The sequence below is a fragment of the Mycobacterium sp. SP-6446 genome (genome assembly GCF_001954045.1).
Classification (GTDB): domain Bacteria; phylum Actinomycetota; class Actinomycetes; order Mycobacteriales; family Mycobacteriaceae; genus Mycobacterium.
The window spans coordinates 1-56,436 of sequence record NZ_MBEM01000038.1; the positions used below are offsets into that span (position 1 = coordinate 1).

The 56,436-nt window shown below is 68.7% G+C and carries 58 protein-coding genes and 1 pseudogene; 47 read left to right on the forward strand and 12 right to left on the reverse strand.

Going from position 1 to position 56,436, the window contains the following annotated elements; genetic code table 11:
* Both A5736_RS02740 and A5736_RS02745 read left to right on the forward strand, forming a co-directional pair.
* Nucleotides 1–2,649, forward strand: a 2,649-nt coding sequence (locus A5736_RS02740) for a tryptophan 2,3-dioxygenase family protein (protein ID WP_139333094.1), incomplete at its 5' end; no start/stop codon positions are given.
* 13 nt (nt 2,650–2,662) lie between these two features.
* Complete coding sequence (locus tag A5736_RS02745; protein ID WP_076244404.1) at nt 2,663–3,463, forward strand: class I SAM-dependent methyltransferase; 801 nt, start codon at nt 2,663–2,665, stop codon at nt 3,461–3,463.
* Nucleotides 3,464–3,541: 78 nt separating this feature from the next.
* Here the strand turns inward: A5736_RS02745 and A5736_RS02750 are convergent, their stop codons facing one another.
* A complete protein-coding gene (locus A5736_RS02750; RefSeq protein ID WP_076244406.1) occupies nt 3,542–4,417 on the reverse strand; it encodes an alpha/beta fold hydrolase in 876 nt (291 codons plus the stop codon).
* Between the two features lie 79 nt (nt 4,418–4,496).
* Between A5736_RS02750 and A5736_RS02755 the strand changes: the two genes are divergently transcribed.
* The 8 genes from A5736_RS02755 to trmD all read left to right on the forward strand — a co-directional run bounded on the left by A5736_RS02755 (nt 4,497) and on the right by trmD (nt 10,149).
* Nucleotides 4,497–5,882 carry an NAD(P)/FAD-dependent oxidoreductase gene (locus tag A5736_RS02755; protein WP_076244408.1) on the forward strand — a complete coding sequence of 462 codons (1,386 nt, stop codon included), beginning with the start codon at nt 4,497–4,499 and terminating at the stop codon, nt 5,880–5,882.
* An 82-nt stretch (nt 5,883–5,964) separates the two neighbouring features.
* Nucleotides 5,965–6,693 carry a tryptophan 2,3-dioxygenase family protein gene (locus A5736_RS02760; RefSeq protein ID WP_083667115.1) on the forward strand — a complete coding sequence of 243 codons (729 nt, stop codon included), beginning with the start codon at nt 5,965–5,967 and terminating at the stop codon, nt 6,691–6,693.
* 12 nt (nt 6,694–6,705) lie between these two features.
* A complete protein-coding gene (locus A5736_RS02765) occupies nt 6,706–7,485 on the forward strand; it encodes a S9 family peptidase (protein WP_217695723.1) in 780 nt (259 codons plus the stop codon).
* Between the two features lie 32 nt (nt 7,486–7,517).
* Entirely contained in the window at nt 7,518–7,949 is a 432-nt protein-coding gene (locus tag A5736_RS02770; protein WP_076122815.1) for a nuclear transport factor 2 family protein, read from the forward strand.
* Between the two features lie 161 nt (nt 7,950–8,110).
* The gene (gene rpsP, locus A5736_RS02775; RefSeq protein WP_076122802.1) at nt 8,111–8,671 is read left to right on the forward strand and encodes a 30S ribosomal protein S16; all 561 of its coding nucleotides are present in this window, start codon (nt 8,111–8,113) and stop codon (nt 8,669–8,671) included.
* 5 nt (nt 8,672–8,676) lie between these two features.
* Nucleotides 8,677–8,919, forward strand: coding sequence for an RNA-binding protein (locus tag A5736_RS02780; RefSeq protein WP_003878715.1), 243 nt, complete (start codon nt 8,677–8,679; stop codon nt 8,917–8,919).
* Between the two features lie 13 nt (nt 8,920–8,932).
* Nucleotides 8,933–9,457 (forward strand): ribosome maturation factor RimM, encoded by a 525-nt coding sequence (gene rimM / locus A5736_RS02785; RefSeq protein ID WP_076244414.1) that lies wholly within the window; start codon nt 8,933–8,935, stop codon nt 9,455–9,457.
* Between the two features lie 2 nt (nt 9,458–9,459).
* Entirely contained in the window at nt 9,460–10,149 is a 690-nt protein-coding gene (gene trmD / locus A5736_RS02790) for a tRNA (guanosine(37)-N1)-methyltransferase TrmD (protein WP_076122804.1), read from the forward strand.
* Here trmD and A5736_RS02795 read toward each other — a convergent pair.
* Entirely contained in the window at nt 10,146–11,117 is a 972-nt protein-coding gene (locus A5736_RS02795; RefSeq protein WP_076244416.1) for a hypothetical protein, read from the reverse strand. The genes trmD and A5736_RS02795 overlap by 4 nt on opposite strands.
* A gap of 346 nt (nt 11,118–11,463) precedes the next feature.
* Between A5736_RS02795 and rplS the strand changes: the two genes are divergently transcribed.
* The 4 genes from rplS to A5736_RS02815 are packed head-to-tail and all read left to right on the forward strand — an operon-like array spanning nt 11,464 to nt 13,828.
* The gene (gene rplS, locus A5736_RS02800; protein WP_076063490.1) at nt 11,464–11,805 is read left to right on the forward strand and encodes a 50S ribosomal protein L19; all 342 of its coding nucleotides are present in this window, start codon (nt 11,464–11,466) and stop codon (nt 11,803–11,805) included.
* 54 nt (nt 11,806–11,859) lie between these two features.
* Nucleotides 11,860–12,744 (forward strand): signal peptidase I, encoded by an 885-nt coding sequence (gene lepB / locus A5736_RS02805; protein ID WP_076244417.1) that lies wholly within the window; start codon nt 11,860–11,862, stop codon nt 12,742–12,744.
* 2 nt (nt 12,745–12,746) lie between these two features.
* A complete protein-coding gene (locus A5736_RS02810; protein WP_076122807.1) occupies nt 12,747–13,466 on the forward strand; it encodes a ribonuclease HII in 720 nt (239 codons plus the stop codon).
* Between the two features lie 56 nt (nt 13,467–13,522).
* A complete protein-coding gene (locus tag A5736_RS02815; RefSeq protein ID WP_076122808.1) occupies nt 13,523–13,828 on the forward strand; it encodes a DUF2469 domain-containing protein in 306 nt (101 codons plus the stop codon).
* A 19-nt stretch (nt 13,829–13,847) separates the two neighbouring features.
* Here A5736_RS02815 and A5736_RS02820 read toward each other — a convergent pair whose 3' ends face one another.
* Entirely contained in the window at nt 13,848–14,582 is a 735-nt protein-coding gene (locus tag A5736_RS02820; RefSeq protein ID WP_076244469.1) for a GAF and ANTAR domain-containing protein, read from the reverse strand.
* 207 nt (nt 14,583–14,789) lie between these two features.
* On the opposite strand from A5736_RS02820, the gene A5736_RS02825 reads away from it, so the two are divergent.
* The 9 genes from A5736_RS02825 to A5736_RS02865 all read left to right on the forward strand — a co-directional run bounded on the left by A5736_RS02825 (nt 14,790) and on the right by A5736_RS02865 (nt 25,063).
* Nucleotides 14,790–15,770, forward strand: coding sequence for an NAD-dependent epimerase/dehydratase family protein (locus A5736_RS02825; RefSeq protein WP_076244419.1), 981 nt, complete (start codon nt 14,790–14,792; stop codon nt 15,768–15,770).
* A 46-nt stretch (nt 15,771–15,816) separates the two neighbouring features.
* Nucleotides 15,817–18,138: an FdhF/YdeP family oxidoreductase gene (locus A5736_RS02830; protein ID WP_139333095.1), complete on the forward strand. Its 2,322-nt coding sequence runs from the start codon at nt 15,817–15,819 to the stop codon at nt 18,136–18,138.
* Nucleotides 18,135–18,950 carry a formate dehydrogenase accessory sulfurtransferase FdhD gene (gene fdhD, locus A5736_RS02835; RefSeq protein ID WP_076122817.1) on the forward strand — a complete coding sequence of 272 codons (816 nt, stop codon included), beginning with the start codon at nt 18,135–18,137 and terminating at the stop codon, nt 18,948–18,950. Before A5736_RS02830 ends, fdhD begins: the two co-directional genes overlap by 4 nt.
* 91 nt (nt 18,951–19,041) lie before the next feature.
* Nucleotides 19,042–19,419: a YraN family protein gene (locus tag A5736_RS02840; RefSeq protein ID WP_076122811.1), complete on the forward strand. Its 378-nt coding sequence runs from the start codon at nt 19,042–19,044 to the stop codon at nt 19,417–19,419.
* Nucleotides 19,419–20,930, forward strand: coding sequence for a YifB family Mg chelatase-like AAA ATPase (locus tag A5736_RS02845; RefSeq protein WP_076244422.1), 1,512 nt, complete (start codon nt 19,419–19,421; stop codon nt 20,928–20,930). Before A5736_RS02840 ends, A5736_RS02845 begins: the two co-directional genes overlap by 1 nt.
* Nucleotides 20,927–22,078: a DNA-processing protein DprA gene (dprA, locus tag A5736_RS02850; protein ID WP_076244424.1), complete on the forward strand. Its 1,152-nt coding sequence runs from the start codon at nt 20,927–20,929 to the stop codon at nt 22,076–22,078. The genes A5736_RS02845 and dprA overlap by 4 nt, the downstream gene beginning before the upstream one ends.
* A 32-nt stretch (nt 22,079–22,110) precedes the next feature.
* The gene (locus A5736_RS02855) at nt 22,111–22,959 is read left to right on the forward strand and encodes a siderophore-interacting protein (protein ID WP_076244425.1); all 849 of its coding nucleotides are present in this window, start codon (nt 22,111–22,113) and stop codon (nt 22,957–22,959) included.
* Nucleotides 22,960–22,961: 2 nt separating this feature from the next.
* On the forward strand, nt 22,962–24,134 hold the full coding sequence (locus tag A5736_RS02860; RefSeq protein WP_076244427.1) for a lactate 2-monooxygenase: 1,173 nt from the start codon (nt 22,962–22,964) through the stop codon (nt 24,132–24,134).
* Between the two features lie 32 nt (nt 24,135–24,166).
* Complete coding sequence (locus A5736_RS02865) at nt 24,167–25,063, forward strand: tyrosine recombinase XerC (protein ID WP_076244428.1); 897 nt, start codon at nt 24,167–24,169, stop codon at nt 25,061–25,063.
* A 71-nt stretch (nt 25,064–25,134) separates the two neighbouring features.
* Here A5736_RS02865 and A5736_RS02870 read toward each other — a convergent pair.
* A pseudogene (locus A5736_RS02870) lies at nt 25,135–25,578 on the reverse strand (M23 family metallopeptidase); the annotation flags it as partial.
* Nucleotides 25,579–25,857: 279 nt separating this feature from the next.
* Between A5736_RS02870 and rpsB the strand changes: the two are divergent.
* From rpsB to A5736_RS02885, 3 genes are read left to right on the forward strand one after another with little or no spacing between them, the layout of a single operon-like run.
* On the forward strand, nt 25,858–26,715 hold the full coding sequence (rpsB, locus tag A5736_RS02875) for a 30S ribosomal protein S2 (protein ID WP_076122157.1): 858 nt from the start codon (nt 25,858–25,860) through the stop codon (nt 26,713–26,715).
* Between the two features lies 1 nt (nt 26,716).
* Nucleotides 26,717–27,532 carry a translation elongation factor Ts gene (gene tsf, locus A5736_RS02880; protein WP_076121924.1) on the forward strand — a complete coding sequence of 272 codons (816 nt, stop codon included), beginning with the start codon at nt 26,717–26,719 and terminating at the stop codon, nt 27,530–27,532.
* 31 nt (nt 27,533–27,563) lie between these two features.
* Nucleotides 27,564–28,982 carry an amidase gene (locus tag A5736_RS02885; RefSeq protein ID WP_076244431.1) on the forward strand — a complete coding sequence of 473 codons (1,419 nt, stop codon included), beginning with the start codon at nt 27,564–27,566 and terminating at the stop codon, nt 28,980–28,982.
* A gap of 1 nt (nt 28,983) precedes the next feature.
* Here the strand turns inward: A5736_RS02885 and A5736_RS02890 are convergent, their stop codons facing one another.
* Together A5736_RS02890 and A5736_RS02895 are read right to left on the reverse strand one after the other, a co-directional pair.
* On the reverse strand, nt 28,984–29,403 hold the full coding sequence (locus A5736_RS02890) for a MarR family winged helix-turn-helix transcriptional regulator (RefSeq protein WP_076244433.1): 420 nt from the start codon (nt 29,401–29,403) through the stop codon (nt 28,984–28,986).
* A 43-nt stretch (nt 29,404–29,446) separates the two neighbouring features.
* Nucleotides 29,447–30,286, reverse strand: a complete 840-nt coding sequence (locus tag A5736_RS02895) for a glucose 1-dehydrogenase (RefSeq protein ID WP_076244434.1) — start codon at nt 30,284–30,286, stop codon at nt 29,447–29,449.
* Nucleotides 30,287–30,550: 264 nt separating this feature from the next.
* Between A5736_RS02895 and A5736_RS02900 the strand changes: the two genes are divergently transcribed.
* Together A5736_RS02900 and A5736_RS02905 are read left to right on the forward strand one after the other, a co-directional pair.
* Nucleotides 30,551–31,120, forward strand: coding sequence for an MPT63 family protein (locus A5736_RS02900; protein ID WP_076121937.1), 570 nt, complete (start codon nt 30,551–30,553; stop codon nt 31,118–31,120).
* Between the two features lie 94 nt (nt 31,121–31,214).
* Nucleotides 31,215–32,150, forward strand: coding sequence for a lysophospholipid acyltransferase family protein (locus A5736_RS02905; protein WP_076244435.1), 936 nt, complete (start codon nt 31,215–31,217; stop codon nt 32,148–32,150).
* Between the two features lie 39 nt (nt 32,151–32,189).
* On the opposite strand, the gene A5736_RS02910 is transcribed toward A5736_RS02905, so the two are convergent.
* Nucleotides 32,190–32,915 carry a winged helix-turn-helix domain-containing protein gene (locus tag A5736_RS02910; protein WP_076244436.1) on the reverse strand — a complete coding sequence of 242 codons (726 nt, stop codon included), beginning with the start codon at nt 32,913–32,915 and terminating at the stop codon, nt 32,190–32,192.
* Between the two features lie 201 nt (nt 32,916–33,116).
* Nucleotides 33,117–33,359, reverse strand: a complete 243-nt coding sequence (locus A5736_RS02915) for a CsbD family protein (RefSeq protein WP_139333097.1) — start codon at nt 33,357–33,359, stop codon at nt 33,117–33,119.
* Between the two features lie 285 nt (nt 33,360–33,644).
* Between A5736_RS02915 and pyrH the strand changes: the two genes are divergently transcribed.
* From pyrH to A5736_RS02945, 6 genes are all read left to right on the forward strand, one after another.
* Nucleotides 33,645–34,397, forward strand: coding sequence for a UMP kinase (gene pyrH / locus A5736_RS02920; protein WP_076063525.1), 753 nt, complete (start codon nt 33,645–33,647; stop codon nt 34,395–34,397).
* 27 nt (nt 34,398–34,424) lie between these two features.
* On the forward strand, nt 34,425–34,982 hold the full coding sequence (frr, locus tag A5736_RS02925) for a ribosome recycling factor (RefSeq protein ID WP_076063527.1): 558 nt from the start codon (nt 34,425–34,427) through the stop codon (nt 34,980–34,982).
* A 22-nt stretch (nt 34,983–35,004) separates the two neighbouring features.
* The gene (locus A5736_RS02930) at nt 35,005–35,937 is read left to right on the forward strand and encodes a phosphatidate cytidylyltransferase (RefSeq protein ID WP_076244437.1); all 933 of its coding nucleotides are present in this window, start codon (nt 35,005–35,007) and stop codon (nt 35,935–35,937) included.
* Nucleotides 35,938–35,999: 62 nt separating this feature from the next.
* The gene (gene rlmN / locus A5736_RS02935; protein ID WP_076121946.1) at nt 36,000–37,103 is read left to right on the forward strand and encodes a 23S rRNA (adenine(2503)-C(2))-methyltransferase RlmN; all 1,104 of its coding nucleotides are present in this window, start codon (nt 36,000–36,002) and stop codon (nt 37,101–37,103) included.
* A 45-nt stretch (nt 37,104–37,148) separates the two neighbouring features.
* Nucleotides 37,149–37,655 carry a protein disulfide oxidoreductase gene (locus A5736_RS02940; RefSeq protein ID WP_139333098.1) on the forward strand — a complete coding sequence of 169 codons (507 nt, stop codon included), beginning with the start codon at nt 37,149–37,151 and terminating at the stop codon, nt 37,653–37,655.
* Between the two features lie 4 nt (nt 37,656–37,659).
* Complete coding sequence (locus tag A5736_RS02945; protein WP_076244438.1) at nt 37,660–38,526, forward strand: cytochrome c biogenesis CcdA family protein; 867 nt, start codon at nt 37,660–37,662, stop codon at nt 38,524–38,526.
* 15 nt (nt 38,527–38,541) lie between these two features.
* Here the strand turns inward: A5736_RS02945 and A5736_RS02950 are convergent, their stop codons facing one another.
* Nucleotides 38,542–38,796, reverse strand: a complete 255-nt coding sequence (locus A5736_RS02950; protein ID WP_076121953.1) for a DUF2631 domain-containing protein — start codon at nt 38,794–38,796, stop codon at nt 38,542–38,544.
* 92 nt (nt 38,797–38,888) lie between these two features.
* Here A5736_RS02950 and dxr point away from each other — a divergent pair, with 92 nt between their 5' ends.
* From dxr to A5736_RS03015, 13 genes are all read left to right on the forward strand, one after another.
* Entirely contained in the window at nt 38,889–40,109 is a 1,221-nt protein-coding gene (gene dxr, locus A5736_RS02955) for a 1-deoxy-D-xylulose-5-phosphate reductoisomerase (RefSeq protein WP_076244440.1), read from the forward strand.
* A complete protein-coding gene (locus A5736_RS02960; protein WP_076244441.1) occupies nt 40,106–41,320 on the forward strand; it encodes an RIP metalloprotease in 1,215 nt (404 codons plus the stop codon). The genes dxr and A5736_RS02960 overlap by 4 nt, the downstream gene beginning before the upstream one ends.
* 18 nt (nt 41,321–41,338) lie before the next feature.
* The gene (gene ispG, locus A5736_RS02965; protein WP_076063538.1) at nt 41,339–42,505 is read left to right on the forward strand and encodes a flavodoxin-dependent (E)-4-hydroxy-3-methylbut-2-enyl-diphosphate synthase; all 1,167 of its coding nucleotides are present in this window, start codon (nt 41,339–41,341) and stop codon (nt 42,503–42,505) included.
* A gap of 46 nt (nt 42,506–42,551) precedes the next feature.
* Complete coding sequence (locus A5736_RS02970) at nt 42,552–43,406, forward strand: GNAT family N-acetyltransferase (RefSeq protein WP_076244443.1); 855 nt, start codon at nt 42,552–42,554, stop codon at nt 43,404–43,406.
* A 153-nt stretch (nt 43,407–43,559) separates the two neighbouring features.
* Complete coding sequence (locus A5736_RS02975) at nt 43,560–45,374, forward strand: penicillin-binding transpeptidase domain-containing protein (protein ID WP_076244444.1); 1,815 nt, start codon at nt 43,560–43,562, stop codon at nt 45,372–45,374.
* Nucleotides 45,375–45,469: 95 nt separating this feature from the next.
* Nucleotides 45,470–46,048, forward strand: coding sequence for a DUF1707 domain-containing protein (locus tag A5736_RS02980; RefSeq protein ID WP_076121964.1), 579 nt, complete (start codon nt 45,470–45,472; stop codon nt 46,046–46,048).
* Between the two features lie 79 nt (nt 46,049–46,127).
* Nucleotides 46,128–46,985, forward strand: a complete 858-nt coding sequence (gene map / locus A5736_RS02985) for a type I methionyl aminopeptidase (RefSeq protein ID WP_076063546.1) — start codon at nt 46,128–46,130, stop codon at nt 46,983–46,985.
* Nucleotides 46,986–46,992: 7 nt separating this feature from the next.
* Nucleotides 46,993–48,495 carry a cobyric acid synthase gene (locus A5736_RS02990; protein ID WP_076244446.1) on the forward strand — a complete coding sequence of 501 codons (1,503 nt, stop codon included), beginning with the start codon at nt 46,993–46,995 and terminating at the stop codon, nt 48,493–48,495.
* Nucleotides 48,496–48,553: 58 nt separating this feature from the next.
* Complete coding sequence (locus A5736_RS02995) at nt 48,554–49,108, forward strand: alpha/beta hydrolase (RefSeq protein WP_076244447.1); 555 nt, start codon at nt 48,554–48,556, stop codon at nt 49,106–49,108.
* A gap of 17 nt (nt 49,109–49,125) precedes the next feature.
* Nucleotides 49,126–50,490 carry a glutamine synthetase family protein gene (locus A5736_RS03000; protein ID WP_076244449.1) on the forward strand — a complete coding sequence of 455 codons (1,365 nt, stop codon included), beginning with the start codon at nt 49,126–49,128 and terminating at the stop codon, nt 50,488–50,490.
* Between the two features lie 16 nt (nt 50,491–50,506).
* Entirely contained in the window at nt 50,507–51,217 is a 711-nt protein-coding gene (locus tag A5736_RS03005; RefSeq protein ID WP_175611168.1) for a gamma-glutamyl-gamma-aminobutyrate hydrolase family protein, read from the forward strand.
* Nucleotides 51,214–52,575, forward strand: coding sequence for an aldehyde dehydrogenase (locus A5736_RS03010; RefSeq protein WP_076244451.1), 1,362 nt, complete (start codon nt 51,214–51,216; stop codon nt 52,573–52,575). Before A5736_RS03005 ends, A5736_RS03010 begins: the two co-directional genes overlap by 4 nt.
* Nucleotides 52,572–53,348, forward strand: coding sequence for a 3-oxoacyl-ACP reductase (locus tag A5736_RS03015; protein WP_175611169.1), 777 nt, complete (start codon nt 52,572–52,574; stop codon nt 53,346–53,348). Before A5736_RS03010 ends, A5736_RS03015 begins: the two co-directional genes overlap by 4 nt.
* Here the strand turns inward: A5736_RS03015 and A5736_RS03020 are convergent.
* The 3 genes from A5736_RS03020 to A5736_RS03030 are packed head-to-tail and all read right to left on the reverse strand — an operon-like array spanning nt 53,345 to nt 56,422.
* The gene (locus A5736_RS03020; protein ID WP_076244455.1) at nt 53,345–54,172 is read right to left on the reverse strand and encodes an isocitrate lyase/phosphoenolpyruvate mutase family protein; all 828 of its coding nucleotides are present in this window, start codon (nt 54,170–54,172) and stop codon (nt 53,345–53,347) included. The genes A5736_RS03015 and A5736_RS03020 overlap by 4 nt on opposite strands.
* Nucleotides 54,173–54,201: 29 nt before the next feature.
* The gene (locus A5736_RS03025) at nt 54,202–55,323 is read right to left on the reverse strand and encodes an alkaline phosphatase family protein (protein ID WP_076244472.1); all 1,122 of its coding nucleotides are present in this window, start codon (nt 55,321–55,323) and stop codon (nt 54,202–54,204) included.
* Nucleotides 55,324–55,339: 16 nt separating this feature from the next.
* The gene (locus A5736_RS03030) at nt 55,340–56,422 is read right to left on the reverse strand and encodes a HoxN/HupN/NixA family nickel/cobalt transporter (RefSeq protein WP_076244470.1); all 1,083 of its coding nucleotides are present in this window, start codon (nt 56,420–56,422) and stop codon (nt 55,340–55,342) included.
* Nucleotides 56,423–56,436: the final 14 nt, after the last annotated feature.

The following is a 56,436-nucleotide window of genomic DNA, read 5'->3' on the forward strand; positions in this document are numbered from 1 at the left end:
GCGCCGGGAACGCGGATGTATCGCACCGGGGATCTGGTGCGCTGGCGTGCCGATGGCCAACTCGACTACGTGGGCCGCGCCGATGAGCAGGTCAAAATCCGCGGCTACCGCATCGAGCTCGGCGAAATCCGCGCCGCCCTAACCCAACTCGACGGGGTCCAACAAGCCGCGGTCATCGCCCGCGAAGACCGCCCCGGCGACAAACGCCTCATCGCCTACATCACCGGCACCGCCAACCCCGCCACCATCCGCGACCAACTAGCCCAACGGCTACCGGCCTACATGATCCCCGCCGCGCTAATCGCCGTAGACGCGCTACCGCTGACGGTCAACGGCAAACTCGACACCGCCGCCCTCCCCGCACCCGACTACACCACCAGCGCCTACCGCGCCCCCACCACCCCCACCGAAGAAATCCTGGCCGCCATCTACGCCCACACACTCGGACACGACCACGTCAGCATCGACGACTCCTTCTTCGACCTCGGCGGCGACAGCATTTCGTCGATGCAGGTGGTGGCGCAGGCCCGTGCCGCCGGCCTGATGTGCAGGCCGCGCGATATTTTCGTCGAGCCGACGGTGGCCCGGCTGGCCCGGGTGGTTGGAATTGCCGACGGTGCGGCCGGCCCGATCGACGAGGGTGTCGGGCCGGTGTTGGCTACCCCGATCATGCGTTGGCTGCAAAGTGTTCAGGGTCCGGTTGAGCAGTTCAATCTGATGGCGTTGTTGCAGGCTCCCTCGGGGGTCAGCGAGGCCGACGTGGTGGTCATGCTGCAGGCCTTGCTGGATCGGCATGCCATGCTGCGGCTCAGGGTCGACGACGACGCTGGCGGCTGGTCTCTACAGGTGCCCGGCGCGGGCTCGGTGGATGCGAGCGATTGCCTGCACTCGGTGGACGTGTGGTCCGACGAGGCGCTGGCGGAGGCGCAATCTCGGTTGAATCCGGCCGCCGGGGCGGTACTCAGCGCGCTGTGGGTCGCTTCCACCCGCCAATTGGCGCTGATCGCAAATCATCTGGCCGTCGACGTGGTGTCGTGGCGGATATTGCTGGATGACCTCAACACCGCCTGGAGTCAACACCGGGTGGGCCGGCAAGTGGTATTGCCCGCGGCGGGGACATCGTTTGCCCGCTGGGCGTCGCTGCTGGCCGAGCACGCGCGCTGCCCGGAAGTCGTGGGCCAAGCGGACGCCTGGAGGGAGGTCGTGGCGATCCCTCCCGCGCTGCCCGCAGTTCACCCCGACGTCGATACGTTTGTCACGGCTGAGCACATGGAGGCGTCGCTGGACGTCGGGACCACCCGCATGCTGCTCGGCGAGGTGCCCGCCGGGTGTGATGCCGGGGTGCACGAGATCCTGCTGATCGCGTTCGCCTTGGCCTGGGCGGAGTTTTTGGGCACCGGCGACACCCCGATCGGCATCGACGTCGAGGGCCACGGGCGCGACGAGGAACTGGCCCCGAATGTTGACCTGTCGCGCACCGTGGGGTGGTTCACCACCAAATCCCCGGTGTCGTTGAAGGTAGGCGGGCTGCCTTGGGCGCAGGTGACGGCCGGCGAATCAGCACTGGGCCTGGTGATCAAGGACGCTATCGCGCAACTTCGTGCCCTACCCCGGCCCGTGACCTATGGGCTGCTGCGCTATCTGAACACCGATGTTGATCTGGCCGGGTCCGACCCGCCGATCGGGTTCAACTACCTGGGGCGCCTGGGTGTACCGGTGCTCGATGCTTCGGCCGATGGTGATGTCTGGCGGATCGGCTATTGGGGGTCGTCGTTCACAGACAGCGGCGGCGCCGGCCGCGCCATGCCGCTGGCGCACACCGCGGCCGTCAACGCCGTCACCGTCGACACCGACGCCGGCCCGCAACTGCACGCCCAGTGGACGTGGGCGCCATCGGCCCTGGATCGCGAGCAGGTCACCCAGCTCAGCCGGTTGTGGTTTGACGCCCTCGGCGGCATCTGCGCGCATGTGCGAAGCGGTGGGGGAGGCTTGGCTCCCGCCGACATCGCGGCCGAACCCAAGCCGGGGGACAAGAGCAGACTGCGCTACGACGATTACCTGCACCTCGATCAGCTGCTCGACGCCGTCCAGCCCTTGTTCGCAGACGGCGACCGCTGCGCTTGGGGCGACGAAAGATACTTCCTGATCATCCACCAAACCTCCGAACTGTGGGCTTCGCAGATCCTCGCCGACCTCGAGGTCGCGCTGGAGGCCGCCCGCCTGGCGGACTTCGACAGGGCGATCGAACGCTTGAAGCGCGCCAACGCCGTGCTCGAACTGATGTTGACGACACAGGGTGCCCTACAACATCTTGCGGTGGATGACTTCCATCGGTTCCGGCCCCGATTACAGGGTGTGAGCGCGGCACAGTCGGCGCAATTCGAAATCTTGCTGCGGGGTGTTCGACACGCTCCGGTGAAGGGCCTCCTCGAGATTGCCGCCGATCGGCGCGACGACGACCGCGGCGACCGCCGACTGAAACTGCAACTGGGCGCGCAGCTCGATGTGTTCATCGCGGGCCTGACACGGTGGCGGCTGGCGCACGTGGACGCAGTCCGCCGCTTCATTGGGGGAGACCGAGGCACCGGCGGCAGCGCCGGCGTCGACTACCTGATCGATCAATTGATCGAGGCAAGCCGCCCATCATAAGGAGGCACCCACTATGGCGAACATCGACGAGCCGGCTCGCGACATCGCGACCATGCCCCGGGGCGGGCCTGACGCCTCCTGGCTGGACCGGCGGTTGCAGACCAACCGGCTGGAATACCTCGATCGCGACGATGTAGACAAACTCAAGCGCAGGGTGATTCGCTCGCTTGACAGGGTCGAACGGTTGTTTGCCCTGCACACGACGGGCGCCCGTATGGTTCTTGATGAGGTGGCCAATATCTCCTCTCCCAAGGTCTTAGAACTCGGGTCCGGTCACGGCGGGCTGTCCCGCAAGCTGCTGGAGCTTCATCCCACCGCTCAGGTGACGGTGACCGACATCGATCCCACGTTTGTGGCGGCCATTGCCACCAGTGACCTCGGCAGTCACCCCCGCGCCACGGTGCGCGAGATGGATGCCGCCGCAATCGACGCGGAAGACGGGGCTTACGACCTCGCGGTGTTTGCGCTGTCGTTGCATCACTTGCCGCCTGCTCAGGCCTCCCGGGTGTTCGCCGAAGGGACCCGCGCTGCAGACAAGTTGTTGATCATTGACGCCCACAGGCCGTCGGCACCGGTCCACTTGATGATGCTGGCACTCACGCTGCCGTTTGCTGCGCTAGTGCCGCTGATACACGACGAGGTAATCAGCGCACTACGCGCTTATAGCCTGTCGGCGCTGCGTGCGCTCGCCCATGATGCGGACCCGGCGATGAACGTCGAATTCCGCCGAGCGCGGGGCGCGATGGTGGTGGTTGCGAGTCGCGCACGGCAACCCGGCAATCGTCACCAGGATCACGAACCGCGGTCCCGGTGAACTGTTCGAGCACCGACGAATAACCCAGCTACGCAAGGAATCACCAGCCGCGACGGCAGTTGGAGCGCAGTCGTGGGTCTACGGCGCGCCGCCATCTTGTGGTCCGCCACTCGTGAGGGCGGCCACAAGGTCGCCGGCGCGATTGACGATCAGGGAGATGTGTCCTTCGTCGGGGTAGTAGGTGGCGGTGCAGTGCGGTAGTTCGTCGGCGACCGCGCGGGCCACGCCGATCGGTACCGAGCGGTCGAGCTCGCCGTGCCAGAGATACACCTCGGACATCTCGATGTCGCGCCAGGAGAAACCCCACGGGCGCCCGAATATTGCGCCCTCGCGGGCCGGACCGCGCGGGCCTTGCCGGAACGCGTCGGCGAGCACCGCGGCCATCAGCTCGGCGACCCCGGGTTGGTCGAGGACCCGCCGATCCGCTTCGACCCAGCCGCGCGCCAGGCGCCGCAACCGGCGCTCACCGCGCTCCGGGTCGGCGAACAAGCGAGACGTGAGCGGGGTGACGACCCACGGGATCGACCTGGACAGCAGGGCCCTGGCCGCGCCGAAGGGGCCGAGGGGCGAGACCAGGCCGCAGGCCTTGAGCCGGCCCGGGAACCGGTAGGCGCACGCCGCCGCGTGGGGCCCACCACTGGCGACCCCGATGACCGAGAACCGGTCGATACCCAGCCGGTCGGCAAGCTCGGCCACATCGTCGGGCCAATCGAGCAGCCGGCGCCGGGGTTGATAGGTCGAGAGCCCCATGCCCGGGCGATCCACGCCAAGCAGGCGGACCCCGGCATCCTCGGCGGCCTGCGCCAAAAACCTTGCCTCGAGCCGAGAACCGGGATCGCCGTGAAAGTAGAACAGCGCCGGCCCGTCGCGGTTGCCGTACTCGGCGAAGCCGATTCCGCGCCCGTCCGCCAGCCGTACTACCTCGCCCGTATCGGCGCGATCGTCTGACTTCATCCCTGCGAGACTCCCTTTACGCCATACAGAAGCGGTACAGAAGCCATACTTGCAGCAGCGCGGGAGGAGGGGAGTGCCGATGAGCAAGCTCGGACAGCGAGCCGTTGTCTGCGGCGCGAGCATGGCCGGGCTGCTGGCCGCCCGAGTGCTGTCGGACTTTTACGAAACGGTGACACTGGTCGAGCGCGACCGGCTGCCCGACGGCGCCGAACAGCGGCGCGGCGTGCCCCAGGGACGGCACTTTCATGCGCTATTGAGCACGGGGTCGACAGCCCTGGGCGAGCTGTTCCCCGGCCTGCTCGACGAACTCGTCGCCGGGGGCGCCATCGTCCTCGACAACGACCAATCCCGCGCCTATGTCCGGTTGGGCCAGCACGAGCTCGACCTCTCCGGCGAATTCGCCGACCCGGCAGCGCTTTTCATCTATCAACCGAGCCGGCCATTTTTGGAGTCCCACGTCCGGCGACGGGTCCGCGCCCTCGCGAACGTGACGTTCCTGGAGGGCCATGACGTCGTCGAGCCGATCGCCGACCCGGCCCATCGGGTGACCGGTGTTCGGGTGGTCAACCGCGACACCGGTGCGGAAACCGTGCTGGACGCCGACATGGTGGTCGATGCGACGGGCCGGGCCGCGCGCATGCCGGCGTTCCTCGACAACCTCGGCTACGAGCGACCCGTCGAACAGCGCTACCCGGTGCAGCTGAGCTACGCCAGTCAATTTCTGCGCATTCCCGAAGGCATGCTCGACGAGAACGCGATCTCGGTCGGCATCACGCCCGACCGACCGGTCGGCGTGGTGGTGGTGGCCTACGAGCACGGCACCTGGATTCTGACCCTGTTCGGCGTGGGCGGCTACGAACTGCCCGACGACCTGCCCGGCGTCATCGACTGCGCCGCGGAATTCGCGCCGGCTTTTCTGATCGATGCGCTGCGGGCGGCCGAGCCGCTCGGTGCGTTGTCCGCGCAGCGGTACCCGGCGAGCACCTGGCGGCGCTATGACAAGCTGCGCCGATTCCCGGCGGGGCTGCTGGTGATCGGCGACGCGATCTGCAGCTTCAACCCGGTGTACATGCAGGGCATGACCATGGCCGCGCTGCAGGCCGTGGCGCTTCGAGACTGTCTGGCCGATCGCGACGGCGACCTGAGCCGGCGATTCTTCAAGGCGGCCGCCAAGCAGATCGCCCCCGTGTGGCGGGGAAACCGGCTCAACGATTTCGCCGTGTCCCAGGCGGGTGGTTGGCGTCGGGCCCTACGGCGCTTGATGAACTGGCACTCCGAGAAGGTGCAGGCAGCCGCCGCCAACGACCCGGCGGTCACCGAAGCGCTCCTGCGGGTGCAGCACTTTGTCGACCCACCGGGCCGGCTCATGCAGCCCTCGTTCCTGATGCGGATCGTCGCAGCAAACCGGCGCCCCAAAACGGCCCGAGCCACCGGGGTGGAGGGTCTGCGCGCAGGGGGCCCCTGAGCGCTTTCGCCCTGGGTCGAGCCCGACAACGACATCGTGGAATACGGCCCCGGCGGGCAAATGCTCGGGTACGGTGCCACACATGGGGAGTAACGGGTGGGCAACGCATGCCGGTTCGGTGAATGTAATTCCCGCGGTATGCCCGGCCAGTGGTCTTTCGGACCATGACGACGGCGAGGCCGAGCGGACTGCCGGGGACAAGAGGCTCACCTACGCTGACTACCTGCACCTCGACGGCCTGCTCGACGCCGTCCGGCCTTTGTTCGCCAACGGCGACGCCGCCGCCTGGGGCGACGAGAGATTCTTCCTGATCATCCACCAAGTCTCTGAGCTGTGGGTTTCGCAGATTCTCGCGGACCTCGAGGTCGCGCTCGAGGCCGCTCGCCTTGCGGATTTCGACAAGGCGATCGATCGCTTGAAGCGCGCCAATGCCGTGCTGGAACTGACGCTTGCGACGCAGGGCGCCCTGGAACATCTCGCGGTGGACGACTTCCACCGGTTCCGACCTCACTTGCAGGGCGTGAGCGCCGCACAGTCCCCTCAGCTCGCGACCTTGCTGACGGGCGCGGACCACGCCCCCGTGGCGGGGCTGCTCGAGATCGCCGCCGATCGGCGCGGCGACAGCGCCGGCCGCCGGCAGAAACTGCACTTGAACGCGCAGCTCGACGTCTTCATCGCCGGCCTCACCCGCTGGCGGCTCGGCCACCTGGACGCGGTTCGCCGTTTCATCGGCGACGGCCCGGGCACCGGGGGCTCGGCCGGGGTCAGCTACCTGATCGATTGCCTGGACGGGACTCCCCGCCCGTCGTAGGACACGTTGCGCGTGACGCTCGTACGCTACGGCACCCATCCGAGCCAGTACGGCGTGCTCAGCCTTCCCGAAGGCCCGGGTCCCTGGCCGATTGCCGTCGTCATCCACGGCGGGTTCTGGCGGACGGCCTACGGCGCCGACCTGACCTCCGATCTGGCCGAGGATCTCGCGCGGCACGGCTTCGCCGCCTGGAACGTCGAATACCGCAGGGTGGGCGAGGACCCAGAGGGCGGGGGCGGTGGCTGGCCGGCCACCTGCCTCGACGTCGCCGCCGCCGTCGACCTGCTCGCCGCGACCGGCCAAACCCTGGCAGCGGGTCGCCTCGACCTGTCGCGGGTCGTCGCGATCGGGCACTCCGCGGGAGGTCAGCTCGCCGGCTGGCTGGCCGGCCGGAAGTCGCTGCCCGCCGGCGCGCCCGGGGCCTCGCCCCTCGTGGCGCTGACCGGCTTCGTCAGCCAGGCGGGAGTCCTGGACCTGGCACTCGCGCTCGAGGAGGACCTGGGCGCCGGGGCGGTCCGCTACTTCCTCGGCGGCCCGGTGAGCGACGCCGAGGACCGCTCGCTGGCCAGCCCCAGCGCCCTGCTTCCGATGGGCGTTCCCTCGGTTTGCGTGCACGGCACCGACGACGGCGACGTGCCACTGGTTCAGTCGGAGCGCTTCGTCGCGGCGGCTCGGCACGCCGGCGACGACTCCCGGCTGCTGACGCTCCCCGGCACCGATCACTACGCGCTCATCGACGTGACCTCGCCCGCGTGGGCGGCGTGCCGCGCGGCGGTCATCGATCTCGCGTAGCCGGCCGTCGGGCCGCGGTGTTGAATCAAGGCATGTTGAGCCTGGCCGAAATATCCGACCGCCTCGAGATCCAGCAGCTGCTGGTGGACTATTCCACCGCCATTGACAACCGCCGCTTCGACGATTTGGACAAGGTCTTCACCCCCGACGCCTACATTGACTACCGCGAGCTCGGCGGCATCGATGGCCGCTACCCCGAGGTGAAGAAGTGGCTGTCCGAGGTGTTGCCGACCTTCCCGGTGTATGCGCACATGCTCGGCAACTTCTCGGTGCGCATCGACGGGGACACCGCCTCGTCGAGGGTGATCTGCTTCAACCCGATGGTGCTGCCCGGCGACCCCCAAGCAAAACAAGAGCAGGTGCTGTTTTGCGGCCTGTGGTACGACGACGAGTTCGTGCGCACCCCCGAGGGCTGGCGGATGACGCGGCGGGTGGAGACCAAGACGTTCCAGAAGGTGATGTAGGCGAATTTCCGCCGGGGGTCCGCGTTCTGGCACAATGGGCGGCTGTCCGCCCCGCGACTACGGCCGTTGGGCGGTCACACACGCGAGGCAAAACCGGATCCGGGCAATCCGCCCGGATCGCTGAATTGCAGCGTGACACACACAGGAGAACTGGCTTAACCATGGCTGTGAAGATCAAGCTGACTCGGCTTGGCAAAATCCGCAATCCCCAGTACCGAATCGCCGTCGCCGACGCACGCACGCGGCGCGACGGCCGTTCGATCGAGGTCATCGGCCGCTACCACCCGAAGGAAGACCCGAGCCTCATCGAGATCAACTCCGAGCGTGCCCAGTACTGGCTTTCCGTGGGCGCCCAGCCCACCGAGCCCGTGCTCAAACTGCTGAAGATCACCGGCGACTGGCAGAAGTTCAAGGGGCTGCCCGGCGCGGAGGGCCGCCTGAAGGTCAAGCCGGCCAAGCCCAGCAAGCTCGAGCTGTTCAACGCCGCGCTGGCCGCCGCCGAGGGCGAACCCACCACCGAGGCCGCGAAGCCGAAGAAGAAGGCCCCGGCCAAGAAGGCCGCCAAGGCCGCCGAGCCCGCTCCCGAAACGAGCGCTGAGCCCGCCGCCGAGGCCGCTCCCGAGACGAGCGCTGAGCCCAGCGCCGAAGCCAGCCCCGAAGCCGAGAAGGCTGAGGCGCCGGCCGAGGGCGGCGAGCAGTCCGAACCGACCACCGAAAGCTGACTGTCGTGAGCACCGTCGTGGTGGATGCCGTCGAGCATCTGGTTCGGGGGATCGTCGACAACCCCGACGATGTCCGGGTGGACATGGTGACCAGCCGGCGCGGCCGAACCGTCGAAGTACATGTTCATCCCGACGACCTGGGCAAAGTGATCGGTCGGGGGGGACGGACCGCGACCGCATTGCGCACGCTGGTCGCCGGCATCGGTGGCCGCGGTATCCGCGTCGACGTGGTGGACACCGACCAGTAGGGCAGCGCTGCTCATGGAGCTGCTCGTCGGGCGCGTCGCCAAAGCGCACGGCATCAGCGGTGAGGTGGTGGTGGAGGTCCACACCGACGATCCCGCCGCCCGGTTTGCGCCCGGTGTTACGTTGCGCGCCAGGCAATCTCGAGGCGACGGCCCGGAGCGCAGCTATGTCGTCGCCGACGTCCGCGAGCACGGCGGACGGCTGCTGGTGCGGTTGACGGGAGTGGACGACCGCGACGCCGCCGAGGCGTTGCGCGGCAGCCTTTTCGTGGTGGATTCCGATGACCTGCCGCCGATCGACGAGCCGGACACCTACTACGACCATCAGCTCGAGGGCCTGCGCGTCCGGACGACGACGGGGCAGGACGTCGGCGTCGTTGCCGAGGTGCTGCATACGGCGGCGGGCGAATTGCTGGCGGTGCGACACGATGGCGACGGGGAAGTGCTGGTGCCGTTCGTCGGCGCGATCGTCACGTCGGTGTCGCTGAACGACGGCGTGGTCGAGATCGACCCGCCCGAGGGCCTGCTGGAGCTGGGGTAGTCATGCGCATCGATGTGGTGACGATCTTCCCGGCGTATCTGGACCCGCTGCGACAGTCGTTGCCGGGCAAGGCGATCGAGTCGGGTCTGGTCGACCTGCGGGTGCACGATCTGCGGCGGTGGACGCACGATGTGCATCGCTCGGTCGATGATGCGCCCTACGGCGGCGGTCCGGGCATGGTGATGAAGGCGCCCGTGTGGGGCGAAGCGCTCGACGAAATCTGTTCCGCCGAAACACTATTGGTCGTTCCCACTCCCGCTGGCACGTTGTTCAAGCAGGCCACCGCCCAGCGCTGGAGCGGCGAGGCGCACCTGGTGTTCGCCTGTGGCCGCTACGAAGGCATCGATCAGCGGGTCGTCGAGGATGCCGGCCGCCGGATGCGGGTGGAAGAGGTCTCGATCGGCGACTATGTGCTGCCGGGCGGGGAGTCGGCGGCCGTCGTGATGATCGAAGCGGTGTTGCGGCTGCTGACCGGCGTGCTGGGCAATCCCGCGTCACATCGCGAGGATTCGCATTCGCCGCAACTGGACCGGCTCCTAGAGGGGCCGAGCTATACCCGGCCCCCGAGCTGGCGTGGCCTCGACGTTCCCGACGTTCTGCTATCGGGCGATCATGCGCGAATCGCCGCCTGGCGTCGCGAGGTTTCGCAGGAGCGGACCCGGGAGCGCCGGCCCGACCTGTCCGGCGACTAATCGGCGGGGGTGGATCCGATTCGGCCGTGGGGAAATATCGTCTTGACCGCACGGGTGATCGTGTCGCGTGCGGTGGTGTCATCGGACGTCTGCAGCGACTGGACCACCATGATGTAGCGGTGGTCCGCGCCGATCAGTCCGGTCGACAGATGCACCCACGCGCTGCCGATACAGCACATCCAACCCTGCTTGACCGCCACCGATTCGGCGTACAGGCCATCCGGAATGCCGAATCGCTGTGGGTAGCCGTCGATTCCGTTCGGGGTGGACTGCGCCAGATCGTTGACGATGATCTTGGCGCGCTCCGCCGGCAACCCGCCGGAGCCGTCGAGCAGGACATCGTAGTAGCGGACCAGGTCCGTCAGCGAGCTCATGGTGTTCCACCAGCGCCCGTCGCTGGGCGGGGTGGTCGACGACAGCCCGTAGCGGCCCGCGACCTGGGTGATGATGGCGTCTCCGCCGCCCTGGCCCCAGAATTTCTCGGCGGCGCCGTCGTCGGAGGACTGCAACATGGCATCCAGCGCCTGGCGGTCGTCCGGGGTCAGGACGGTCTTGCCCTCGGATTCGGCCAGTAGCAGATCGTCGGCGATGAAGAGCTTGGCCACCGATGCGGTGCCGACGATCTGGGTGTTGCCGCTGGAGACCAGCTGATGGGTCTTGCGGTCGAGGATGGCTACCGACAGGGCGGCGCCGGCCGCGGCGGCCTCGTCGGTCGCCTGCTGAACCCGCGCCTGCAGTCCGTCGAACCCGGAGCTGGGCAGCGCCTGCGGTGGCGCGGGCATCGAGCCGACGTCCCGCATGAGTTCGACGTGTTGCGGGGGCTGCGCCGGGTGATCGGGCGTGGTGTGCGCCGGCCGGCTGGCCGCCTTCGGGGAGACCTTCGCCGAAACGATGGCCTCGTCGCAGCCGGCGATCACCAGCGTCACCGCCGCCATGGCGGTGAGCACAGTGAGCGGCCGTGCGCGCATCAGTCTCCTCCGGACGTCTGGGAAAACGTTCGTGTGGGCGGGCCGCATCGCCGTCTGCCCGGGCATCACGCTGAGGTGCGGTTCGACTAGCGCGTTTTGACCCGAGTCATGTGTACCATTCACCAGCGATTTCGGCGCGTTGTGAACCGCGGGTTTACCTGTGATTTTCAATGCACGCGGGCCGTCTGGCACAATTGACCAGTTGTCTCGCGGCCATCAGCGGCCCGGACCTTCCCCGTCCGCTGCGAGATACGCCCGGAAGCCCGAACACCCATCGGCTTGGCGGCCGGCTCACACGTGTGGGCAGCTGCCCCAGGCCGCGACCCCGAGGAAGTGTTTTCTCACCATGAACAGGCTGGACTTCGTCGACCAGGCGTCGCTGCGCGACGACCTCCCGGTCTTCGGCCCGGGCGACACCATCAACGTGCACGTCAAGGTGATCGAGGGCGCCAAAGAGCGCATCCAGGTATTCAAGGGCGTCGTCATCCGCCGGCAGGGCGGCGGCATCCGCGAGACGTTCACCGTGCGCAAGGAAAGCTATGGCGTCGGCGTCGAGCGGACTTTCCCGGTGCATTCGCCGAACATCGACCACATCGAGGTGGTGACCCGTGGCGACGTCCGCCGCGCCAAGCTGTACTACCTGCGTGAACTCCGCGGCAAGAAGGCCAAGATCAAAGAGAAGCGCTGACCCGGTGCGCCCAGGTCTGCCAAAGCCGCAATCCGCGCTGGCTACGCTGATCTCGTGACCGATACCCCGGACGCACCCGAGCCCCAGTCCGACGCTGGTCAGTCAGAGCCGAAGGTCTCCACCCGCGACCCGGAGGCGCCCGGCGACGGGCTCGAGCCGGCACCAAAGCCCCTCTTGCCGCCCGAGGCGGTCGAGCCGGAGGCGAAGAAGAAGTCCGCGTTGCGCGAACTCGCGATCCTGGCCGTGATCGCGATCGTCCTCTACTACGTGATGTTGACGTTCGTGGCGCGCCCCTACCTGATCCCGTCGGAATCCATGGAACCCACGCTGCACGGCTGCACGGGCTGCGTCGGTGACCGCATCATGGTGGACAAGCTCAGCTACCGATTTGGCGCACCGCACCCCGGTGACGTCATCGTCTTCAAGGGACCGCCGTCGTGGAACGTCGGGTACAAGTCGATCCGTTCACCCAACGCCGCGCTGCGCATGGTCCAGAACGCGCTGTCGTTCATCGGTTTCGTGCCGCCCGACGAGAACGATCTGGTCAAGCGCGTCATCGCGGTCGGGGGGCAGACCGTGCAGTGCCGGGCCGACACCGGGTTGACGGTCAACGGCAAACCGCTCAAGGAGCCATACCTGGATCCGTCCACCATGATGGCCGACCCGTCGGTGTACCCGTGCCTGGGCAGCGAGTTCGGGCCGGTCACCGTCCCGCAGGGCCGGCTGTGGGTAATGGGGGACAACCGCACGCACTCGGCGGACTCGCGCGCGCACTGCACCAGCGTTCCGGCCGACGCGCTTCGGGGTGTGCTGTGCACCGGTGACCCGATGTCGGGGACGGTGCCGGTACCCAATGTCATCGGCAAGGCCAGGTTCATCGTCTGGCCGCCGTCACGATGGGGCGGTGTGGGTTCGGTGAACCCCCAACAGAGCCAGTAGCGATGGCCACGACCTGGCCGCCGCGGACGGTGATCCGCAAGTCGTCGGGGTTGCGAACCCTGGAGTCAGCGCTGCACCGCAGCGGCCTGGGGCCGGTGGCCGGGGTCGACGAGGTCGGCCGCGGCGCCTGCGCGGGCCCGCTCGTGGTGGCCGCGTGTGTGTTGGGGACCGGGCGGCTGGAAAGCCTTGCCGCCCTTGATGATTCGAAGAAGCTCACCGAAAAGGTGCGGGAGAAGCTGTTCCCGCTGATCTGCCGCTACGCCGTGGCCTACCACGTGGTGTTCATCCCGTCGGTCGAAGTGGACCGGCGCGGCGTGCACGTGGCCAACATCGAAGGCATGCGCCGCGCCGTGGCCGGCCTGTCGGTGCGTCCGGGCTATGTGCTGAGCGACGGCTTTCGGGTGCCCGGGCTGCCGATGCCCTCGCTGCCGGTCGTCGGCGGGGACGCGGCCGCCGCCTGTATCGCCGCGGCCAGCGTGCTGGCGAAAGTCAGCCGCGACCGGCTGATGGTCGCGATGGACGCCGTGCACCCCGGCTATGGCTTCGCCGAGCACAAGGGCTACGGCACGCCCGCGCACAGCCTGGCGCTGAACCGGCTGGGCCCCTGCGCCGAGCACCGCTACTCGTTCATCAACGTGCGGCGGGTGGCGAACGGGTCAAACGGCCGGGTGGTGGCGGAGTGTAAACCGGACCTACCGGACTTGGGTGGCGAATATTCGTGAGGAAAGATGGGGACCAGGATTGCCGGGAAAAGGACGTCTGAGTAGATGAGTCGCAGATGAGTGCTGAGGATCTCGAAAAGTACGAAACCGAGATGGAGCTCTCGCTCTACCGCGAATACAAGGACATCGTCGGCCAGTTCAGCTACGTGGTGGAAACCGAGCGGCGCTTCTATCTCGCCAACAGCGTGGAGATGATGCCGCGCAACGCCGACGGTGAGGTCTACTTCGAGCTGCGACTGTCCGACGCGTGGGTATGGGACATGTACCGGCCGGCGCGTTTCGTCAAGCAGGTGCGGGTGGTCACCTTCAAGGACGTCAACATCGAAGAGGTCGAAAAGCCCGAACTGCGGCTGCCCGAATAGCCGGGCCCGGGGCGCCGGGTTACTCCGGCAGGTGACCGCGATTCTCGATGACGGCCCGCGCCACTTCCGCGAGCTTGATGTTCAGGGCCTGCGAATGGCGCCGCAGCAGCTCGAACGCATCGTCCTCGCTCATCTCGTGCAGCAGCATCAACATGCCGACCGCCTTGCCGATTTCGCGGTTGCTGAGTAGCCCACGCCGCAGGCTGGCGGCATCCTCGCCCTTGGCGATGGCGTTGATGGCCACACTGGCGAACGATGCCAACACCGCCGCTCGTCCGGCGGACTCGGCGTCGAACATGTTGGGTGTGTCGCTGAACAGGTTCAGCGCGGCCCCCTTGCGCTTGTTGACCAGCAGCCGGAATCCCATCGCGCCACGCACCGGGGTCTCCTCGACAAGGACCGCGGCGAGCTTGGGCCACAGCGACGGTGTGGTGAGGTCGGGGTCGATCTGTGGCGTTTCCTCCTCGATCGCATCGATACACGGGCCGTCGCCGGCGCGGCGTTCCAGCTCGTCGATCTGCTGCGCGAGCCGGTCACTCGCGCCGACGGTGATGTAGCGGTCGTTCTCGCGTAGCAACAGGCTGGCGTGGTCGCAGCCGCGGATCGCCAGGGTCGCGGCGACGCAGATGGCCGCGTACATCTGCGAGGCGTCCGAGCCTTGATAGATGATTTCGGCGAGGGCCGCGAAGACCGTCGCGGGGTCGGCCTTCTCTCCGCCGGGCGGCGCCCCGTCGTGCGGTGATTCGTCTGCCATGTTGTGGTGCCTCATTTCCGGCGGGTGTCGGCGATTCGACCCGCCCTGCTGGAGGTCGGCGTGCATATCAACCAGCGCGCTTCATTGACCCTACGCATACCCGTTGACCCGTGGGCCAGCACTGCATCCTTGCGGGGAAATCGCGAAGGCGACCAGCGATTTTCGTGGGCACGGTTTGGCTGACCGGCTGCCGGGAAGAGACCTGAGGTGGGAATTACGGTGGCGGTGACCGGGCCGACGGGTGAAATTGGCATCTCCGCGGTGACGGCGCTGGAGCGTGAGCCCGCGGTGGAGACCATCGTCGGAATGGCGCGCCGGCCGTTCGACCCGTCGTCGCGCGGCTGGGTGAAGACCACCTACCAGCAGGGCGACATCCTGGACCGTGAGGCCGTCGACGCGCTGGTCGCGCAGGCCGACGTGGTGGTCCACCTGGCGTTCCTCATCATGGGGTCGCGCGAGGAGAGCGAGCGCATCAACCTGCAAGGCGCGCGCAACGTATTCGAGGCGACGGTCAGCAGCGTGCGGCCGCGTCGCCTGGTGTACACCTCCTCGGTCGCGGCGTATGGCTACCACTCCGACAATCCGGTCCCGCTCACCGAGGACGTGCCGCCCCGCGGGTCACCCGAGCACTACTACTCGGCGCAGAAGGCGGCGTGTGAGGCGTTGCTCGCCGAGGTCACCCGGGATTCGCCGCTCGAGGTATTCATCCTGCGGCCGTGCATCGTCGCCGGACCCAACGCTCCCGCGCTGGCCGACGCGATGCCGTGGAACCGGCTGCCCGGTCCCATTCGCGCGGTGACCAAGATGGTGCCGGCGCTCAAACCGGTGGTGCCGGACCCCGGTTTCCCGTTGCAACTGGTCCACCATGACGACGTCGCCACCGCGATCGCGCTCGCGGCCACCGCTCCGACCCCGCCGGGCTCGTACAACATCGCCGGCGACGGCCTGGTGACGGTGGCCGACGTGGCCAAGGCGCTGGGCGGCCGACCGATACGGGTACCCGCCGCCGCCGCGTCGGCGGCATCCGCCGCGATTTCGAAGGTGCCGTTCGCCCCGTCGATGCTGGAATGGCTGCACGTCGCCCGGACGTCGGTGGTGATGGACACCGCCAAGGCGAAAAAGGAACTCGGCTGGCTGCCGGTGCACTCCGCGGCGGAGACCTTGGCGGAGTTGGCGTCGTCGGTGTGAAGGCGTGTGAAGGCGGTCTGAGCGCGGGTCAATGTAGTTTGAATTCGTGAGGTTTCACCGTCCGGTGACCGGCGACATCCCCGCCGACTACGACGAACACGCCGTGACCGTCGCGCCCCCCAAACAGGAGGCGGCGGGCATGCGGGCGGTGCTGGTCTCGCTGCAGCGGGGGCTCGAGCAGATGGGCGCGCTGCGCACCGCCGCCGCCCTCGCGCGGCTCAATCAGCGCAACGGTTTCGACTGCCCCGGCTGCGCATGGCCGGAGGAGCCGGGCGGGCGCAAGCTCGCCGAGTTCTGCGAGAACGGCGCCAAGGCCGTTGCCGAAGAGGCCACCAAGCGCACCGTCACGCCGGAGTTCTTCGCCCGGCACTCGGTGGCCGAGCTGTCCGCGAAGCCCGAGTATTGGCTTTCCCAGCAGGGCCGCCTCACCCAGCCCATGGTGCTGCGGCCCGGTGACGACCACTACCGGCCGATCGGCTGGGACGACGCTTATGAGTTGATCGTCGAGGCGCTGCGTGCACTGGAGAACCCGGATCAAGCCGTGTTCTACACGTCGGGTCGCACCAGCAACGAAGCGGCGTTCTGCTACCAGCTGCTGGTCCGCTGCTTCGGCACGAACAACCTGCCCGACTGCTCCAACATGTGCCACGAGTCCTCGGGTTCGGCGCTGACCGAGTCGATCGGCATCGGGAAGGGATCGGTGACCGTCGACGACGTCGAGCAGGCCGACCTGATCGTCATCGCCGGACAAAACCCCGGCACCAACCACCCGCGGATGCTCTCGGTGCTCGAGAAGGCAAAAGCCAACGGCGCCAAGATCATTGCGGTGAACCCGCTGCCCGAGGCCGGGTTGATCCGCTTCAAGGACCCGCAGAAGGTGAACGGGCTTGTGGGGCAAGGGGTCCCGATCGCCGACGAATTCGTGCAGATCCGCCTCGGGGGCGACATGGCGTTGTTCGCCGGTCTGGGCAGGTTGTTGCTCGAGGCCGACGACCGCGCCCCGGGCACCGTCATCGACCGTTCTTTTATCGACTCGCATTGCGCCGGCTTCGACGAGTACCGGCGCCGGACGCTGCGGATCGACTTCGACACCGTGCACGCGGCCAGCGGCGTCGAACGGCAACAACTCGAACGCGTGGCCGCGATGCTGATGGCATCGGAGCGCACGGTCGTGTGCTGGGCCATGGGCCTGACCCAGCACACCCACGCCGTGGCCACCATCGCCGAGATCACCAATCTGTTGCTGCTGCGCGGCATGATCGGCAAGCCGGGCGCGGGAGTGTGCCCGGTGCGTGGCCATTCCAACGTGCAGGGCGACCGCACGATGGGCATCTGGGAGAAGATGCCCGAGCAGTTCCTGGCCGCCCTGGACAGCGAATTCGGCATCAGCAGCCCGCGCAAGCACGGGTATGACACCGTGGCCGCGATCCGCGCGATGCGCGACGGGCGGGCCCGGGTGTTCGTGGGCATGGGCGGCAACTTCGCGTCGGCCACCCCCGACACCGCCGTCACCGAAGCGGCCTTGCGCAGTTGCGCGCTGACGGTACAGATTTCGACCAAGCTCAACCGCAGCCACCTCGTGCACGGCAGCACCGCGCTGATCCTGCCGACGCTCGGCCGCACCGACCGCGACGTCCGCGAAGGCCGGAAACAGGTTGTCTCGGTTGAGGATTCGATGTCGATGGTGCATCTGTCGCGGGGCAGCCTGCACCCACCCAGCGACCAGGTGCGCAGCGAGGTGGAAATCGTCTGCCAGTTGGCCCGCAGGCTGCTCGGCGCGGCGCATCCGGTGCCGTGGGAGCGGTTCGCGGCCGACTACGACACCGTCCGCGACGCGATCGCCGCGGTGGTGCCCGGCTGCGCAGACTACAACCGCAAGGTGCGCCAGCCAGACGGATTCCAACTGCCGCACCCGCCGCGTGATACACGCGAATTCCGCACCAGCACAGGCAAAGCCAACTTCGCAGCGGATCCGCTGCAGTGGGTGCCAGTGCCGCCGGGCCGGCTGGTGCTGCAGACGCTGCGCAGCCACGACCAGTACAACACCACGATCTACGGGCTCGACGACCGCTACCGCGGCGTGAAGGGTGGCCGCCGCGTGGTGTTCGTCAACCCCGCCGACATCTCGGCGCTGGGCCTGGTGGAGGGCCAGCGGGTCGACCTGGTCTCGGAGTGGACCGACGCCGATCAACGGCTGCAGGAGCGGCGCGCGAAGGACTTTCTGGTGGTGGGCTATTCGACCCCGGTCGGAAACGCCGCGTCGTACTACCCGGAGACCAACGCGCTGGTCCCGCTGGATCACACCGCGGCCAAATCGAACACCCCGGTGTCCAAGGCGATCATCGTGCGATTGGAGCCGGCGTCATAGGCCACGTCACCGCGCGGCGGCGGGTCAGGCATCTCAGCGCCGATCGGGCGGTCACCCGACCGGAAACCCTCGCCGTCGAGGAGCCGCTGGAGATCCGCGTCAACGGCGCCCCGGTGACCGTGACGATGCGGACGCCGGGCTCGGATATCGAACTCGCGCAAGGCTTTCTGCTCACCGAGGGAATCATCGGGTGCCGCGAGGACGTGCTGACCATTCGCTACTGCGGAGGGCGTGACGACGAAAACGCTTACAACGTTCTGGACGTCACGTTGGCTCCCGGCATCGCGCCGCCCGACCTCGATGTCACCCGCAATTTCTACACCACGTCGTCGTGCGGGGTCTGCGGCAAGGCATCGCTGGAGGCGGTGCGGCTGATGGGCCGGTTTTCGCCCGGTTCGGATCCGGCGACGGTGGCCGCGGCCACGCTCAAGGCGATGCCGGACCAACTCGGCTCCGCCCAAAAGGTTTTCGCGAGCACCGGCGGGCTGCACGCCGCGGCGTTGTTCGGTGTGGACGGCGCCATGCTGGCCGTGCGCGAGGACATCGGCAGGCACAATGCGGTCGACAAGGTCATCGGCTGGGCGCTCGAGCACGACCGGGTGCCGCTGAGCGCGACGGTGCTGCTGGTCAGCGGGCGGGCGTCGTTCGAGTTGACGCAAAAGGCCGTGATGGCAGGGATTCCCGTGCTCGCCGCCGTGTCGGCGCCGTCATCGCTGGCGGTCTCCCTGGCCGAGGAGTCCGGGGTGACGCTGGTGGCGTTCCTGCGGCAGGACTCGATGAACGTCTACACCTGGACCGACCGGATCACGTAGCGCCTGGGGATAGACCCGGGACTGGGGATAACCGTCCATTTCGGCCGGCCCTCGGCCGCGTCATGTCGGAGCCAGCGGGCACGTTGGCCGCATGACGATCGAAACGACTCTGACCCGCGCCCAGCTGGGAGCGATGGGCGAAGCGCTCGCCGTGGATCACCTGACGCGGATGGGATTGCGGATCCTGGGGCGCAACTGGCGCTGCCGCTACGGCGAACTCGACGTGATCGCCTGCGACGACGCCACCCGAACCCTGGTGTTCGTCGAAGTCAAAACCCGGACCGGCGACGGCTACGGGGGCCTGGCCTATGCGGTCACCGAGCGGAAAGCCCGGCGGCTGCGCCGCCTGGCGGGGCTGTGGCTGGCCGGCCAGGGTGAGCGCTGGGCGGCGCTGCGCATCGACGTGATCGGCGTGCGAGTTGGGCGCCAACGCACCCCGGAGATCACCCACCTGCAGGGGATCGGCTGATGGCGCTGGGGCGGGCATTCTCGGTGGCGGTGCGCGGATTGGACGGCGCGACAGTGGAAATCGAGGCCGACATCACCTCCGGCCTGCCGGGGGTGCACCTGGTGGGCCTGCCCGATGCCGCCCTGCAAGAGTCGCGCGACCGGGTCCGCGCGGCGGTCACCAATTGCGGCAATGAATGGCCCCAGTCCCGGCTCACGCTGGCGCTGTCACCCGCGACGCTGCCGAAGATGGGATCGGTCTACGACATCGCGCTGGCGGCCGCGGTGCTTTCCGCGCAGCGCAAGCACCCGTGGGAGCGCCTGGAGAAAACGGTGCTGCTGGGTGAGCTGTCGCTGGACGGCCGGGTGCGCCCGGTACGCGGGGTGCTGCCCGCCGTGCTGGCGGCCAAACGCGACGGCTGGCCGGCGGTCGTCGTCCCGGTGGACAACCTGGCGGAGGCCAGCCTGGTCGACGGGATCGACGTCTGGGGCGTGCGCACGCTGCGCCAACTGCAGGGCTGGCTCGGCGCCTCCGGCGGCCTGGACCCCAGGATCAGCGCCGGGACCACGGACCCGGAGCCCACGGCGGATCTGGCCGACGTGATCGGACAGGCGCAGGCGCGGTTCGCGGTGGAAGTCGCGGCCGCCGGTGCGCATCACCTCATGCTGACCGGGCCGCCGGGGGTCGGCAAAACGATGCTGGCGCAACGCCTTCCGGGACTGCTGCCGCCGCTGTCGGACGATGAGTCCCTCGAGGTCACGGCGATCCACTCGGTGGCCGGGCTGCTGACTGCGGATACGCCGTTGATCACCCGTCCGCCGTTCGTCGCGCCGCACCACAGCTCCAGCGTCGCCGCGCTTGTCGGCGGGGGTTCGGGGATGGCCCGCCCCGGCGCGGTCAGTAGGGCGCATCGCGGCGTGTTGTTCTTAGACGAATGTGCCGAGATCAGCGTCAGCGCGCTGGAAGCGCTGCGAACGCCGTTGGAGGACGGGGAGATTCGCCTCGCCCGTCGCGACGGGGTGGCGTGCTACCCGGCCCGCTTCCAGCTGGTGCTGGCCGCCAACCCGTGCCCATGCGCGCCGGCCGACCCGCAGGACTGCATCTGCGCTGCCGCGGCCAAACGCCGCTACCTGGGCAAGCTGTCCGGGCCGCTGATGGATCGCGTTGACCTGCGGGTGCAGATGCATCCGGTGCGCGCCGGGGCCATCTCGGTCACCGACGGCGAATCGACCGCGCAGGTTCGCCAGCGGGTGGCGGCGGCGCGCCACGCGGCCGCCGAGCGTTGGCGCCATCACGGGTTCCGCACCAACGCCGAAGTCAGCGGGACGCTGTTGCGTCGAAAGTTTCGACCCGGCAACGCCGCGATGGACCCGCTGAAGACGGCGCTAGACCGTGGGCTGCTGTCCATCCGCGGCCTGGATCGCACGTTGCGCGTCGCGTGGAGCCTGGCCGACTTGGCCGGCCGCACCTCGCCCGGGCTCGACGAAGTCGCTGCCGCGCTGAGCTTTCGGCAACCTGGGACACAGCGATGACCGATCCGGTGTTGTCCGCGTGGGCTTACCTGTCGCGGGTCGCGGAGCCGCCCTGTCCGGAACTGGCCGCCCTGGTGCGATGCGTCGGCCCGCAGGAGGCGGCCGACCGGGTCCGCCGCGGCCTGGTCAACGACGACCTGGCGCGCCACACCGAGGCCAGGCGCGAAATAGACCTGGCCGCAGCCGATCTCGAGCTGCTCGCGCGTCGCGGCGGACGATTGATCACGCCCGATGACGACGAGTGGCCGCTCGCGTTCGCGGCGTTCGGCGGCGCCGGCGCCCGTCCGCGCGGCGGGCCGCCAATGGTGTTGTGGGCGCTCGGTCCCGCACGCCTGGATGAGGTGTCGTGCCGAGCGGCCGCCGTGGTCGGGACCCGAGCGGCGACCACCTATGGCGAGCACGTGGCGGCGGATTTGGCGGCCGGTCTGGTCGAGCGCGACGTCGCCGTCGTATCCGGCGGGGCCTACGGGATCGACGGCGCGGCCCACCGCGCGGCGCTGGCCGCCGACGGGGTCACCGTGGCCGTGCTGGCCGGCGGGCTCGACGTCCCTTATCCCGCCGGGCATTCGGCGCTACTGCATCGCATCGGTCAGCACGGGCTGCTGTTCACCGAGTACCCGCCCGGTGTGCGCCCGGCCCGTTACCGGTTCCTGACCCGCAACCGTCTGGTGGCCGCCGTCGCCGGCGCGGTGGTGGTGGTCGAAGCGGGCCTGCGCAGCGGCGCCGCGAACACCGCCGCCTGGGCGCGGGCCCTGGGACGCGTGGTGGCCGCCGTGCCCGGCCCCGTCACGTCGTCGGCGTCGGCGGGATGCCATGCGCTGCTGCGCAACGGCGGGGAACTGGTCACCCGAGCCGACGACATCGTCGAACTGGTTGGTCGCATCGGTGAGCTGGCATCCGAGGAGCCGCGGCCCACCACGGCGCTGGACGGGCTGGGCGAGGCCGAGCGTCAGGTATACGAGGCGCTACCGGGCCGCGGCGCCGTCACGGTCGACGAGATCGCCGTGGCGGCCGGACTGGCGCCTCAGCAGGTACTCGGACCGCTCGCGATGCTCGAGGTGGCCGGCTTCGCCGAGCGTCGCGAGGGACGGTGGCGAATCGTCCGCGCCGGCGGCGGCCAAGCTGCAAGGACCACGCGGCTCGTATAGTCGACGAGGGTCGGGTCTGAACAGGAGGATAAGTGGCAGGTCGGCCTCTGCAGAGCTTCGAAGTCGTCGGTACCAAACAGCTCACCCGGCACATGGTGCGGGTGGTGCTGGGCAGCAGGTCTTTCGAGACCTTCGTGCCCAGCAAGTTCACCGACTCCTACGTCAAGATGGCGTTCGTCGCAGACGATGTCGACGTGGCCGCACTGCCGCAGCCGTTGACGCTGGACAGCTTCGCCGACCTGCCGCCGGAGAAAAGGCCCTCGGTACGGACCATGACCGTTCGCCAGGTCGACCCGGCGGCCCGCGAGATCACCATCGACATCGTCGTGCACGGCGAGCACGGGGTCGCGGGCCCATGGGCGGCCGCGGCCCAACCCGGCCAGCCGATCTACCTGATGGGTCCCGGCGGCGCCTATACCCCCGACCCGGCCGCCGATTGGCACCTGCTGGCCGGCGACGAGTCCGCGCTGCCCGCCATCGCCGCCGCTCTGGAAGCGTTGCCCGCCAATGCGGTTGGCAAGGCGTTCATTGAGGTCGCCGGCCAGGAGGACGAAATCCCTTTGACCGCACCGGATTCCGTCGAAGTCAGTTGGGTCTATCGCGGCGGGCGCGCCGACCTGGTTCCCGAGGACCGCGCCGGGGATCACGCGCCGCTGATCGAGGCGGTCACCACCACCCCGTGGCTGCCCGGGCAGGTGCACGTGTTCGTCCACGGCGAGGCGCAGACGGTGATGCACAACCTGCGGCCCTACATCCGCAAAGAGCGCGGGGTGGACGCGACGTGGGCGTCGTCGATCTCCGGCTATTGGCGACGCGGCCGCACCGAAGAGACGTTCCGGCAATGGAAGAAGGAACTGGCCGAGACTGAGGCCGGGACTTAGCGGTGGTACCCCCACCCCACTTCGGGGACTATCAGAACGAGATCTACCTGCAGGGCCTGGCCGGAGTGGCGCCGAAGCTTCCGATGGTCTTCGCGGAACTGGAAGCCAAGGCCGAAAAATCACTGCCACCCTCGATCTGGTCCTACGTGGCGGGCGGGGCCGGCGACGAACGAACCCAGCGCGCAAACTGCGAGGCCTTCGAACGGTGGGGCCTGTACCCGCGCATGTTCGTCGGCGCCGCCCAGCGCGACCTGTCCGTCGACTTGTTCGGCCTGACCCTGCCGGCCCCGCTGTTTATGGCGCCGATCGGCGTCATCGGGCTGTGCGCCCAGGACGGGCACGGCGACCTGGCCACCGCACGCGCGGCCGCGGCCACCGGCGTGCCCATGGTCGCCTCGACGCTGACCGTCGACCCGATGGAAGACGTCGCCGCCGCCCTCGGCGATACGCCCGGGTTTTTCCAGCTCTACACACCGACCGACCGTGACCTGGCCGCCAGCCTGGTGCAGCGCGCCGAGGCGGCAGGCTTCAAGGGCATCGTCGTCACCCTCGACACCTGGGTCACCGGCTGGCGCCCGCGTGACCTGAGTACCTCCAACTTCCCCCAGCTGCGCGGCCACTGCCTGGCCAACTACACCAGCGATCCGGTCTTCCGCGCCAGCCTGCAACGGCCGCCGGAGGAGAACCCGCAGGGCGCCGTGCTGCGCTGGATACAACTCTTCGGAAACGCTTTGACCTGGGACGACCTCGCGTGGCTGCGCTCGCTGACCGAGCTGCCGCTGCTCCTGAAGGGCATCTGTCACCCCGACGACGCCCGGCGCGCCCGGGACGGCGGTGTCGACGGCATCTACTGCTCCAACCACGGCGGCCGCCAAGCCAACGGCGGCCTGCCCGCCATCGATTGCCTGCCGGCGGTGGTCGAGGCGGCCGATGGCCTGCCGGTTTTGTTCGACTCGGGCATCCGCAGCGGCGCCGACGTCATCAAGGCGCTGGCGCTGGGCGCCACCGCGGTGGGCGTCGGCCGCCCGTACGCCTACGGCCTGGCGCTCGGCGGCGTCGACGGCGTCGTGCACGTGCTGCGCACGCTGCTGGCCGAAGCGGACCTGATCATGGCCGTCGACGGCTATCCCACGCTCAAAGATCTCACCCCGGACACGCTGCGGCGCGTCGACTAAGCGGCGGCCGGCGCGCCTGCGACCGTGGGGGAATGCAGGCGATCCTCGAGGAGTTCGACGAGTACCTGGCGCTGCAATGCGGTCGCTCGGCGCACACCCGTCGCGCCTACCTGGGCGACGTGCGCTCGCTGTTCGAATTCCTGGACGGACGCGGCATCGGCCTGGACGGCTTGAGCCTGCCCGTGCTGCGGACGTGGCTGGCCGGGGCGGCCAGCGCCGGCGCCGCCCGCACGACCCTGGCCCGTCGCACCTCGGCGATCAGGGCGTTCACCGCGTGGGCAACGCGGCGCGGACTGCTGACCACCGACCCCGGCGCCCGGCTGCAAATGCCCAAGGCGCACCGCACGCTGCCCGCGGTGCTGCGCCAGGACCAGGCGCTGGACGCCATGGCCGCCGCGAAATCCGGTGCGCAGCAAGGAGATCCATTGGCGCTGCGAGACCGGCTGATCGTCGAGATGCTGTACGCCACCGGTATTCGGGTGAGCGAGTTGTGCGGCCTGGACATCGACGACGTCGACACCCGGCAGCGGCTGGTGCGGGTCCTCGGCAAGGGCAACAAGCAACGGACGGTGCCCTTCGGGGTGCCCGCCGCCGACGCGCTGCGGGCCTGGCTGGACGACGGGCGTCCCGCCCTACTCACCGCGGAGTCTGGCCCGGCGCTGCTGCTCGGCGCGCGGGGCCGCCGGCTCGATGTGCGCCAGGCCCGCACGGTCGTGCACCAGACCGTCGCCGCGGTGAGCGGCGCCCCCGACATGGGGCCGCACGGCCTGCGGCACAGCGCGGCCACCCACCTGCTCGAAGGCGGGGCCGACCTGCGCGTCGTCCAGGAGTTGCTCGGCCATTCCAGCCTGGCGACCACCCAGCTGTACACCCACGTCGCGGTGTCTCGGCTGCGTGCCGTGCACGACCAGGCCCACCCGCGAGCCTGAGTGTGCACCGGCGGCGTCGGGTGTGCGCCCAGGCCGCCACAGCTGCACCCTCGAACACGCGACTAGCCGTCCAGCGGCTTGAGGCGGATGCGGGTCGACTTCAACAGGCCCAGCGGATCGACGTAGTGCGCGCCCGACGCGGGGCCCCACATCGCGCCCCAATGCAAACACGCCGCGGCCTGGCAGCCGGGGTGCCCGGCGACCAGCTCGCCCAGCACCGTCGACGCCGTCACCGGCTGGCCGGCCCGCACCGCCGCCCGGACCGGTTCGTAGCTGGTGTGCAATCCGCCGGGATGGGCGAGCGACACCACCGGCCGCCCGGCCAGCATCCCGGCGAACACCACGGTCGCCTGACCCGCCGCGTAGACCGGCTGGCCGGGGGCACCGGGCAGGTCCACCCCGCGATGCCCGGGATTCCAGTCGGGTGAGGGCGCGTCGAATCCGCGGGAGACCGCCGGCGGCGGCCGCAACGGCCAATCCAACCGAACGTCGTCGGCGGCCGCCGGCACCGCGGTGACCAGGGCCAGGGTTGCCAGCAGCGCCATCCACCGCACTCGTGCAGTTCAGCGCTACGCCGAAGATCGGGCCAGTCAGCGCTGTGGACAAGCACCGTCAAAGCACCTGGCTGAACGGTGTAAACTCCTTCCCGCGGTCCGTGTAAACGGGCTGACTTCGCGTGTCTGCGCAACAACCGGATGTCGAGCGGTCCCGATTAAGGGTTCGACATCTCAGCAGGCACCAGGGCCCGGCTTCACCCGATGCCGGGCGACAACCGAGAAAAAGGACTGGCCGTAATGGCTGTTGTAACCATGAAGCAGCTGCTTGACAGCGGCACCCACTTCGGGCATCAGACCCGTCGCTGGAATCCCAAGATGAAGCGGTTCATCTTCACCGACCGCAACGGCATCTACATCATCGACCTGCAGCAGACGCTGACCTTCATCGACAAGGCGTACGAATTCGTGAAGGAAACCGTCGCCCACGGAGGCACCGTGCTGTTCGTCGGCACCAAGAAGCAGGCGCAGGAATCGGTCGCCGCCGAAGCGACCCGCGTCGGCATGCCGTACGTGAACCAGCGCTGGCTGGGCGGCATGCTCACCAACTTCTCCACCGTGCACAAGCGGCTGCAGCGCCTCAAGGAGCTGGAGGCGATGGAGCAGACCGGCGGCTTCGAGGGCCGCACCAAGAAGGAGATCTTGGGCCTGACGCGGGAGAAGAACAAGCTGGAACGCAGCCTGGGCGGCATCCGCGACATGAACAAGGTCCCGTCGGCCGTCTGGGTCGTCGACACCAACAAGGAGCACATCGCCGTCGGCGAGGCCCGCAAACTGGGCATCCCGGTGATCGCGATCCTGGACACCAACTGCGACCCCGACGAGGTCGACTACCCGATCCCGGGCAACGACGACGCGATCCGCTCGGCCGCCCTGCTCACCAAGGTGATCGCGTCCGCGGTCGCCGAGGGCCTGCAGGCCCGCGCCGGCCTGGGCCGCGGTGACGGCAAGCCGGAGGCGGAAGCCGCCGAGCCGCTCGCCGAATGGGAGCAGGAACTGCTGGCCTCGGCGACCGCCAGCGCCACCCCCGCTGCCACCCCCTCCGCGGGCAACGACGCCGCTGCGGGCGCAACCGAATCAACACCCACGGAAGGCTGATATGGCGAACTTCACCGCCGCCGACGTCAAGCGGCTTCGGGAGCTCACCGGTGCCGGCATGCTCGACTGCAAGAACGCGCTGGCCGACAGCGACGGCGACTTCGACAAGGCCGTCGAGGCGCTGCGGATCAAGGGCGCCAAGGACGTCGGCAAGCGCGCCGAGCGCGCCACGGCCGAGGGCCTCGTCGCGGCCAAGGACGGCGCGCTGATCGAGCTCAACTCGGAGACCGACTTCGTCGCCAAGAACGCCGAATTCCAGGCCCTGGCAGACCAGGTCGTCGGCGCGGCGTTGGCCGCCAAGGCCACCGACGTCGACGCGCTGAAGGCCGCCAAGATCGGCGACACCACCGTCGAGCAGGCCATCGCGGACCTGTCGGCCAAGATCGGCGAAAAGCTGGAACTGCGCCGCGTGCAGTACTTCGACGGCAAGGTCGAGACGTACCTGCACAAGCGTGCGGCCGACCTGCCGCCCGCGGTCGGCGTGCTCGTCGAGTACACCGGTGATGGCGCCGAGGCGGCGCACACCGTCGCGCTGCAGATCGCCGCGCTCAAGGCCCGCTACCTGTCCCGCGACGACGTGCCTGAAGACGTCGTTGCCAGCGAACGCCGCATCGCCGAGGAGACCGCGAAGGCCGAGGGCAAGCCGGAGCAGGCGCTGCCCAAGATCGTCGAGGGCCGGCTGAACGGCTTCTTCAAGGACGCGGTGCTGCTCGAGCAGCCGTCGGTGTCGGACAGCAAGAAGACCGTCAAGGCGCTGCTCGACGAGGCCGGCGTCACGGTGACGCGGTTTGTCCGCTTCGAGGTGGGTCAGGCCTAGCCGGCCGGGGTGAACAGCTAGCGTCACTGTTATGCGACGCGTGCACGCTTTCGGTGATGATGCCCTCGGCGATCTCGACGCGGTCGGCCTCAGCGCCGCCATCCGCGCGGAATGGGTCAGCCGGGCCGATGTCATCGAGGCCGCCATCTCCCGCACCGAGGCCGTCAACCCGGTCCTGAATGGCTTGGCGCACAAGGCGTTTGACCAGGCTCGGGCCACCGCGGCAGGTTCTCCTGCGACGGGCTTTTTCAGCGGCGTCCCGACGTTCATCAAGGACAACGTCGACGTCGCCGGCCTGCCGACGATGCGGGGCGCCGACGCCTGGACGCCGTTCGACGCCGTCGCCGACGGCGAGTTCACCCGGCTGTATCTGGCCACCGGGCCGACAGCGCTTGGCAAGACGCAGATGTCGGAATTCGGGTTCAGCGCATCCGCCGAACATCCCCGACTGGGCCCGGTGCGCAACCCATGGGATACCGACTACACCGCAGGTGCCTCGTCGTCGGGGTCGGGCGCGTTCGTCGCGGCGGGCGTGGTGCCGATCGCGCACGCCAATGACGGCGGCGGCTCCATCCGAATTCCGGCCTCCTGCAACGGACTTGTCGGGTTGAAGCCGTCGCGCGGCCGGCTGCCGCTGGATCCGGAGCTGCGCCGGATGCCGGTAGGCATCGTCACCAACGGCGTGCTGACCCGCTCGGTGCGTGACACCGCCGCGTTCTATCGGGAGGCTGAGCGCGTCTGGCGCAATCCCAAGCTGCCGCCGGTCGGGGACGTCACCGGCCCCGGCAGGCAGCGGCTGCGCATCGCGGTGTTGACCCGTTCGGTGCACCGCGAGTGCAGCCCGCAACTCCGCGAGCTGACGCTGAAGACGGCCAGTCTGCTCGAGGAACTGGGCCACCGCGTCGAACATGTCGACGAGACCCCGGCGCCGGCCGGGTTCTCGGACGACTTCGTGTTGTATTGGGGATTCCTGGCGCTGGCGCAGGTGCGCGCCGGGCGGCGGCTGTTCGGCAAGACGTTCGACCGCACCCGGCTGGACGCCCTGACGCTGGGGCTGGACCGTCACACCAGCCGCAATCTGCACCGGTTGCCTGCCGTGATCATGCGCCTGCGCAGGATGCGGCGCCGCAGCGCGGAGTTCTTCCGTAACTACGACGCGGTGCTCACGCCCACGGTCGCCGACGAAACCCCGCGGGTCGGATACCTCGCGCCGACCGACTATCAGCAGCTGATGCAGCGGCTGATCGACTGGGTGGCGTTCACGCCGTGGCAGAACGTCACCGGCGATCCGGCGATATCGCTGCCGCTGGCCCAGACCGCGGATGGCATGCCCGCCGGCATGATGCTGTCCGCCGACATAGGGCGGGAAACGCTGCTGCTGGAGCTGGCCTACGAACTCGAAGAGGCCCGGCCGTGGGCGCGGATCCAGGACCCCGACGGGGCCGCGTGACTCAGTCCGATCCGAGCTTTTCGAGCATCCGTTTGAACTCGCGTTGCTGGGCCGCAGTCAGTTTGGCCAGGATGCGCGAATCGGCGACCCGGACCGCGCCCTCCGCGCGCTTCAATAGGGTGCGGCCCGCCGCGGTCAGCGTGGCCGGCAATGCGCGCCCGGAGGACACCGACTCCGGTCGGGCCACCGCGCCGATCTCTTCGAGCCTGCGCAGCACCGTGTTCATGGCCTGCGGCGTGACGTTGGTGTTGCGGGACAATTCCGCGCTGGACAGGCCCGGGTTCATCGAAAGGATGCGCATACAAACGAATTCGGGCAGTGTCAGCCCGAGCGGGCCCAAGACCGCGGAAACCTCCGGTCGCAGTACCGCCGCCACCCGGTAGAGCAGGAAACCGAGTGGGGCGTCTTCGATCTGACCCATGTCAATGATATTGACATACGTCGCGGGCCGGCAGCGACCGTATCTACAGAATCGGCCGGCCGCCCGTCACGGCCACCCGCGCACCGGAAATGTAGCTCGCATCATCGGAGGCCAACAGCACGTAGATTCCGGCGAGCTCGGCCGGCTGGCCGGCACGGCCGAGCGGCACGTTGTCGCCGAAGGATTCCACACTTTCCGCGGGCATGGTCGACGGAATCAGCGGCGTCCAGATGGGGCCGGGTGCCACGCTGTTGACGCGGATTCCTTTGTCGCCCAACAGTTGAGCCAGGCTGGCCGAAAAGTTGGCGATCGCGGCCTTGGTCGCCGCGTAGGGCGCCAGGGTGGGGTTGGGGCTGTCGGAGTTCACCGAGGAACTGCCGATGATCGACGACCCGGGGCGCATGTGCGGCAGCGCGGCCTTCGCGAGGTAAAAATAGGCACCGACATTGAGCCGGAAGGTGTAGTCCCATTCTTCGTCGCTGATCTCTTCCAGGTTTTTGTGCATCATTTGGTATGCGGCGTTGTTGACCAGGATGTCGATGCCGCCGAATTCTTTGACCGCCCGCTCGACCACCGCCCGGCAGTGGGCCGCGTCGGAGAGGTCGCCTGGAACCAGCACGCACCGGCGCCCCGCGTCCTCCACATAGCGGGCGACATCGCGCGCGTCATCGTGCTCGTTGAGGTAGGAGACGAGGACGTCGGCGCCCTCCCGAGCGAACGCGATCGCGACGGCCCGCCCGATTCCGCTGTCACCTCCGGTGACGATCGCCCGCTTGCCGGTGAGTTTGCCCGAGCCGCGGTAACTGGTTTCGCCGCAATCGGGCACGGGATCCATCCGGGCCTGCACCCCGGGCGGGCTCTGTTGCTGCGCAGTAAAAGTCATACGCTGCGGCTACCCGCGCGGGTGGCCGCTAATCAACTGATGATTCTGGTGCCGCTGTTAATTCTGTGGTTCCAAGCGAAACGTCATGCGGCGCAATGTGGCACAAAAAGAATGCCGGCCATTCCTACTGGTAATCGAGGCGCAGATCGGGAAATTTGCGTTTGGCCCCGTTTAGCCCCGCGACAAATGGGTTATGCGAATTGCCATGCCGTTGTCGCACCCTGCCCAAGGGGGTGACAGTTCGACACGAAAGGAAATTTGAGCATGAAGGTCAGCAAGACTGCTGTAAAGACGGCTATTGCCGCCGGGGGAATTGCGGCGACAAGCGTTTTCGCCGCAGCGACCGCCTACGCTGCGCCGCCCAACATCCAGGGTTTCGGCACCAGCGAACAACTCGTGGACGGGCCACTGATCACCAACTACACCGTGAGCAACCTGCAACCCAGCAACGCTGTGATCCCCGGCTACACGCCCAAGGGAACGCTCTACCAGGCTGACATCACCGCCAGGTCGGACAGCGGCCTCGTTACCCCGATGGTTAACGACTTCATCGCCCGCGGGCCCAACGGTCAGAACTACCGCGTGATCGACAAGGTGCAGGCCCCGGGCAGCCTTAACCCGGCACCCATCCCGCAGGGCAGTGAATCGACGGGCACGCTGTACTTCGACGTGACCGGCGCACCGCCGAACGGCGTCGCGTACAACGACGGGATGCAAGACGTCCTGATCTGGACGTCGAACGTGCCTGGCGGCGCGGGACCTGCCGCGCCGAACCAGAGCCCGGCACCCGGCGCGCTGCCTAGCCCGGCGCCCAACGGGCCGGCGCACACCTAATCGGCTGGCACGAATCTCCCTGCGCCACACCTGCTGGCGCGGGGAGGTTTGCGTATGCGGGAATTGTCACGACCGAAGGGGGTATCCGGCTGATATGACTGACATCGACCACAGGCCAGCCGACGTCCGTGAACAAGCTCAGCGACATGCCGAACAGGCGCGCGCGACGATGGGGGAGAAGCGCAGCGACGCCGACGGCGGGCTGAGCGGCTGGGTGGCCGGGCGTGCCGGCGAATGGGACCTCAGCGGCCAGGACGAAACCACTTTGCAGCGCCAGAAGTTCTTCTGGAACGTCTTGGTTGACTATTGGTTCCGCATGGAGATGGACGGCTGGGAGAACATCCCGCCGCCGCCGGCGCTGCTGGTGGGGATTCACTCGGGCGCGCCGTTCGTCTGGGACGCGTGGACCGTCGGTATCCAATGGTGGCGCCGCTTCGGGCAAGACCGCCCGCTGCACGGCACCGCCCACGACGCGTTGATGGCGATCCCGCTCATCGGGCGCTACTTCCGCTCGATGGGGGTGCTTCCGGCCGCCCCGGACGCGATCGCCACCGCGCTGGCCGAGGGGCGCGACGTGGCGTTGTGGCCGGGCGGCGAAGTGGATTCGCTGCGCCCGTGGACCGAGCGTGATCACGCCAACCTCGCGGGGCGCACAGGGTTCGTGAAGATGGCGATTCGCGCCGGCGTGCCGATCGTGCCGATCGCCACCGTCGGCGGTGCCGACGCGATGCCGGTGCTCATTCGCGGCGACCGGTTGTCGAAGGCGTTGCAACTTGACCGCCTGCTGCGGCTGAAAGTGTTCCCGCTGGCGGTCTCGCTGCCCTGGGGCATCGCGCCGGCGGCGCTTCCGCAGCTGCCGCTGCCGGCCAAGATCAGGACCCGGTTCATGCCCGTGGTCGAGCTGGACCGCGACCCCGCCCGCGCCGAGGACGACGACTACGTCGACCGCAAGTACCGCGAGGTGGAGGACAGCATTCAGGAGGGCATGGACGCCCTGGCGCGCAAGCGCGCACTGCCGCTCTTCGCGTGACCGGACACCCGAAAGTTCGTGCGGGACAGGGCATTTGGGTCAGGCTTGAGCGCCCGTCGGGATCGAGCCCATCGCCGCCGGTTCGTTGACGATCCATTCCGGATGCGGCGGTGTCACGGCCATGTAGCCCACACCGCGTACGGTGTCGACCATCGATTCGTATTCGGTTCCGAGCTTGGCGCGCAGTCGCCGCACGTGAACGTCGACCGTACGGACCCGGCCGTTGCAGTCGTATCCCCACACCTCGTGCAGCAACCGGGTGCGGCTGAACGCCCGGCCCGCATGCTGCACAAGGAAATTCAACAGTTTGAACTCCGTCAGCGTCAGACCGAGGTCCCTGCCCGCGAGCGACCCGGTGAAACTCGCCGGGTGCAGAGTGAGGTCGCCGAACCGCAGTATGCCGTCGACCGCGTTGCGCCGGCGTTTGACCGCCAGGCGTAGGCGCGCCTGCAACTCGTCCGCGCTACCCGCCGGCAGCATCACGTCATCGAAATTCCAGTCGACGTCGATGGTGACGACGTTTGCCGGGGTAACGACGGCCAGCACCGCGGTGCCCGGCGCGCTGGTGGTGAGGCGCCGGCAAGCGGTGCGAGCCGCGGTGAGGTTGGTACGCGCATCGATGATCGCGACGTCGGCCTTTTCGCACTGCCCGTCGATGTGATCGCCCAGCGGCGCGCGCCGCATGCTGTGTGCGAATGAACTCAGCGTCGGTAATACCGATTCGAAATCATCGGCATCGGTGAGTAGTAGTACGTCCAAAGACATCTCCAAAATTCATGACAGTTCTGTCATGGAACCCGTAGGCACCTCCCATGGAGATGTCCGCCAGCGCAGCGCTGAATACCCGCCTCAGGGCAGAACTATGCCACCTTAATTTCCCGGCCGGGCGGCAATGGTGAGCGCCCGGAGAAAGACGACGGGCCCGGCCCGTGAGGCCGGGCCGGACCCATCCGCGGAAACAAGCCGCTAGTTCTGGTTGGACTTCTGCCGTTCCTCGGCCACCTGCGCGCTGCCGCGCGCCGCCTCGGCCTCGGCCTCCTTCTTGGCCGCGTTGCGCTGCGCCTCGGCCTTGTCCTGCTGGGCCTGGCCCTCGCGGGTGAGGTCATCTCGACCCGATACGGCTCCGACGGCCTCCTTGACGCGTCCCTTGGCGTCCTCGACGACGCCCTTGACGGCTTCGGCAGGTCCGGATTTGTTGGTGTCCGCCATGAATGATTCCTCCTCAGTGGCGTACTTATTTGGGCGATTCACGCCCAATGCCGATCCACAAACGGTCGGCCCGGTCAGCGCGGGTCCAGTCCTTATTCTCAAGACCTCGATTTCGCCCGCAAGGATGCGGATTCCCCATGCCGCAGGATGCTCAAACATCGCTCGTGCGGGCAACCGAGCAGATAATGCACCCCGCCCATGCCGGATTGTGCTGCGATGAGGCAGGATGTGAAATGCCGTTCCGGGTGAGGTCGTCCGGGATGGCACTGTCATGCGAGGAGTGTGATGACGGACCCCGAGCCAACCAGCGCCAACGGTGTACCGATGGGCCGATCGAAGTATTCGAGAGTGTTGCTCAAGCTCGGTGGCGAGATGTTCGGCGGCGGGCAGGTGGGCCTGGATCCCGACGTCGTGGCACAGGTGGCCCGCCAGATCGCGGAGGTCGTTCGCGACGGGGTGCAGGTCGCCGTCGTGATCGGTGGCGGCAACTTCTTCCGCGGCGCGCAGCTTCAGCAGCGCGGCATGGAGCGCACCCGGTCGGACTACATGGGCATGCTCGGCACCGTGATGAATAGCCTTGCGCTGCAAGACTTCCTGGAGAAGGAAGGCATCGTGACCCGGGTCCAGACCGCGATCACGATGGGCCAGGTGGCCGAGCCGTACCTGCCGTTGCGCGCCGTGCGCCACCTGGAGAAGGGCAGGGTGGTGATCTTCGGCGCCGGCATGGGGCTGCCGTACTTCTCCACGGACACCACCGCCGCGCAGCGGGCGCTGGAGGTCGGCGCGGAAGTCGTCTTGATGGCCAAGGCGGTCGACGGGGTGTTCTCGGAGGACCCGCGGCAGAACCCGGACGCCGAGCTGCTCACCGCGATCAGCCACCGCGAGGTCATCGACCGCGGGCTGCGCGTGGCCGACGCCACTGCCTTCAGCCTGTGCATGGACAATGGCATGCCGATCCTGGTGTTCAACCTGCTGACCAGTGGCAATATCGCCCGGGCGGTCGCTGGTGAGAAGATCGGAACGCTGGTCACCACTTGAGGGGCGCAGAAATGAGGAGCGGCGCAGATGATTGACGAGGCTCTCTTCGACGCGGAAGAGAAAATGGAGAAGGCCGTATCCGTAGCTCGCGACGACTTGTCAACCATCCGAACCGGCCGCGCCAACCCGGGGATGTTCAACCGGATCGTCATCGACTACTACGGCACCAACACGCCGATCACGCAGCTGGCGAGCATCAACGTCCCCGAGGCCCGGCTCGTGGTCATCAAGCCCTACGAGGCCAATCAGCTGCACGCCATCGAGACCGCGATCCGCAACTCCGACCTCGGGGTCAACCCCACCAATGACGGCACCCTGATCCGGGTGGCCGTGCCGCAGCTCACCGAGGAGCGCCGCCGCGAGCTGGTCAAGCAGGCCAAGCACAAGGGGGAGGAAGCCCGGGTGTCGGTGCGCAACATCCGCCGCAAGGCGATGGAAGAGCTGCACCGCATCCGAAAGGACGGCGAGGCCGGCGAGGACGAGGTGGGCCGCGCCGAAAAGGATTTGGACAAGACCACCCATCAGTACGTCACCCAGATCGATGAGCTGGTCAAGCACAAAGAAGGCGAGCTGCTGGAGGTCTAGCGGCCGCTCAGCAACGAACCCCGTGTCATCCAACTACGCCGGCGCAGGCACCCCGCGCGACGAGCCGGTGCGTCGGACACACAACACCCTCCCGCAGGCGGCGAAGAAGACGTCCCGGGCCGGCCGCGACCTGCCCGCGGCGATCGCGGTGGGGCTGTTCACCGGTGGGCTCGTCGTCGGGACCCTCTTCTTCGCGCCGCGCTACTGGGTGGTGCTGTGCGCCGGGGCGATTCTGCTCTCCAGCCATGAGGTGGTGCGGCGGCTGCGCGAGGCCGGCTATGTCATTCCGGTCATTCCGCTCCTGGTTGGCGGCCAGGCCACCGTCTGGCTGACGTGGCCGTACGGCGCCCGGGGCGCGTTGGCCGGCTTCGGCGCCATGGTGGTGGTCTGCATGTTCTGGCGGCTGTTCATGCACGACAAGAGCAGGCCCCACGATCAGTCCGCGGGTCCGCCGTCGTCGCATTACCTTCGGGACGCGTCGGCCACGATCTTCCTGGCCGTCTGGGTGCCGCTGTTCGCCTCGTTCGCCGCGCTGCTGGTCTACCACCCGAAGGAAGGCGCGGGACGCGTGTTCTGCCTGATGGCGACCGTCGTCGCCTCCGACGTGGGCGGGTACGCCGTGGGGGTGCTGTTCGGGAAGCACCCGATGGTCCCGGCGATCAGCCCGAAGAAATCCTGGGAGGGGCTGGCCGGCTCGCTGGTCTGCGGCATTACCGCCGCGACCCTGTCCGTGACGTTCCTGGCCGGCAAAGCGTGGTGGATCGGCGCGCTGCTGGGCGTTCTCCTGGTGCTGACCTGCACCCTCGGCGACCTGGTGGAGTCGCAGGTCAAGCGCGACCTCGGCATCAAGGACATGGGCCGGCTGCTGCCCGGTCACGGCGGCCTGATGGATCGCCTCGACGGCGTGCTCCCGTCGGCCGCCGCGGCCTGGGCCGTGCTTACGTTGCTTCCCTAGGCGCTTTCCTGGGTGCTTCCCCAGGTTCCGGAGCCCGCGGCGTGGCCGATACTGGACAGATCATGGTCCAACAGCTGGTTTTCGACGAGCCCCGGCCGAGCAGGCCGCCACGGCACCTGGCCGACCTCGACGCGGCCGGCCGCGCGTCGGCGGTCGCGGAGCTGGGCTTGCCGGCGTTTCGGGCCAAGCAGCTCGCGCACCAGTACTACGGCCGCTTGCTCGCCGACCCGCGACAGATGACCGACCTGCCGGCGGCCGTGCGGGACCGGGTCGCCGAGACGATGTTCCCGAAGCTGCTCACCGCGGTCACCGAGGTCACCTGCGATGCCGGCCAGACACGAAAGACGTTGTGGCGGGCCATCGATGGCGCCACGATCGAGTCGGTTCTGATGCGCTATCCGCAGCGCAACACGCTATGCATTTCGTCGCAGGCCGGCTGCGGCATGGCGTGCCCGTTCTGCGCGACGGGTCAGGGCGGGCTGACGCGCAACCTGTCCACCGGCGAGATCCTCGAGCAGGTGCGTGCGGGCGCGGCGGCGCTGCGCGACGACTTCGGCGACCAGCGGCTGTCGAACGTCGTCTTCATGGGCATGGGTGAGCCGCTGGCGAACTACGCCAGGGTGCTGGCCGCGGTGCGGCGCATCGTCGAGGCGCCGCCGCACGGCTTCGGCATCTCGGCCCGATCGGTGACGGTGTCGACGGTGGGTCTGGTTCCCGCGATCCGCAAGCTCGCCGACGAGGGGCTGGGGGTCACGCTGGCGTTGTCGCTGCACGCGCCCGACGACGAGCTGCGCGACACGCTGGTGCCGGTCAACAACCGCTGGAAGATCGGCGAGGCCCTCGACGCGGCCCGGCACTACGCCGATGCCACCGGGCGGCGGGTATCGGTCGAGTACGCGCTGATCCGCGACGTCAACGACCAGCCCTGGCGAGCCGACCTGCTCGGCAAGCGGCTGCATCGGGCTCTTGGGCCGCTGGTGCACGTGAACCTCATTCCGCTCAACCCGACGCCGGGCAGCGATTGGGACGCCAGCCCGAAGGCCGTCGAGCGCGAGTTTGTCCGGCGGATCCGAGCGAAAGGAGTGTCATGCACCGTGCGAGACACCCGGGGCCGAGAGATCAGCGCCGCGTGCGGTCAGCTCGCCGCGCAGCCTGAACCGCGCTGACCCCTCGCGCGTCTTTAAGACATAAACCAGCAAATGAGGTGTGCCATGATTCGCCTGTTGTCCCCGCTCAGATTGTTTGCCGCAGCGGTTTTTGCCGCCGCATTGATATTCGGCCTGGCCGAGGCGCCGCACGCGAAGGCCGCCGACGAGCGCCTGCAGTTCAGCGCAACGACCCTCAGCGGTGCGCCGTTCAACGGCGCCAGCCTGCAGGGCAGGCCGGCGGTGCTGTGGTTCTGGACGCCGTGGTGTCCGTTCTGCAACGCCGAAGCTCCCGGCGTCGGCCAGGTGGCCGCCGCCAATCCCGGAGTCGCCTTCGTCGGCATCGCCGCCCACTCGGATGTCGGCGCGATGCAGAACTTCGTGTCCAAGTACAACTTGAACTTCCCCAATCTCAACGACGCCGACGGTGCGATCTGGGCCCGGTACAACGTGCCCTGGCAGCCGGCCTATGTGTTCTATCGGGCCGACGGCAGCTCGACATTCGTCAACAACCCGACGGCGGCCATGCCACAGGACGAGCTGGCGGGCCGCGTGGCCGCGCTGACGCACTGACCCGGTGAACCAGGGCCTCATTGGTCTGGCCTTCGCCGCCGGATTGGTTGCGGCCCTCAACCCGTGCGGGTTTGCGATGCTGCCCGCGTACCTACTTCTGGTGGTGCGCGGGCAGCGACCCGCTGCACGGTCGCTGGGGCCATGGCCGCCGATCGGCCGCGCAGTAGTGGCCACCGCCGGGATGGCGCTCGGCTTCGTGACGGTGTTCGGCGTGTTCGGGGCGCTGACCATATCGGCGGCCGCGACGGTGCAGCGCTACCTGCCCTACGGGACGGTCGTGATCGGCGTTGTGCTTGTCGCCCTTGGGGTTTGGCTGTTGTCCGGTCGGGAGTTGACGGCGCGCGCGATGGGCCCGCGGTGGGCGCCGAACGCGCGGCAGGGGTCGTGGCTGGTGGGCATGTACGGGTACGGCGTCAGCTATGCGATCGCCTCGCTGTCGTGCACCGTCGGTCCGTTCCTGGCGGTCACCGGCGCGGGCTTTCGGGGTGGATCGATCCTCAACGGTGTGGCGATCTATGTGGCCTACGTCGCGGGCCTCACCGCGGTGGTCGGCGTGCTCGCCGTCGCCGCGGCCATCGGCGGTTCGGCGTTGGCCGACCGGATTCGGCGAATCCTGCCGTTCGTCAACCGGATCGGTGGAGCTCTGCTGGTGGTGGTCGGTCTGTACGTGGCCTACTACGGCGTCTACGAGCTCCGGTTATTCAACGGCCGGGCGAATCCGCACGACGCGGTGATCGGCGCGGCCGGGCGCCTGCAGGGACTGCTGGCCGGCTGGGTGCACCAGCATGGCGGATGGCCCTGGGTCGCCGCGCTGTTCGTGCTGCTCGCCGGCGCGCTCGTCGGCGCCTGGTACCGGCGGGCGCGGCGCTGAAACCCTTTCCCGGCCCTACCTGATCCAGCCGCGCCGGCGGCCCCACAGATCGCGCACCAGAACGACGAGCGTCAGTGCGGCAAACCCGATCAGGTACCAGTTCTCGACGTGACCGACGTGGTTGCCGCGCAGCATCGCCAGCAGGAATAGGACCGCGAATATCCCGACGCCGTGCCAGGTGCGGTGGTTGATCCGGCTCCACCCCCACGCCGCCGACGGCACCTCGGCGGGGTCGACGCCGTTGAAGTGCTCCACCTCGGTACTGGCCACGGCGATTTTCCCTTTCGGATCGGATCGGTTTAACCGAGATTCTGGCATACGCGAGGACCCGCGGGCATCGGGGCGCGGGGCACAATGAATGGGTGACCGACCCGGCAACCGCCTCAGCGACCGACGGAAACGCCCAGGGCCGCCTGCGGGTGCTGGTGCTGGGCAGTACCGGCTCGATCGGCACCCAGGCGCTGGAAGTAATCGCCGCAAATCCGGAGCGCTTCGAGGTGGTGGGGCTGGCCGCCGGGGGCGCGAACGTGGACACGCTGCTGCGCCAGCGCGCCGAGACCGGGGTCACCAACATCGCGATCGCCGACGATCGCGCGGCCGAGCGTGCCGCCCAGGAAGTCGGGCACATCCCCTACAGCGGTCCCGACGCGGTCACCCGGCTGGTCGAGGAGACCGAGGCCGACGTCGTACTCAACGCGCTGGTCGGGGCCTTGGGCCTGCGGCCGACACTGGCCGCGCTGGCGTCGGGCGCGCGCCTGGCACTGGCCAACAAGGAATCGCTGGTCGCCGGCGGGCCCCTGGTCGTGCGGGCGGCCCGACCGGGTCAGATCGTGCCCGTCGACTCCGAGCACTCCGCGCTGGCCCAGTGCCTGCGCGGGGGCGACCCCGACGAGGTCGCCAAGCTGGTGCTCACCGCCTCCGGCGGACCCTTCCGCGGCTGGGCCGCCGCCGACCTCGAGGCCGTCACCACCGAGCAGGCCGGCGCCCACCCGACCTGGTCGATGGGCCCGATGAACACGCTGAACTCGGCGTCGCTGGTCAACAAGGGACTCGAACTCATCGAGACCCACCTGCTGTTCGGCATCCCCTACGACCGCATCGAGGTCGTGGTGCACCCCCAGTCGATCGTTCATTCGATGGTCACGTTCGTCGACGGCTCGACCATCGCCCAGGCCAGCCCCCCGGACATGAAGCTGCCGATTTCGCTGGCGTTGGGCTGGCCCCGACGAGTCGGCGGCGCCGCGCTCGCCTGCGATTTCACCACCGCTTCGACCTGGGAATTCGAGCCGCTGGACAGCGCCGTCTTCCCGGCCGTCGAGCTGGCCCGGCACGCCGGGACGACCGGCGGCTGCATGCCCGCCGTCTACAACGCGGCCAACGAAGAGGCCGCCGAGGCGTTTCTCGACGGCCGGATCGGCTTCCCCGCCATCGTGAGAACGATCGCCGACGTGCTACACGCCGCGGACCAATGGGCCCCCCACTTGGGCGAGGTACCCGCTACCGTGGATGACGTACTAGACGCGCAGCGCTGGGCACGTGAGCGAGCGCAGCGCGCAGTCAGAAAGGTCCTAGCAGCCCGATGATGTTCGCAATCGGCATTGCGCTGTTCGCGCTCGCCATCCTGATCTCGGTGGCCCTGCACGAATGCGGCCACATGTGGGTCGCGCGCGCCACCGGCATGAAGGTGCGCCGGTTTTTCGTCGGCTTCGGCCCCACCTTGTGGTCGACGCGGCGCGGCGAGACCCAGTACGGCGTCAAGGCCGCGCCGCTGGGCGGCTTCTGCGACATCGCCGGCATGACCCCGGTCGAGGATCTGGCGCCCGACGAGGCCGACCGCGCCATGTACAAGCAGGCGACCTGGAAGCGTGTCGCCGTGCTGTTCGCCGGCCCGGGCATGAACTTCGTCATCTGCCTCGTGCTGATCTACGGCATCGCACTGGTGTGGGGGCTGCCCAACCTGCACCCGCCCACCCGGGCCGTCGTCGGCGAAACCGCTTGTGTCGCACCGGAAACGGCGCCGGGCAAGATCGGCGCCTGCATCGGGCCCGGGCCGGCGGCGCTGGCCGGCATCCGCGCCGGCGACGTCGTCGTGAAGGTCGGGGACACCCCGGTGGCCAACTTCGAGGACATGGCCGCCGCGGTGCGCAAATTGCACGGCACCGTTCCGGTCGTCGTCGAGCGAGGTGGCACCACCATCACCACCTACGTCGACGTGACGCCCACCCAACGCTTCTTGACCAACGGGCAGGGCGGCCAACCCCAGGCCTCGACGGTGGGCGCGATCGGGGTGGGCGCCGTCAAGTCCGCGCCCGCGCACTACGGCGTGCTCTCCGCGATACCCGCCACCTTCACCTTCACCGGCGACCTCACCGCCGAGGTGGGTAAGGCGCTGCTCGCGATACCCACGAAAGTCGGTGCGCTGGTGCATGCCATCGGCGGCGGACAGCGTGACCCGCAGACACCGATGAGCGTCGTCGGCGCCAGCATCGTCGGCGGCGACACCGTCGACCACGGGCTGTGGGTGGCGTTCTGGTTCTTCCTGGCCCAGCTGAACCTCATCCTGGGCGCGATCAACCTGGTGCCGTTGCTGCCCTTCGACGGCGGCCACATCGCGATCGCGGTGTTCGAAAAGATCCGCAACAGCATCCGATCCGCCCGCGGCATGGTCGCGGCCGCGCCGGTGAACTATCTCAAGCTGATGCCCGCGACATACGTGGTCCTGGTGTTCGTGGTCGGCTACATGCTGCTGACGGTGACAGCCGATGTGGTCAACCCGATCCGGATCTTCCAGTAGTAGAGAGAAGGCATACACGTGACCGTTGGCCTGGGCATGCCGGACGCGCCGGCGCCCACGCTCGCCCCGCGCCGCAAGACGCGGCAACTGATGGTGGGCGACGTCGGGGTCGGCAGCGACAATCCGATTTCGGTGCAGTCGATGTGCACCACCAAGACCCATGACGTCAACACCACCCTGCAGCAGATCGCCGAGTTGACCGCGGCCGGCTGCGACATCGTCCGTGTGGCCTGCCCGCGGCAGGAGGATGCCGACGCGCTGGCCGAGATCGCCCGACACAGCCAGATCCCGGTGATCGCGGACATCCACTTCCAGCCGAAGTACATCTTCGCCGCCATCGACGCGGGCTGTGCCGCCGTGCGGGTAAACCCGGGCAACATCAAGGAATTCGACGGCCGGGTGGGCGAGGTCGCCAAGGCCGCCGGCGCGGCGGGCATTCCCATCCGCATCGGGGTCAACGCCGGCTCGCTGGACAAGCGGTTCATGGAGAAGTACGGCAAGGCCACGCCCGAGGCGCTGGTCGAGTCGGCGCTGTGGGAGGCCTCCCTGTTCGAGGAGCACGGCTTCGGCGACATCAAGATCAGCGTCAAGCACAACGACCCAGTCGTGATGGTCGCCGCGTACGAGCAGCTGGCCGCGCAGTGCGACTACCCGCTGCACCTCGGCGTCACCGAGGCCGGCCCCGCCTTCCAGGGCACCATCAAGTCCGCCGTCGCCTTCGGTGCGCTGCTGTCGCGGGGCATCGGCGACACCATCCGGGTATCGCTGTCGGCGCCGCCCGTGGAGGAAGTCAAGGTCGGCATCCAGATTCTCGAGTCGCTGAACCTGCGGCCGCGTTCGCTGGAGATCGTGTCGTGCCCATCGTGCGGGCGCGCGCAGGTCGACGTCTACACCCTGGCGAACGAAGTCACCGCCGGTTTGGACGGTCTCGACGTGCCGCTGCGGGTCGCCGTGATGGGCTGCGTCGTCAACGGGCCGGGGGAGGCCCGCGAAGCCGACCTCGGCGTCGCGTCGGGAAATGGCAAGGGCCAGATCTTCGTTCGCGGCGAAGTCATCAAGACCGTGCCCGAAGCGCAGATCGTCGAGACGCTGATCGAAGAGGCCATGCGGCTCGCGTCCGAGAACAACAGCGATCACGGACCGGACACAACCGCGAGCGGTTCGCCTATTGTGACCGTAAGCTGATAGGGGCCCTACCGGCCTTCGGTCCGCACCACAGAGAGTTCGCCAGATGTCGGCTCCGCCCATCTTTCGCCTCATCGGCGACCGGCGGGTGTCCGTGGTGCGTGACGCCGCCGCGGTGTGGCGGGTCTTCGAAGAGGACCCGGTCGGGTCGTGCATGGTCGCGGCGCGCGTGGCGGATCACGGCATCGACCCCAACTCGATCGGCGGCGAGCTGTGGACCCGCCGCGGCGTGGAGGAGTCGCTGTGCTTCGCCGGGGCCAACCTGATCCCGCTGCGCGGCGGGCCGGCCGATCTGGCCGCGTTCGCCGACGAGGCGATGAGCGGGACGCGGCGTTGTTCGTCCCTGGTCGGCAGGGCCGGCCTGGTGATGCCGATGTGGGAACGGCTCGAGTCGGCGTGGGGTCCCGCGCGCGATGTCCGCGACCACCAACCGCTGATGGCGTTGACGACGCACCCGAGCTGCGAGATCGACACCGAGGTACGTCAGGTCCGCCCGGAGGAACTGGACGCGTATCTGGTGGCCGCCGTCGACATGTTCATCGGCGAAGTGGGCGTCGACCCGCGGCTCGGTGACGGCGGTCGCGGCTACCGCCGCCGGGTGGCCAGCCTGATCGCGGCGGGACGCGCGTGGGCGCGCTTCGAGCACGGTGAGGTCGTGTTCAAGGCCGAAGTGGGATCGCAGTCCCCGGGCGTCGGCCAGATTCAGGGGGTATGGGTGCACCCCGAGTGGCGCGGCCTGGGGATCGGCACCGCCGGCACCGCAATGGTGGCCGCCGTGATCGTCGGCGGCGGGCGGATCGCCAGCCTCTACGTGAACAACTTCAACGCGGTGGCCCGTGCGGCCTACGCCCGGGTGGGCTTCGTCGAGGTCGGCACCTTCGCGACCGTGCTGCTGGACTAGCTGTATGCGAGCGTGCGGCTGGCCGCACGTTCGGCACCCAACGTGCGGCTGGCCGCACGTTCGGCATGGGGACCGGGCGCTCAGCACCACGTAACGGTTGGGTCTCGGTGTGTCGGCGCCGGTGTGGAGGCCCTCGCTTTAACATCTGTACCGATGGCAACAAAAACCACATTGACCCCATTGGTTTCTGGCGTGCTGCTCGTCGCGGTGATCGCCATGTCCGGGTGCACGCCGCGGCCCGACGGCCCGGGCCCGGCCGCCGAGAAGTTCTTCCACGCGCTGTCCATCGGGGACACCGCGTCGGCCGCCCAGCTCAGCGACAACCCCAACGAAGCCCGTGAAGCGTTGAACGCCGCGTGGGCCGGGCTGCAAGCAACACACCTCGACGCGCAGGTGCTGTCCTCGAAGTACGCCGAGGACACCGGCACGGTCGACTACCGGTTCAGCTGGCACCTGCCCAAGAACCGAATCTGGACGTATGACGGACAGCTGAAGATGGCTCGCGACGAGGGTCGCTGGGAGGTCCGCTGGGCCGCCAACGGGCTGCATCCCAAGCTGGGTGAGCATCAGACGTTCGCCTTGCGCGCCGACGCGCCGCGGCGCGCCTCGGTGAATGAACTCGGAGGCAGCGACGTGCTGGCGCCGGGCTACCTGTACCACTACACGCTGGACGCCACCCAGGCCGGGCCCGGCCTCATCGGGACGGCGCACGCGATCGTCGATGTGCTACGGCCCCTGAACGATTCGCTGACCGACCCGCAGTTGCTGGCCGAGCAAGCCAGCTCGGCGACCCAGCCGGTCGACCTGGTGACGCTGCAACCCGCCGACAACGACAAGATCTTCCCGCTGATCGGCAAGCTGCCGGGGATCGTGATCACGCCGCAGGCCGACATGCTGCCCACCGACCCGCATTTCGCACCCGCGGTCATCAGCCAGGTGAAGAAGGCCGTCATCGACCAGCTCAACGGTCAGGCGGGCTGGCGGGTGGTCAGCGTCAACCAGAACAACGTCGACGTCGCCGTGCTGCACGAGGTCGAGGGCACGCCGGCGCCGTCGGTGTCGATCACCCTGGACCGGGCGGTGCAGAACGCGGCCCAGCACGCGGTCGACACCCGCGGCGGCAAGGCGATGATGGTCGTGATCAAGCCGTCGACGGGGGAGATCCTCGCGATCGCGCAGAACGGCGCGGCCGACGCCGACGGCCTGATCGCCACCACCGGCCTGTTCCCGCCCGGATCGACATTCAAGATGGTCACCGCTGGAGCGGCCATCGAGCGCGACATGGCCACCCCCAACACGATGCTGGGCTGCCCCGGCCGCATCGACATCGGGCACCGCACCATCCCCAACTACGGCGGCTTCGACCTCGGCGTGGTGCCGATGTCACGAGCGTTCGCCAGTTCGTGCAACACCACATTTGCCGAGCTGAGCAGCAGGATGCCGCCCCGTGGCCTGACGCAGGCGGCCACCCGCTACGGGATCGGGCTCGACTACCAGGTGGACGGCATCACCACGGTCACCGGGTCGGTGCCGCCGACGGTGGACCTGGCCGAGCGCACCGAGGACGGGTTCGGCCAGGGCAAGGTGCTGGCCAGTCCGTTCGGCATGGCCCTGGTCGCGGCCACGGTCGCCGCCGGCAGGACGCCCGTGCCGCAGCTGATCGCCGGACGGCAGACGGCGGTCGACGGCGACAACACCCCGATCAGCCCGAAGATGGTCGACGCGCTGCGGCCCATGATGCGGCTGGTGGTGACCAACGGCACCGCCAAGGAGATCGCCGGCTGTTGCGGCGAGGTGTACGGGAAGACCGGTGAAGCCGAGTTTCCGGGCGGATCGCATTCCTGGTTCGCCGGCTACCGTGGCGATCTGGCGTTCGCCTCGCTGATCGTCGGGGGCGGCAGCTCCGAATACGCGGTCCGGATGACCAAGGTGATGTTCGAGTCACTGCCGCGGGACTTCCTCGCCTAACCCGATGGTGGCGACCCACTGCGCCCGGCTACGCCGCGCTTGCGATCGCAACCCGCGCCGGGTCCGCGCCGCCGCAACAGCGGTAAATTGCGAACATGACGGATACCGGCCCCGACATGGTCACGTTGCGTGTCTCCGACGCCGACCGCAACGGAACCATGCGGCGCCTGCACAACGCCGTCGCGCTCGGGCTGATCGACATCGGCGAGTTCGAACAGCGCTCGTCGCGGGTGTCCTACGCGCGCACCCGTCATGAGCTCGACGAGCTCGTTGGCGACCTGCCCGGGCCGGGTGCCATCGTCACCTCCGCGGCCGACCGGGTGGAGCTGCGGGGCTGGGCCGGTTCCCTGAAGCGGCACGGCGAATGGATGGTGCCCACCCGCCTGGCGCTGGTGCGCCGCCTGGGATCGATCGACCTCGATCTCACCCGGGCGCGGTTCGCCGGGCCGGTGGTGGTCATCGAACTCGACATGAAGTTCGGCTCCCTGGACCTGCGGCTACCCGACGGCGCCAGCGCCTCGATCGACGACGTCGAGGTCTACGTGGGCAGCGCCGCCGACCGGCGCAGGGACGCGCCGGCCGAGGGGTCGCCGCACGTGGTCCTGACCGGCCGGGTGACGTGCGGTTCGGTGATCATCCGCGGGCCGCGCCGTTCGCTGCTGCGGCGTCGCTAGCGAGCCGAATTCGCGAGTGTGCTTATTTGCAGGCGGCTCGTTGAACGCACCGCCGAATGAGCCTCGTTAAGCTGGCTGCATGCCCGCTCGCACCGCGCTTTCCCCCGGAGTGTTGTCCCCGACGCTGCCGGTGCCCAATCGCATCCCGCGTCCGGAATACGTCGGCAAGGCGACCGCCAAGGAGGGCACCGAGCCGTGGGTGCAAACGCCGGAGGTAATCGAGAAGATGCGCGTCGCCGGACGGATCGCGGCCGGCGCGCTCGCCGAGGCGGGTAAGGCGGTCGCGCCCGGGGTGACGACCGACGAGCTGGACCGCATCGCGCACGAGTACATGGTCGACAACGGTGCCTACCCATCGACTCTGGGCTACAAGGGATTCCCGAAGTCGTGCTGCACGTCGCTCAACGAGGTCATCTGCCACGGCATCCCCGACTCGACGGTGATCGCCGATGGCGACATCGTCAACATCGATGTCACCGCCTACATCGACGGTGTGCACGGCGACACCAACGCGACGTTCCTGGCCGGCGACGTCTCCGAGGAGCACCGGCTGCTCGTCGAGCGCACCAAGGAGGCGACGATGCGGGCGATCAACGCCGTCAAGCCGGGGCGTGCGCTGTCGGTCGTCGGCCGTGTCATCGAGGCCTACGCAAATCGGTTCGGGTACAACGTGGTTCGCGACTTCACCGGGCACGGCATCGGCACCACGTTTCACAACGGCCTGGTGGTGTTGCACTACGACCAGCCCTCGATCACGACGGAAATCCAGCAGGGCATGACGTTCACGATCGAACCGATGATCAACCTCGGCGGCCTGGACTACGAGATCTGGGACGACGGCTGGACGGTGGTCACCAAAGACCGCAAGTGGACCGCGCAGTTCGAGCACACTCTGCTGGTCACCGACACCGGCGCCGAAATCCTGACCCAGGTGTAAGGACCCGTTGAACGGCGCGCTGCTCGTCGCCGGCACCAGCTCCGACGCCGGGAAATCCATGGTGGTCGCGGGCCTGTGCCGGCTGCTGGCGCGCAAGGGGATCCGGGTCGCGCCGTTCAAGGCGCAGAACATGTCCAACAACTCGGTCGTCACGGCCGAGGGCGGCGAGATCGGCCGGGCCCAGGCGATCCAGGCGCGGGCGGCGGGGCTGGAGCCCAGCGTGCGGTTCAACCCGATCCTGCTCAAACCGGGCGGCGACCGCACGTCGCAGCTCGTGATCCGCGGGCAGGTGGCCGAATCCGTCAGCGCGGCCGGCTACATCGAACATCGCGACCGGCTCGCCGGCATCGTCGCCGACGAGTTGTCCTGCCTGCGTGACGAATTCGACGCGGTGATCTGCGAGGGCGCAGGCTCACCGGCCGAAATTAACCTGCGCGCAACGGATTTGGCCAACATGGGCCTGGCCAGGGCCGCGAACCTGCCGGTGGTCCTGGTCGGCGACATCGACCGCGGCGGCCTGCTGGCCCATCTGTTCGGCACGGTCGCCGTGCTCGAACCCGACGACCAGGCGCTGATCGCGGGGTTCATCGTCAACAAATTCCGCGGCGACCCGGCGTTGCTGGAACCCGGGCTGCGGCAGCTGCTCGCCCTGACCGGCCGCCCGACCTACGGGGTGCTGCCCTACACCGACGAGCTCTGGCTGGACGCCGAGGACTCGCTGTCGGTGGTCGCCCATCGCGTCGTCGGCACGCCGGCGCCGCCCCACGGCAGCCAGTGGCTGCGGGTGGCCGCGGTCCGGCTGCCCAGGATCTCCAATTCCACCGACGTCGAGGCGCTGGCGTGCGAGCCCGGCGTGCTGGTGCGCTGGGTCACCGACCCGGCCGACCTGGTGGACACCGACCTGATCGTGCTGCCTGGCAGCAAGGCCACCGTCGCCGACCTGACCTGGCTGCGCGATCGGGGCCTGGCCGCCGCGATCACCCGCCACGCCGGGGCCGGCAAGCCGGTGCTGGGCATCTGCGGCGGCTCGCAGATGCTGTGCCGGCGCATCGAGGACACGGTGGAATCCGGCGCCGGGGAGGTTGCCGGCCTGGGGCTGTTGGACGCCGACATCGCGTTCGACCGGACCAAGACGCTGCGCCGCTGGCAGCGGCCGCTGGCCGGGTACGAGATCCATCACGGGCGGCTGTCGCGGTGCGACGAGGACACCTGGTTCGATGCGGACTCCCAACCACAGGGCATCGTGCGCGGCGCGGTGTTCGGCACGCACTGGCACGGGCTGCTCGACAACGACGACTTCCGGCGCGCGTGGTTGACCCGCGTCGCCGACGCCGCCGGTCGCGGCGGATTCGTGGGTTGCCCCGACACCGACGTCACCGCACGCCGCGATGCCCAATTGGATGTGATCGCCGGGCTGGTCGCGTCCCACCTCGACGTCGATGCCGTCCTCGGCCTGCTCGACGGGCCCCCGCCGCGGCGACCGCACATCGCAAGCGCGCTGCGGCCGTAGCGCCGCACAAGCCTCGCGCACACCGGCCGCTTCCCTGTAGCGTGCGGGAGTGCCCTCGATGATGACCACACTCGACGGGTTTCCCGTTCCTGTTGGCGTAGCCGGTCCCGATAAGGGCGTCGTCGTCGTCATACTCGGCGACGCACAGCGGACGCCCGCCGCGTATGACGCCGTGTGCGAGCGTCTGCACACCGCTTCGCTGCGCACGGTCGTCGTCGGCCTCGATCCGCGGCTGACGCCCAAGTCGGTGGTCGGAATCCTCGACGCGCTGGGCATCGGTTGGGCCGTGGTGGTCGGCGACCGTGCGGGTGCCGACCTGGCGTGGGAACTCGCGGCGACCAAGTTGGGCCGGTTCACCGGCCTGGTCGTCATCGACCGCGGGCATCCGCGGGTGCCCGACCCCAGCGGGGTCATTCGCGACGAACACTGCCCGCCGGTGGAGATCGGCACCACCGTTCTGGTCAGCTCCCCGGGCGGGCGGTCGGTGGCCCGCAACAGCCAGCGCTTTGTGTATGCCGAATACCGCACGGTGGATCTGCTCGGGCGGCGCAACGCGCAGGAGTCGACCGCGCAGTTGGCCGCCGAGATCGTGTTGCGCGCCAGCACCTGGTAGCCGGTCCGGATTCGCGCATGTTGTCCGTGGCCGCGCTGGACCAGCTGGTCGGGATCGATGAGGTGGACACGGTCATCGTGGCCTTCACCGATATGCAGGGCCGGCTCGTCGGCAAGCGGATCGCGGCCCGGCTCTTCCTCGACGAGGTTGCCGCCCACGGCGCCGAGTGCTGCAGCTACCTGCTCGCCGTGGATGTCGAAATGAACACCGTGCCCGGTTACGCGATGTCGAGCTGGGAGACCGGATACGGCGACATGGTGATGATGCCCGACCTGACCACGCTGCGACTGGTGCCCTGGCTGCCCGCCACGGCGCTGGTCCTCGCGGACCTGTGCTGGGCCGACGGCAGCGCGGTCGCCGCCTCGCCCCGCGCCGTGCTGCGCCGTCAGCTGGACCGGCTGGGTAAGCGCGGACTGGTCGCCGATGTCGCGACCGAGCTGGAGTTCATCGTGTTCGACCAGTCCTATCGCGAGGCCTGGGCCGGCGGCTACCGCGGGCTGACCCCGGCCAGCGATTACAACATCGACTACGCGATATTGGCGTCGTCGCGGATGGAGCCGCTGCTGCACGACATTCGGTCGGGCATGCAGGGGGCGGGCCTGCGGTTCGAGGCCGTCAAGGGCGAATGCAACAGGGGGCAGCAGGAGATCGGCTTCCGTTACGACGAGGCGCTGGTGACCTGTGACAACCACGCCGTCTACAAGAACGGCGCCAAGGAAATCGCCGACCAGCATTCCCAGAGCCTGACGTTTATGGCGAAATACGATGAGCGCGAAGGCAATAGCTGTCACATCCATCTTTCGCTGCGAGCCGAGGACGGGCCTGAAAAAGGTAAAGCGGTGTTCGCCGACGACTCCGGGCCGCACGGCATGTCGTCGACGTTTCGCAGTTTCGTCGCCGGCCAGTTGGCCACGCTGCGCGAACTCACGTTGTTCTTCGCCCCGAACATCAACTCCTACAAGCGATTTGCCGACGGCAGTTTCGCGCCCACCGCGCTGGCGTGGGGGCTGGACAACCGCACCTGCGCGCTGCGGGTCGTCGGCCACGGCCGCAACATCCGGGTCGAATGCCGGGTCGCGGGCGGCGACGTCAACCAATACCTCGCGGTGGCGGCGCTCATCGCCGGTGGCCTGTCCGGCATCGAGCGAGGCCTGGAGCTACCCGATCCGTGCGCGGGCAACGCCTACGAGGACCCCGACGCGCACCGGCTGCCCGCCACGCTGGCCGAGGCCGCCGCGTTGTTCGAAGCCTCGGCGCTGGCGCGCGAGGCGTTCGGCGACGACGTGGTGACGCACTACCTCAACAACGCGCGCGTGGAGGTGGCGGCGTTCAACGCGGCGGTCACCGACTGGGAGAGGGTGCGCGGTTTTGAACGCCTCTAGACGACCCAGACGACCGGTGGTGGGTCTGACCACCTATCTGGAGCGGGTGCAGGCGGGTATCTGGGATGTCCCGGCCGGCTATTTGCCCGCTGACTACTTCCAAGGCGTCATCGATGCCGGTGGGGTCGCCGCGTTGCTGCCGCCGCAGCCGGCCGACGCCGATGCCGTAAGCGCGGCGCTGGACAGCCTGGACGCCTTGGTGATCACCGGCGGTTACGATCTCGACCCCGCCGCCTATGGACAGCCGCCGCATCCGACCACCGACCAGCCGCGCACCGTGCGCGACGCGTGGGAGCTCGCGCTGTTGCGGGGCGCGCTGGACCGAGCGCTCCCGGTGCTCGGCATCTGCCGCGGCGCGCAGGTGCTCAACGTCGCGTTCGGCGGCACGCTGCACCAGCACCTGCCCGACGTGCTCGGCCACGATGGGCATCGGGCCGGCAACGCCGTGTTCACCACGCTGCCGGTGCGGACGGTGCCGGGGACGCGGCTGGCCGCGCTGATGGGGGAGTCCACCGACGCGTCGTGCTATCACCATCAAGCCATCGACAAGGTGGGTCATCCCCTGGTGGTCAGCGCGTGGGACGCCGACGGCGTCGTCGAGGGGTTGGAGCTGCCCGGCGACCACTTCGTCCTCGCGGTGCAGTGGCATCCGGAGCAGACCCTGAGTGACCTGCGGCTGTTCAAGGCGGTCGTCGACGCCGCGCGGTCCTATGCGGACGGCCGATGACTCAACTGATCAACCCCGCCACCGAGGAAGTGCTGCGCTCGGTGCAGCACGCCGATGCCGCCGCGGTCGACGACGCGGTGGGCCGGGCGCGGGCGGCCCAACGCCGCTGGGCGCGGTTGCCGCCGGCCGAACGTGCGGCCGGGCTGCGCGCCTTCGCCGCGGTGGTCGACGCCCATCTCGACGAGCTGGCTGCGCTCGAGGTCGCCAACTCGGGTCACCCCATCGCGTCGGCCGAATGGGAAGCGGCCCACGTCCGCGACGTGTTGACGTACTATGCCGCCAGCCCGGAACGGTTGTCCGGCAAGCAGATTCCCGTGGCCGGCGGCCTCGATGTCACCTTCAACGAACCGCTGGGCGTCGTCGGGGTGATCACGCCGTGGAACTTCCCGATGATGATCGCGTCCTGGGGCTTCGCGCCGGCCTTGGCCGCGGGCAACGCCGTGCTGGTCAAACCGGCCGAGTGGACGCCGCTGACCACGATCCGGCTCGGCGAGCTGGCGCTCGAAGCCGGGTTGGACAAGGACCTGCTGCAGGTGCTGCCGGGGAAGGGCGCGGTGGTTGGGGAGCGCTTCGTCACCCACCCCGACATTCGCAAGATCGTGTTCACCGGGTCCACCGAGGTCGGCAAGAAGGTGATGGCCGCCGCGGCCAGCCACGTCAAGCGGGTGACCCTGGAACTCGGTGGGAAAAGCGCGAACATCGTCTTCGCCGACTGCGACCTGGAGCGCGCCGCGGCGACCGCACCGGCCGGGGTGTTCGACAACGCCGGTCAGGATTGCTGTGCCCGCAGCCGGATCCTGGTGCAGCGCAGCGTTTATGACCGCTTCATGGAGTTGCTCGAGCCCGCGGTGCAAGGGGTGGTGGTCGGTGACCCCACGTCCCGCGACACCGAGATGGGCCCGCTGGTATCGGCGGCGCACCGCGACAAGGTCGCCTCCTATGTGCCCGACGACGCCCCCGTCGCGTTTCGTGGCAGCGCCCCCACCGGGCGCGGATTCTGGTTTCCGCCAACGGTTCTGACCCCGCAGCGCACCGACCGCAGCGTCACCGACGAGATCTTCGGCCCGGTCGTCACCGTGCTGCCCTTCGACGACGAGCACGACGCCGTCACGCTGGCCAACGATACGGCGTACGGCCTGTCGGGATCGATCTGGAGCGACGACCTGTCCCGCGCGCTGCGGGTATCGCGCGGGGTCGAATCCGGCAACCTGTCGGTGAATTCGCACTCGTCGGTGCGCTACAACACCCCATTCGGGGGATTCAAGCAGTCGGGGCTGGGGCGTGAGCTCGGCCCGGACGCGCCGCTGCACTTCACCGAAACCAAGAACGTGTTCATCGCGATCAAGGAGGAGAGCTGATGGACCTGACCCGACGGCTCGCGGGCCGGGTGGCGGTGGTCACGGGGGGCGGCGGCGGCATCGGCCTGGCCGCGGCGCGCCGGATGCACGCCGAGGGCGCGACCATCGTCGTGGGCGACCTCGACCGGGACGCCGGCGCCGCGGCCGCCGAGGAGGTTTCGGGTTTGTTTGTGGCCGTTGACGTTTCCGACGAGGACGCCGTCAACGCGCTGTTCGACACCGCGGCGGCAACCTACGGCTCGGTCGACATCGCATTCAACAACGCCGGCATCTCGCCGCCCGAGGACGACCTGATCGAGAACACCGAGCTGCTGGCGTGGCAGCGAGTCCAAGACGTCAACCTCAAATCGGTGTACCTGTGCTGCCGGGCGGCGTTGCGCCACATGGTGCCCGCGGGCAGCGGTTCGATCATCAACACCGCGTCGTTCGTCGCGGTGCTCGGCTCGGCGACTTCGCAGATCTCCTATACCGCCTCCAAGGGCGGGGTGCTGGCGATGTCGCGGGAGCTGGGCGTGCAGTTCGCCCGGCAGGGCATCCGCGTCAACGCGCTGTGCCCGGGACCGGTCAACACCCCGCTGCTCGCCGAGCTTTTCGCCAAGGACCCCGAGCGCGCCGCGCGCCGGCTGGTGCACGTGCCGCTGGGCCGCTTCGCCGAACCCGACGAAATCGCTTCCGCGGTCGCGTTTTTGGCCAGCGACGACGCGTCCTTCATCACCGCGTCGACGTTCTTGGTCGACGGCGGCATCAGCTCCGCCTACGTCACGCCGCTCTAGGCGGGATCGATGAGCTCGTTGAAATCGGCCACGGAACCAATGCCCTCGACATAGCCGAACGACCCTTTCTCCAGCACCTCGCGCGCGGCTCGAAGGACGGCGCTCAACCCGGCGCGGCAGAACGAGGTGCCGATGCTCACCCGGCGCACGCCGAAGTCCTTGAGCTGGGCGAGGGTGAATCGGTTCCGCCCGAAGCCGGCCACGTAGTTCAACGGTTTCGTGACGCTGCTGCACGCCGCGCGGAGCGCCGATTCGTCGGGCAGGCCCGGCGCGTACAGCACGTCGGCGCCGGCGGCCTCGAATGCCCGCAGCCTCGACAGGGTGTCGTCGACGTCGGGACGGCCCCGGATGAAGTTCTCCGAGCGAGCGGTCAACGTGAAGGGATAGGGCAGCGCGCGGGCGGCCTCCGCGGCGGCCTGTATTCGTTCGATCGCCAGTTCGCGGGCGAAGATGGGCTCGTCGGGGTCGTATGTCGCGTCTTCGATGGACGCCCCGGCCAGGCCGATCTCACCCGCCAGCCGGATCGTCTCCGCCACCGTCTCGGGCGATTCCCCGAAGCCGTTCTCCAGATCCGCGGTCACGGGCAGGGGCGTCGCGTCGACGATCGTGCGCACGTGTTCGAGCGTCTCGTCCCGGCTGACCGCGCCGTCGCCGTCGCGCCGGCCCAACGAGAACGCGAGGCCGGCACTGGTCGTCGCCAGCGCGTGGAATCCGAGATTGGCGAACAAGCGAGCGGTGCCGATGTCCCAGGGATTCGGGAGCACGAGCACCTCGTCGCCGGTGTGCAGTTGCCGGAACCGTTCGCCGCGATCGGTGCTATCCATACCTACGGTCTAGCACTGGCCTCCGACAGCTAGCCGGTTGTGAAGGTGATCAGCGGAATGGCCGTTTCGGCCTGTGTCGCGCCGCCGTGAAAACCGATGAGGCGAGCCGTCTCCACCGGCTCGTGCCCGGTGGCCAGCACCGCGGTATTGCCGGTGCAGACGACGACGACGTCGCCGATTCGTGCCAGGTGTGCCGGATTGACCGGGCCGTACATGCCCGTCGCCACCGCCTCCTCGCGGCTGTAGACCTTGGCCCAGCCGTCGAGCACTTCGCTCCAGGTGGACCGCACGCCGTCCGCAGCGCCGGGCTCGGTGTGCAGGTAGCGCACCCGCGGCTCGCCGGCGACCACCCGCACCCCCTCGGCCAGGCGCGGGTCGGTGTCGAGGTCGACGCGCGCTTCCGGCGGGACGTTGAGGCCGCCGTGGTCGGCGGTCACCAGCAGCGCCGCGTCGGGGGGCAGCGTCTCGACCAGGCGGGTCAGCAGCGCATCGACACGCGCCGCCGCTTCGTGCCATTGTGGCGAGCCGATGCCGAACACATGGGCCGCGGTGTCCAGATGGGCGGTATAGCCGTAGACCAGCCCGGGCGCGGCCGCCAGCTCGTCGCCCAGCCTTAGGGCGTAGTCGTCGGAGGGCTGTGTGGGCCGGAAGTCGGCCCCGCCATACGCGGCGTCGGTCAGGCCGCTGCCGATAAAAGCCGCCGGCAGCACGGCGCGCGCGCTGATGCCGGAGCGCTGCAGCCGCGCGAACCAGGTGGGCAGCGGCTGCCAGACGTCGTGCGGCGGGTCGTCGCGCCACACGATGTGGGTGAGCACCCGGTCGGTGCCGGGCACGTTGAGCGTGAAACCGAGGATGCCGTGCTGTCCCGGCTGGGCCCCGGTGCCCAGCGACACCAGGCTGCTCGGGGTGGTCGACGGGAAGGTGCAGGCGAGCTCGCTGAGACGCCCCGTGTGGCCGGCGACCACCGAGGCGAGCAGCGGTGCGCTGCATGCCAACTCGGGCAGCAGGTGCCAGCCCAGGCCGTCGACCAGCACCACCGCGACGCGATCGACCGGGCCAACGGGTTCGGTGAGACCCAGGGCGTCGACCGCGCCCGGGGCGCCGAGCAGTGCGGCCGCGGCGGGCAGCACATCGCAGATCGAACCGGGCACGCTTGAGCCCATTTCCCTATGCCCACTTCTCGTCGAGGCGGCCATAGCGCCAGACCAGCACGGCGCCGGCCCACGTGAGCGCGAACATGCCGACGACGACGAAGCCGACGGTGTTGAGGTCGAGGCCGCCCAGCCATTCCCAGAACGGGCCCCGCCATCCCAGCTGGCCCGCGAACAGACCGAGCAGTTCGATGCTGCCGATCAGCAGCGCGACCGCGACCGACAGCCCGGTGACCGTGATGTTGTAGTAGATCTTGCGCGCCGGTCGCGAAAAGGCCCAGCCGTAGGCGAAGTTCATGAACGAGCCGTCGAGGGTGTCCAGCAGGCACATGCCGGCGGTGAACAACACCGGCAGGCACAAGATGGCGTACCAGGGCAGTCCGGCCGCCGCGCTGGTGCCCGCCAGCACCAGCAGCGCGATCTCGGTGGCGGTGTCGAACCCGAGGCCAAACAACAATCCGACCGGGTACATGTGCGAGGACTTCGTGATGGACTTGGCGAAGCGGCCCAGTAGCCGGTTGAGCAGCCCGCGGTTCTCCAAGTGCCGTTCGAGTTCCGCCGCGCCCGTTTCGGGGTCGCAGTCTCCGCGGCGCAACCGAGCGAACACCCGCACGATGCCGACCAACACGATGACGTTGAGGATCGCGATCAAATACAGGAACACGCCCGAAACGCCGGCGCCGATCAGCCCGGTGTAGTGGTGCAGCGTCGAGGAATCATCCTCGACGGGCCCGGCGACGGCCTTCACGCCGGTTGCCAACAGCAACGCCAGCACGAACACCACCGTGGAGTGCCCCAGCGAGAAGAAGAACCCGACGGCAAGGGGGCGCCGTCCGTCGCTCATCAGCTTGCGGGTGGTGTTGTCGATCGCGGCAATGTGGTCGGCATCGAAGGCGTGCCGCATGCCAAGGGTGTAGGCCGTGATCCCGACGCCGATGCCAAAAGCTTTGCTGCCCAAGCTGAGTCGCGCCGGGTCAACGATGAAGACCAGGGTGGCCCAGCCCACCAGGTGCAGGGCCACGATCACCGCGAGCATAGACCCCAGTCGCCACCACTCCGCGGGTGACAGGGCGCTGCGCACGCTAGACCAGCGCGACATGTCGTCCTTTCGGC

Coding starts and splice junctions, on each gene's coding strand:
- A5736_RS02745 (WP_076244404.1), top strand. CDS start 2,663: ATGGCGAACATCGACGAGCCGGCTCGCGACATCGCGACCATGCCCCGG.
- A5736_RS02750 (WP_076244406.1), bottom strand. CDS start 4,417: ATGAAGTCAGACGATCGCGCCGATACGGGCGAGGTAGTACGGCTGGCG.
- A5736_RS02755 (WP_076244408.1), top strand. CDS start 4,497: ATGAGCAAGCTCGGACAGCGAGCCGTTGTCTGCGGCGCGAGCATGGCC.
- A5736_RS02760 (WP_083667115.1), top strand. CDS start 5,965: ATGGGGAGTAACGGGTGGGCAACGCATGCCGGTTCGGTGAATGTAATT.
- A5736_RS02770 (WP_076122815.1), top strand. CDS start 7,518: ATGTTGAGCCTGGCCGAAATATCCGACCGCCTCGAGATCCAGCAGCTG.
- rpsP (WP_076122802.1), top strand. CDS start 8,111: ATGGCTGTGAAGATCAAGCTGACTCGGCTTGGCAAAATCCGCAATCCC.
- rimM (WP_076244414.1), top strand. CDS start 8,933: ATGGAGCTGCTCGTCGGGCGCGTCGCCAAAGCGCACGGCATCAGCGGT.
- trmD (WP_076122804.1), top strand. CDS start 9,460: ATGCGCATCGATGTGGTGACGATCTTCCCGGCGTATCTGGACCCGCTG.
- A5736_RS02795 (WP_076244416.1), bottom strand. CDS start 11,117: ATGCGCGCACGGCCGCTCACTGTGCTCACCGCCATGGCGGCGGTGACG.
- rplS (WP_076063490.1), top strand. CDS start 11,464: ATGAACAGGCTGGACTTCGTCGACCAGGCGTCGCTGCGCGACGACCTC.
- A5736_RS02810 (WP_076122807.1), top strand. CDS start 12,747: ATGGCCACGACCTGGCCGCCGCGGACGGTGATCCGCAAGTCGTCGGGG.
- A5736_RS02815 (WP_076122808.1), top strand. CDS start 13,523: ATGAGTGCTGAGGATCTCGAAAAGTACGAAACCGAGATGGAGCTCTCG.
- A5736_RS02820 (WP_076244469.1), bottom strand. CDS start 14,582: ATGGCAGACGAATCACCGCACGACGGGGCGCCGCCCGGCGGAGAGAAG.
- A5736_RS02840 (WP_076122811.1), top strand. CDS start 19,042: ATGACGATCGAAACGACTCTGACCCGCGCCCAGCTGGGAGCGATGGGC.
- A5736_RS02845 (WP_076244422.1), top strand. CDS start 19,419: ATGGCGCTGGGGCGGGCATTCTCGGTGGCGGTGCGCGGATTGGACGGC.
- dprA (WP_076244424.1), top strand. CDS start 20,927: ATGACCGATCCGGTGTTGTCCGCGTGGGCTTACCTGTCGCGGGTCGCG.
- A5736_RS02865 (WP_076244428.1), top strand. CDS start 24,167: ATGCAGGCGATCCTCGAGGAGTTCGACGAGTACCTGGCGCTGCAATGC.
- rpsB (WP_076122157.1), top strand. CDS start 25,858: ATGGCTGTTGTAACCATGAAGCAGCTGCTTGACAGCGGCACCCACTTC.
- tsf (WP_076121924.1), top strand. CDS start 26,717: ATGGCGAACTTCACCGCCGCCGACGTCAAGCGGCTTCGGGAGCTCACC.
- A5736_RS02885 (WP_076244431.1), top strand. CDS start 27,564: ATGCGACGCGTGCACGCTTTCGGTGATGATGCCCTCGGCGATCTCGAC.
- A5736_RS02890 (WP_076244433.1), bottom strand. CDS start 29,403: ATGGGTCAGATCGAAGACGCCCCACTCGGTTTCCTGCTCTACCGGGTG.
- A5736_RS02895 (WP_076244434.1), bottom strand. CDS start 30,286: ATGACTTTTACTGCGCAGCAACAGAGCCCGCCCGGGGTGCAGGCCCGG.
- A5736_RS02900 (WP_076121937.1), top strand. CDS start 30,551: ATGAAGGTCAGCAAGACTGCTGTAAAGACGGCTATTGCCGCCGGGGGA.
- A5736_RS02905 (WP_076244435.1), top strand. CDS start 31,215: ATGACTGACATCGACCACAGGCCAGCCGACGTCCGTGAACAAGCTCAG.
- A5736_RS02910 (WP_076244436.1), bottom strand. CDS start 32,915: ATGTCTTTGGACGTACTACTACTCACCGATGCCGATGATTTCGAATCG.
- A5736_RS02915 (WP_139333097.1), bottom strand. CDS start 33,359: ATGGCGGACACCAACAAATCCGGACCTGCCGAAGCCGTCAAGGGCGTC.
- pyrH (WP_076063525.1), top strand. CDS start 33,645: ATGACGGACCCCGAGCCAACCAGCGCCAACGGTGTACCGATGGGCCGA.
- frr (WP_076063527.1), top strand. CDS start 34,425: ATGATTGACGAGGCTCTCTTCGACGCGGAAGAGAAAATGGAGAAGGCC.
- rlmN (WP_076121946.1), top strand. CDS start 36,000: ATGGTCCAACAGCTGGTTTTCGACGAGCCCCGGCCGAGCAGGCCGCCA.
- A5736_RS02940 (WP_139333098.1), top strand. CDS start 37,149: ATGATTCGCCTGTTGTCCCCGCTCAGATTGTTTGCCGCAGCGGTTTTT.
- A5736_RS02960 (WP_076244441.1), top strand. CDS start 40,106: ATGATGTTCGCAATCGGCATTGCGCTGTTCGCGCTCGCCATCCTGATC.
- A5736_RS02970 (WP_076244443.1), top strand. CDS start 42,552: ATGTCGGCTCCGCCCATCTTTCGCCTCATCGGCGACCGGCGGGTGTCC.
- A5736_RS02975 (WP_076244444.1), top strand. CDS start 43,560: ATGGCAACAAAAACCACATTGACCCCATTGGTTTCTGGCGTGCTGCTC.
- A5736_RS02980 (WP_076121964.1), top strand. CDS start 45,470: ATGACGGATACCGGCCCCGACATGGTCACGTTGCGTGTCTCCGACGCC.
- map (WP_076063546.1), top strand. CDS start 46,128: ATGCCCGCTCGCACCGCGCTTTCCCCCGGAGTGTTGTCCCCGACGCTG.
- A5736_RS02995 (WP_076244447.1), top strand. CDS start 48,554: ATGATGACCACACTCGACGGGTTTCCCGTTCCTGTTGGCGTAGCCGGT.
- A5736_RS03000 (WP_076244449.1), top strand. CDS start 49,126: ATGTTGTCCGTGGCCGCGCTGGACCAGCTGGTCGGGATCGATGAGGTG.
- A5736_RS03010 (WP_076244451.1), top strand. CDS start 51,214: ATGACTCAACTGATCAACCCCGCCACCGAGGAAGTGCTGCGCTCGGTG.
- A5736_RS03020 (WP_076244455.1), bottom strand. CDS start 54,172: ATGGATAGCACCGATCGCGGCGAACGGTTCCGGCAACTGCACACCGGC.
- A5736_RS03030 (WP_076244470.1), bottom strand. CDS start 56,422: ATGTCGCGCTGGTCTAGCGTGCGCAGCGCCCTGTCACCCGCGGAGTGG.